The 47,188-nt window shown below is 62.8% G+C and carries 50 protein-coding genes and 1 tRNA gene (1 of these 51 running past the window's edge); 50 read left to right on the top strand and 1 reads right to left on the bottom strand.

Annotation, left to right across the window (positions count from 1 at the left end; all coding sequences use genetic code 11):
- From BM136_RS22380 to recQ, 18 genes are all read left to right on the top strand, one after another.
- A partial coding sequence (locus BM136_RS22380) for an EF-Tu C-terminal domain-related protein (RefSeq protein WP_028815764.1) occupies nt 1-575 on the top strand: 575 nt, incomplete at its 5' end.
- A gap of 89 nt (nt 576-664) precedes the next feature.
- Nucleotides 665-740: transfer RNA gene (locus BM136_RS22375), tRNA-Trp, on the top strand.
- A 59-nt stretch (nt 741-799) separates the two neighbouring features.
- Nucleotides 800-1,180 (top strand): preprotein translocase subunit SecE, encoded by a 381-nt coding sequence (gene secE / locus BM136_RS22370; protein WP_092975863.1) that lies wholly within the window; start codon nt 800-802, stop codon nt 1,178-1,180.
- Between the two features lie 12 nt (nt 1,181-1,192).
- Nucleotides 1,193-1,777 (top strand): transcription termination/antitermination protein NusG, encoded by a 585-nt coding sequence (gene nusG / locus BM136_RS22365; protein ID WP_015855765.1) that lies wholly within the window; start codon nt 1,193-1,195, stop codon nt 1,775-1,777.
- Nucleotides 1,778-1,952: 175 nt separating this feature from the next.
- The gene (gene rplK / locus BM136_RS22360) at nt 1,953-2,384 is read left to right on the top strand and encodes a 50S ribosomal protein L11 (RefSeq protein WP_004634453.1); all 432 of its coding nucleotides are present in this window, start codon (nt 1,953-1,955) and stop codon (nt 2,382-2,384) included.
- A 2-nt stretch (nt 2,385-2,386) separates the two neighbouring features.
- Complete coding sequence (gene rplA, locus BM136_RS22355; RefSeq protein WP_004634454.1) at nt 2,387-3,082, top strand: 50S ribosomal protein L1; 696 nt, start codon at nt 2,387-2,389, stop codon at nt 3,080-3,082.
- Between the two features lie 377 nt (nt 3,083-3,459).
- A complete protein-coding gene (gene rplJ, locus BM136_RS22350; protein WP_004634455.1) occupies nt 3,460-3,966 on the top strand; it encodes a 50S ribosomal protein L10 in 507 nt (168 codons plus the stop codon).
- A gap of 63 nt (nt 3,967-4,029) precedes the next feature.
- A complete protein-coding gene (rplL, locus tag BM136_RS22345; RefSeq protein ID WP_004634456.1) occupies nt 4,030-4,404 on the top strand; it encodes a 50S ribosomal protein L7/L12 in 375 nt (124 codons plus the stop codon).
- A 449-nt stretch (nt 4,405-4,853) separates the two neighbouring features.
- The gene (gene rpoB / locus BM136_RS22340) at nt 4,854-8,960 is read left to right on the top strand and encodes a DNA-directed RNA polymerase subunit beta (RefSeq protein ID WP_092975860.1); all 4,107 of its coding nucleotides are present in this window, start codon (nt 4,854-4,856) and stop codon (nt 8,958-8,960) included.
- Between the two features lie 127 nt (nt 8,961-9,087).
- Nucleotides 9,088-13,317, top strand: a complete 4,230-nt coding sequence (rpoC, locus tag BM136_RS22335; RefSeq protein ID WP_092975857.1) for a DNA-directed RNA polymerase subunit beta' — start codon at nt 9,088-9,090, stop codon at nt 13,315-13,317.
- Between the two features lie 260 nt (nt 13,318-13,577).
- Nucleotides 13,578-15,434, top strand: a complete 1,857-nt coding sequence (locus BM136_RS22330) for a DUF2138 domain-containing protein (RefSeq protein ID WP_092975854.1) — start codon at nt 13,578-13,580, stop codon at nt 15,432-15,434.
- On the top strand, nt 15,431-16,135 hold the full coding sequence (locus BM136_RS22325; protein WP_092975851.1) for a DUF1175 domain-containing protein: 705 nt from the start codon (nt 15,431-15,433) through the stop codon (nt 16,133-16,135). The genes BM136_RS22330 and BM136_RS22325 overlap by 4 nt, the downstream gene beginning before the upstream one ends.
- Before the next feature lie 8 nt (nt 16,136-16,143).
- Nucleotides 16,144-20,928 carry an alpha-2-macroglobulin family protein gene (locus BM136_RS22320; protein WP_092975848.1) on the top strand — a complete coding sequence of 1,595 codons (4,785 nt, stop codon included), beginning with the start codon at nt 16,144-16,146 and terminating at the stop codon, nt 20,926-20,928.
- 7 nt (nt 20,929-20,935) lie between these two features.
- Complete coding sequence (locus BM136_RS22315) at nt 20,936-22,666, top strand: YfaQ family protein (protein ID WP_092975845.1); 1,731 nt, start codon at nt 20,936-20,938, stop codon at nt 22,664-22,666.
- Between the two features lie 8 nt (nt 22,667-22,674).
- Complete coding sequence (locus BM136_RS22310; RefSeq protein WP_254775734.1) at nt 22,675-23,466, top strand: YfaP family protein; 792 nt, start codon at nt 22,675-22,677, stop codon at nt 23,464-23,466.
- Nucleotides 23,467-23,476: 10 nt separating this feature from the next.
- Nucleotides 23,477-24,319 carry a YfaP family protein gene (locus tag BM136_RS22305; RefSeq protein ID WP_092975904.1) on the top strand — a complete coding sequence of 281 codons (843 nt, stop codon included), beginning with the start codon at nt 23,477-23,479 and terminating at the stop codon, nt 24,317-24,319.
- A gap of 7 nt (nt 24,320-24,326) precedes the next feature.
- On the top strand, nt 24,327-24,917 hold the full coding sequence (locus BM136_RS22300) for a class I SAM-dependent methyltransferase (protein WP_092975839.1): 591 nt from the start codon (nt 24,327-24,329) through the stop codon (nt 24,915-24,917).
- A 112-nt stretch (nt 24,918-25,029) separates the two neighbouring features.
- A complete protein-coding gene (gene recQ / locus BM136_RS22295) occupies nt 25,030-26,943 on the top strand; it encodes a DNA helicase RecQ (RefSeq protein WP_092975836.1) in 1,914 nt (637 codons plus the stop codon).
- On the opposite strand, the gene BM136_RS22290 is transcribed toward recQ, so the two are convergent.
- A complete protein-coding gene (locus BM136_RS22290; RefSeq protein WP_092975833.1) occupies nt 26,940-27,860 on the bottom strand; it encodes a LysR family transcriptional regulator in 921 nt (306 codons plus the stop codon). The two genes, recQ and BM136_RS22290, sit on opposite strands and share 4 nt — an antisense overlap.
- A gap of 99 nt (nt 27,861-27,959) precedes the next feature.
- Here BM136_RS22290 and BM136_RS22285 point away from each other — a divergent pair, with 99 nt between their 5' ends.
- The 32 genes from BM136_RS22285 to rpsD all read left to right on the top strand — a co-directional run.
- The gene (locus BM136_RS22285; protein WP_092975831.1) at nt 27,960-29,219 is read left to right on the top strand and encodes an MFS transporter; all 1,260 of its coding nucleotides are present in this window, start codon (nt 27,960-27,962) and stop codon (nt 29,217-29,219) included.
- A 298-nt stretch (nt 29,220-29,517) separates the two neighbouring features.
- The gene (rpsL, locus tag BM136_RS22280) at nt 29,518-29,895 is read left to right on the top strand and encodes a 30S ribosomal protein S12 (protein WP_003265519.1); all 378 of its coding nucleotides are present in this window, start codon (nt 29,518-29,520) and stop codon (nt 29,893-29,895) included.
- Nucleotides 29,896-30,081: 186 nt separating this feature from the next.
- Nucleotides 30,082-30,552, top strand: a complete 471-nt coding sequence (gene rpsG, locus BM136_RS22275; RefSeq protein WP_004634470.1) for a 30S ribosomal protein S7 — start codon at nt 30,082-30,084, stop codon at nt 30,550-30,552.
- A gap of 114 nt (nt 30,553-30,666) precedes the next feature.
- A complete protein-coding gene (gene fusA / locus BM136_RS22270; RefSeq protein ID WP_045203008.1) occupies nt 30,667-32,793 on the top strand; it encodes an elongation factor G in 2,127 nt (708 codons plus the stop codon).
- Nucleotides 32,794-32,876: 83 nt separating this feature from the next.
- Nucleotides 32,877-34,085: an elongation factor Tu gene (gene tuf / locus BM136_RS22265; RefSeq protein WP_092975828.1), complete on the top strand. Its 1,209-nt coding sequence runs from the start codon at nt 32,877-32,879 to the stop codon at nt 34,083-34,085.
- Between the two features lie 107 nt (nt 34,086-34,192).
- A complete protein-coding gene (gene rpsJ / locus BM136_RS22260; RefSeq protein WP_004634473.1) occupies nt 34,193-34,504 on the top strand; it encodes a 30S ribosomal protein S10 in 312 nt (103 codons plus the stop codon).
- A gap of 284 nt (nt 34,505-34,788) precedes the next feature.
- Nucleotides 34,789-35,442: a 50S ribosomal protein L3 gene (gene rplC, locus BM136_RS22255; protein ID WP_024977883.1), complete on the top strand. Its 654-nt coding sequence runs from the start codon at nt 34,789-34,791 to the stop codon at nt 35,440-35,442.
- An 11-nt stretch (nt 35,443-35,453) separates the two neighbouring features.
- Nucleotides 35,454-36,074: a 50S ribosomal protein L4 gene (rplD, locus tag BM136_RS22250; protein ID WP_004634475.1), complete on the top strand. Its 621-nt coding sequence runs from the start codon at nt 35,454-35,456 to the stop codon at nt 36,072-36,074.
- Nucleotides 36,071-36,385: a 50S ribosomal protein L23 gene (gene rplW, locus BM136_RS22245; protein WP_004634476.1), complete on the top strand. Its 315-nt coding sequence runs from the start codon at nt 36,071-36,073 to the stop codon at nt 36,383-36,385. Before rplD ends, rplW begins: the two co-directional genes overlap by 4 nt.
- A 2-nt stretch (nt 36,386-36,387) precedes the next feature.
- The gene (gene rplB, locus BM136_RS22240; RefSeq protein WP_004634477.1) at nt 36,388-37,218 is read left to right on the top strand and encodes a 50S ribosomal protein L2; all 831 of its coding nucleotides are present in this window, start codon (nt 36,388-36,390) and stop codon (nt 37,216-37,218) included.
- Between the two features lie 21 nt (nt 37,219-37,239).
- Nucleotides 37,240-37,515: a 30S ribosomal protein S19 gene (rpsS, locus tag BM136_RS22235; protein WP_004634478.1), complete on the top strand. Its 276-nt coding sequence runs from the start codon at nt 37,240-37,242 to the stop codon at nt 37,513-37,515.
- 9 nt (nt 37,516-37,524) lie between these two features.
- On the top strand, nt 37,525-37,854 hold the full coding sequence (gene rplV / locus BM136_RS22230; RefSeq protein ID WP_004634479.1) for a 50S ribosomal protein L22: 330 nt from the start codon (nt 37,525-37,527) through the stop codon (nt 37,852-37,854).
- Between the two features lie 9 nt (nt 37,855-37,863).
- A complete protein-coding gene (gene rpsC / locus BM136_RS22225) occupies nt 37,864-38,652 on the top strand; it encodes a 30S ribosomal protein S3 (protein WP_009241892.1) in 789 nt (262 codons plus the stop codon).
- Nucleotides 38,653-38,654: 2 nt separating this feature from the next.
- Nucleotides 38,655-39,071 (top strand): 50S ribosomal protein L16, encoded by a 417-nt coding sequence (gene rplP, locus BM136_RS22220; protein WP_003264123.1) that lies wholly within the window; start codon nt 38,655-38,657, stop codon nt 39,069-39,071.
- Nucleotides 39,072-39,083: 12 nt separating this feature from the next.
- Nucleotides 39,084-39,278 carry a 50S ribosomal protein L29 gene (rpmC, locus tag BM136_RS22215; protein WP_004634481.1) on the top strand — a complete coding sequence of 65 codons (195 nt, stop codon included), beginning with the start codon at nt 39,084-39,086 and terminating at the stop codon, nt 39,276-39,278.
- Nucleotides 39,275-39,544: a 30S ribosomal protein S17 gene (gene rpsQ, locus BM136_RS22210; RefSeq protein ID WP_004634482.1), complete on the top strand. Its 270-nt coding sequence runs from the start codon at nt 39,275-39,277 to the stop codon at nt 39,542-39,544. Before rpmC ends, rpsQ begins: the two co-directional genes overlap by 4 nt.
- Nucleotides 39,545-39,811: 267 nt before the next feature.
- The gene (rplN, locus tag BM136_RS22205) at nt 39,812-40,180 is read left to right on the top strand and encodes a 50S ribosomal protein L14 (RefSeq protein ID WP_003264129.1); all 369 of its coding nucleotides are present in this window, start codon (nt 39,812-39,814) and stop codon (nt 40,178-40,180) included.
- Between the two features lie 11 nt (nt 40,181-40,191).
- Nucleotides 40,192-40,500: a 50S ribosomal protein L24 gene (gene rplX / locus BM136_RS22200; RefSeq protein WP_092975826.1), complete on the top strand. Its 309-nt coding sequence runs from the start codon at nt 40,192-40,194 to the stop codon at nt 40,498-40,500.
- Nucleotides 40,501-40,526: 26 nt separating this feature from the next.
- Complete coding sequence (gene rplE, locus BM136_RS22195; protein ID WP_009241894.1) at nt 40,527-41,069, top strand: 50S ribosomal protein L5; 543 nt, start codon at nt 40,527-40,529, stop codon at nt 41,067-41,069.
- A gap of 9 nt (nt 41,070-41,078) precedes the next feature.
- A complete protein-coding gene (gene rpsN / locus BM136_RS22190) occupies nt 41,079-41,384 on the top strand; it encodes a 30S ribosomal protein S14 (protein WP_004634486.1) in 306 nt (101 codons plus the stop codon).
- A gap of 27 nt (nt 41,385-41,411) precedes the next feature.
- Nucleotides 41,412-41,807 (top strand): 30S ribosomal protein S8, encoded by a 396-nt coding sequence (rpsH, locus tag BM136_RS22185; RefSeq protein WP_004634489.1) that lies wholly within the window; start codon nt 41,412-41,414, stop codon nt 41,805-41,807.
- 12 nt (nt 41,808-41,819) lie between these two features.
- Complete coding sequence (rplF, locus tag BM136_RS22180; protein ID WP_004634491.1) at nt 41,820-42,353, top strand: 50S ribosomal protein L6; 534 nt, start codon at nt 41,820-41,822, stop codon at nt 42,351-42,353.
- Nucleotides 42,354-42,364: 11 nt separating this feature from the next.
- Entirely contained in the window at nt 42,365-42,721 is a 357-nt protein-coding gene (gene rplR, locus BM136_RS22175) for a 50S ribosomal protein L18 (RefSeq protein WP_004634492.1), read from the top strand.
- A 21-nt stretch (nt 42,722-42,742) separates the two neighbouring features.
- The gene (rpsE, locus tag BM136_RS22170) at nt 42,743-43,261 is read left to right on the top strand and encodes a 30S ribosomal protein S5 (RefSeq protein WP_004634493.1); all 519 of its coding nucleotides are present in this window, start codon (nt 42,743-42,745) and stop codon (nt 43,259-43,261) included.
- Between the two features lie 22 nt (nt 43,262-43,283).
- Nucleotides 43,284-43,466, top strand: a complete 183-nt coding sequence (gene rpmD / locus BM136_RS22165) for a 50S ribosomal protein L30 (protein ID WP_003264137.1) — start codon at nt 43,284-43,286, stop codon at nt 43,464-43,466.
- An 18-nt stretch (nt 43,467-43,484) separates the two neighbouring features.
- Nucleotides 43,485-43,916 (top strand): 50S ribosomal protein L15, encoded by a 432-nt coding sequence (gene rplO / locus BM136_RS22160; protein WP_024977880.1) that lies wholly within the window; start codon nt 43,485-43,487, stop codon nt 43,914-43,916.
- A gap of 57 nt (nt 43,917-43,973) precedes the next feature.
- Complete coding sequence (gene secY / locus BM136_RS22155; RefSeq protein WP_009277656.1) at nt 43,974-45,296, top strand: preprotein translocase subunit SecY; 1,323 nt, start codon at nt 43,974-43,976, stop codon at nt 45,294-45,296.
- A 26-nt stretch (nt 45,297-45,322) separates the two neighbouring features.
- Nucleotides 45,323-45,541, top strand: a complete 219-nt coding sequence (infA, locus tag BM136_RS22150) for a translation initiation factor IF-1 (protein ID WP_003264140.1) — start codon at nt 45,323-45,325, stop codon at nt 45,539-45,541.
- Between the two features lie 30 nt (nt 45,542-45,571).
- Nucleotides 45,572-45,688 carry a 50S ribosomal protein L36 gene (gene rpmJ, locus BM136_RS22145; RefSeq protein ID WP_003264141.1) on the top strand — a complete coding sequence of 39 codons (117 nt, stop codon included), beginning with the start codon at nt 45,572-45,574 and terminating at the stop codon, nt 45,686-45,688.
- Nucleotides 45,689-45,709: 21 nt separating this feature from the next.
- Nucleotides 45,710-46,075: a 30S ribosomal protein S13 gene (gene rpsM, locus BM136_RS22140; protein ID WP_004634501.1), complete on the top strand. Its 366-nt coding sequence runs from the start codon at nt 45,710-45,712 to the stop codon at nt 46,073-46,075.
- 24 nt (nt 46,076-46,099) lie between these two features.
- Nucleotides 46,100-46,501, top strand: coding sequence for a 30S ribosomal protein S11 (rpsK, locus tag BM136_RS22135; protein ID WP_003264143.1), 402 nt, complete (start codon nt 46,100-46,102; stop codon nt 46,499-46,501).
- Between the two features lie 203 nt (nt 46,502-46,704).
- Nucleotides 46,705-47,188 carry the 5' portion of a 30S ribosomal protein S4 gene (rpsD, locus tag BM136_RS22130; protein WP_092975823.1) on the top strand. 140 nt of this gene lie beyond the right edge of the window, so 484 of the gene's 624 nt are visible here — the first part of the coding sequence; it begins with the start codon at nt 46,705-46,707; its stop codon lies beyond the right edge, outside the window.

Below are 47,188 nucleotides of genomic sequence, written 5' to 3'. Positions count from 1 at the left end.
AGCGCGCTGTTGACGGCACGTTCCTGATGCCGGTGGAAGACGTGTTCTCGATCTCGGGTCGCGGCACCGTGGTGACCGGCCGTATCGAGCGCGGCGTCGTCAAGGTTGGCGAAGAACTGGAAATCGTCGGCATCAAGGCCACGCAGAAGACCACCTGCACGGGCGTGGAAATGTTCCGCAAGCTGCTGGACCAAGGTCAGGCAGGCGATAACGTCGGTATCCTGCTGCGTGGCACGAAGCGCGAAGACGTCGAGCGCGGCCAAGTGCTGTGCAAGCCGGGTTCGATCAAGCCGCACACGCACTTCACGGGCGAGGTCTACATCCTGTCGAAGGACGAAGGCGGCCGTCACACGCCATTCTTCAACAACTACCGTCCACAGTTCTACTTCCGTACGACGGACGTGACTGGCTCGATCGAGTTGCCGGCCGACAAGGAAATGGTTATGCCGGGCGACAACGTGTCGATCACTGTCAAGCTGATCGCCCCGATCGCCATGGAAGAAGGTCTGCGCTTCGCAATCCGTGAAGGCGGTCGTACCGTCGGCGCCGGCGTCGTCGCTAAGATCATCGAGTAAGTGCTGTAACTCTTCCGTGCGGCTGCCAACCGGCCGCACGTGAGATGCCAGAGTGGGGTTGACCGGAATGGCAACCCCAAAGCTGTTTTAGGGGTATAGCTCAACTGGCAGAGCGTCGGTCTCCAAAACCGAAGGTTGGGGGTTCGATTCCCTCTGCCCCTGCCAATTCATCAGCCGCGTCGCGCAGGAAAACGCGCCACGCGGCTTAGTCTCGTTTGGGAAACATGGCCAATCCGAACGTCGAAACCGTCAACACCGCCAGCGGCAAATGGCTGCTGGTCTTGGCGTTCCTGCTGCTGGTTGCTGGGGTGATCGGTTTTTATTTGCTGGCGCAACAGCCAAGCTATGTCCGAGCAGCCTCGCTGATCGGCGGGCTGGTGCTTAGCGCAGGCGTTGCGCTGGTGTCCGCCCCAGGGCAAGGCTTCATCGAGTTCGCGCGCGAGTCGTACCGCGAAGTTCGAAAGGTGGTGTGGCCGACGCGCAAGGAAGCCGGGCAGATGACCGGTCTGGTGTTCGCGTTCGTGGTGATCATGGCCTTGTTCCTGTGGTCTGCGGACAAGCTCATCGAGTGGGTGATCTTCTCGCTCGTGCTGGGCTGGAAATAATCGGGTGAAGCCATGACGGATAACGTAGTGAACGACACGTCCACGGATTCGTCCGCACCGGCCTCGAAGAAGCGCTGGTATGTCGTGCATGCCTATTCGGGCATGGAAAAAAGCGTGCAACGCGCGCTGCAGGAGCGCATTGAGCGCGAAGGCCTGCAACATCTGTTCGGTCAGATTCTGGTGCCGTCGGAAGAGGTGATGGAGAGCAAGAGCGGTCGCAAGACCGTGACTGAGCGCCGCCTGTTTCCCGGCTACGTCTTTGTCGAAATGGAAATGACTGACGAGACCTGGCACTTGGTGAAGAACACTTCCAAGGTGACCGGTTTTATCGGTGGTACGGGCAATCGCCCCTCGCCGATTTCCAAGAGCGAAGTCGACAAGATCATGGCCCAGATTCAGGAAGGGGTCGAAAAACCGCGTCCCAAGACGCTGTTCGAAGTGGGTGAAATGGTGCGCGTGAAGGAAGGCCCGTTTACCGACTTCAACGGCAACGTCGAGGAAGTGAACTACGAGAAATCGCGCCTGCGCGTTTCCGTGACGATCTTCGGGCGGGCGACGCCGGTCGAGCTTGAGTTCGGTCAGGTCGAAAAGGTTTAAAAAAATCGGTGTGGTGGCGCAAGCCGCCGCGCCATTCGCCCGGTCCACTGGACTTGGCGGGCAACGGTGGCGAAGCCGCCCGCGCCACAGAGGAGCGTCGGCTCTGCGCCGATGCGTTACCACTCAACAGGATTGCCGTGGTCGTTTAAGCTAGGCAATCCGGATTGGAGTCAAGATGGCCAAGAAAATTATTGGCTTTATCAAGCTGCAAATTCCGGCTGGTAAAGCAAATCCGTCCCCGCCCGTCGGCCCGGCCCTGGGTCAGCGTGGTCTGAACATCATGGAGTTCTGCAAGGCGTTCAACGCGCAGACTCAAGGTATGGAACCGGGCCTGCCGGTGCCGGTGGTGATCACCGCCTTCGCCGACAAGAGCTTCACCTTCGTGATGAAGTCGCCGCCGGCGACCGTGCTCATCAAGAAGGCTGCCGGTATTCAGAAGGGTTCCGCCAAGCCGCATACCGACAAGGTCGGCAAGATCACCCGCGCTCAGGCAGAAGAAATCGCCAAGGCGAAGAACGCTGACCTTACTGCAGCTGATCTGGACGCCGCCGTGCGTACGATCGCCGGTAGCGCCCGTTCGATGGGTATCACGGTGGAGGGCCTGTAATCATGGCAAAGATTTCGAAGCGTGCGGCCGCGAACAAGGCCAAGGTCGAACGTACCAAGTTCTACCCGATCGACGAAGCGCTGAGCCTCGTCAAGGAATGCGCCAGCGCCAAGTTCGATGAGTCCATCGACGTGGCTGTGCAACTGGGCATCGATGCAAAGAAGTCGGACCAAGTCGTCCGTGGCTCGGTGGTGCTGCCTGCTGGTACCGGCAAGTCGGTGCGCGTGGCCGTGTTCGCCCAAGGCGACAAGGCCGAGCAAGCCAAGGCTGCTGGCGCTGAGATCGTCGGCATGGAGGATCTCGCCGAGCAGATCAAGGCTGGCAAGATGGACTTCGACGTCGTGATCGCTTCGCCGGACACGATGCGCGTGGTCGGTACGCTGGGTCAGATTCTGGGCCCGCGCGGCCTGATGCCGAACCCGAAGGTTGGCACCGTGACGCCGGACGTTGCTACGGCCGTGAAGAACGCCAAGGCTGGTCAGGTGCAATTCCGTGTCGACAAGGCCGGTATTATCCACGCCACCATCGGTCGCCGCTCGTTCGAGCCGGCCGCACTGAAGAGCAACCTGGCTGCACTGCTGGATGCACTCACCAAGGCCAAGCCGGCATCGAGCAAGGGCGTGTACCTGCGCAAGGTCGCCGTCTCGTCGACGATGGGCGTGGGCGTGCGCGTTGACCAGGCGACCCTGGCTGCCTGATCGCTTCCGATCATTCGCACCGGGCGGCCCGATAACCATCCTGGTGTTAGTAGTTTTCTCTCGCGCGGCCCCGGCTGCGCGAGCCCTTGAAGTTTGAGGGACAAGACTTTGGGCAGTGGTAGACGTTTGCGCAAGCAGGCCAACGCCGCTGGTTATCAAAGACCGTTGGCGGTGAAGGGCTCCTCGGGGCCAACACCTTAATCAGTGGATCCCTCCGGGAACGGGGGCGGTGCTTAGCCAACGCAGATGGCGCCCCCGAAGGGAATGAGTGACTTTGGTATTGCCGAAGTGATTTGTGCCAATCGGACGCCGTACTTTTGGACTGACCGAGGTGACCGTAGTGACTGCGGAAACCGAAGTCGTTTTGGAGCTTAACCGTGGCACTCAATCTCGAAGATAAGAAGGCCGTCGTGGCCGAGGTAACGGCGCAAGTCGCCAAGGCCTCGACCATCGTCGTCGCTGAATATCGCGGTATCACGGTTGGCGATCTGACCAAGCTGCGCGCGCAAGCGCGCCAGCAAGGCGTCTACCTGCGCGTTCTGAAGAACACGCTGGCACGCCGCGCTGTTGAAGGCACGCCGTTTGCCGAACTCGCCGAGCAACTGACTGGCCCGCTGATCTACGGTATTTCCGAAGACGCAGTGGCCCCGGCCAAGGTGCTGAACGATTTCGCCAAGGGTAATGACAAGCTGGTGCTGCGCGCCGGTTCGTACGATGGCAAGGTTCTCGACGTCGACGCCGTGAAGGCGCTGGCAACGATTCCGAGCCGCGAAGAACTGCTCAGCAAGCTGCTGTTCGTCATGCAGGCTCCGGTGTCGGGCTTTGCCCGCGCCCTGGGTGCCCTGGCTGCCAAGCAAGGCGAAGGCGAGGCTGCAGCGGCCTAATAGGCTGCTGCACCACGTACAGATCGCACGATCGATACCGAATCACATTCTGGAGTTATTCAAATGGCAATCACCAAAGACGACATCCTGGAAGCCGTTGGCGCGATGTCCGTGATGGAACTGAACGACCTGGTCAAGGCGTTCGAAGAGAAGTTTGGCGTGTCGGCTGCTGCCGTGGCCGTGGCCGGTCCGGCTGCTGCTGGTGGCGCTGCTGCTGCTGAAGAGCAAACCGAATTCACCGTGACGCTGAAGAGCGCCGGCGCGAACAAGGTTGGCGTCATCAAGGCCGTGCGTGAAATCACCGGTCTGGGCCTGAAGGAAGCCAAGGACCTGGTCGATGGCGCACCGAAGCCCGTGAAGGAAGGCGTCGACAAGAAGACTGCCGACGAGCTGGTGAAGAAGCTGGTGGAAGCCGGCGCGGAAGCCGAAGCCAAGTAAGTGCAGGTCTCGCGTGCCGTACTCGGTACGCGATAGAGGCTGGCAAAGGGAGATTTCCCGGCGCCAGCCTTTTTGCGCTTGTAGGACCGATTGTTGGGCGATCCCGCAATCACGCTGTAAGTATCGTTGAAGTCTCTTTGCCGGGTTTTCCGGTAGCCGGCCTCGACAAGGCCAGCAGAGGCCAAACATCAGTGGCACACTAAGCAGTTCGCAGTCCGCTGATGTTTGTCTTCTGAACCGACTGCAGAAGGCAAGTTTGGTCGGGTACTCCCCCGTCCGTAGCATGGACTCCATGGGTCCATGTGCGGGTGGCGCGCGCAGTACCGTCAGCCAGAGGTTGGTAGCGGCCAACCGCCAAATCCCGTCACCAGTCGCTGAACACCTCAAGTGTCAGGCGTGCCTTATCGCCTTAAGTCCGTCGCGCGCACTTGCGATGATTCGGAGATCCCATGGCGTACAGCTTTACCGAGAAGAAGCGTATTCGCAAGAGTTTCGCGAAACGCGCAACGGTTCATCAGGTTCCCTTCCTGCTTGCCACCCAGATTCAATCGTATGCCCAGTTCTTGCAGGAGAACGCTCCTGTTGCACAACGCAAGAGCGAAGGTCTGCAAGCGGCGTTCAACGCCATTTTCCCCATCGTGTCGCACAATGGTCTGGCACGCATGGAGTTCGTGTCGTACCACCTGTCCAACCCGCCGTTTGACGTCAAGGAATGTCAGCAGCGTGGTCTGACCTTCCACTCGGCGCTGCGCGCTAAAGTGCGCTTGATCATCAACGACCGCGAGAATCCCACCAAGGTCAAGGAGATCAAGGAGCAGGAAGTCTACATGGGCGAAATTCCGCTCATGACCTCCACCGGTTCGTTCGTGATCAACGGTACGGAACGTGTGATCGTGTCCCAGCTGCACCGTTCGCCGGGCGTGTTCTTCGAGCACGACAAGGGCAAGACGCACAGCTCGGGCAAGCTGCTGTTCTCGGCGCGGATCATTCCGTACCGTGGCTCGTGGCTCGATTTCGAATTCGACCCGAAGGACATCCTGTACTTCCGCGTTGACCGCCGCCGCAAGATGCCGGTGACGATCCTGCTGAAGTCGATCGGCCTGACGCCGGAGCAGATCCTGGCGCACTTCTTCGTGTTCGATAACTTCACGCTCAAGACCGAAGGCGCACTGATGGAATTCGTGCCCGAGCGTCTGCGCGGCGAAGTCGCTCGCTTCGACATCTCCGACAAGAACGGCAAGGTCGTGGTCGAGAAGGACAAGCGCATCAACGCCAAGCATATCCGTGACCTGGATTCCGCCGGCACCAAGCTGATCAGCGTGCCGGAAGACTACCTGCTGGGCCGCGTGCTGGCGAAGAACATCGTCGATCCGGATACCGGTGAAGTCCTGGCCAACGCCAACGACGAACTGACCGAAGGCGTGCTCGAGAAGCTGCGCGACGCCGGCGTGAAGGAAATCCAGACGCTGTACACGAACGACCTCGATCAAGGTCCGTACATGTCGGCCACGCTGCGCACAGACGACACGGCCGACCAGACCGCCGCGCGTATCGCCATCTACCGGATGATGCGCCCCGGCGAGCCGCCGACCGAAGACGCCGTTGAAGCGCTGTTCCAACGCCTGTTCTACAGCGAAGACTCGTACGACCTGTCGCGCGTTGGCCGCATGAAGGTCAACAGCCGCCTGAACCGTTCGGCCGGTACCGGCCCGATGGTGCTGACGGACGAGGACATCCTCGACACGATCAAGCTGCTGGTGAACCTGCGTAACGGCAAGGGCGAAGTGGACGATATCGACCACCTCGGCAACCGTCGCGTGCGTTGCGTCGGCGAACTGGCGGAAAACCAGTTCCGCGCCGGTCTGTCGCGTGTTGAGCGTGCCGTGAAGGAACGTCTGGGCCAGGCCGAGACGGAAAACCTGATGCCGCACGACCTGATCAACTCGAAGCCGATTTCGTCGGCGATTCGCGAGTTCTTCGGTTCGTCGCAGCTGTCGCAGTTCATGGACCAGACCAACCCGCTGTCGGAAGTCACGCACAAGCGCCGTATTTCGGCCCTGGGCCCGGGCGGTCTGACGCGCGAGCGTGCGGGCTTTGAAGTCCGTGACGTGCACCCGACCCACTACGGCCGCGTGTGCCCGATCGAAACGCCGGAAGGCCCGAACATCGGTCTGATCAACTCGCTGGCGCTGTACGCACAACTGAACGACTACGGCTTCCTCGAAACGCCGTACCGCAAGGTTGAAAACGGCAAGCTGACCGACCAGGTGGATTACCTGTCGGCCATCGAGGAAGGCAAGTACGTGGTGGCGCAGGCCAACGCGACGCTGGACAAGGACGGCAACCTGATCGACGAACTGGTCTCCGCGCGTGAAGGCAGCGAGCGTGAAACCCGTATGGTCACGCCGGACCGCGTGCAGTACATCGACGTGGCACCGTCGCAGATCGTGTCGGCTGCAGCTTCGCTGGTGCCATTCCTCGAGCACGATGATGCAAACCGTGCACTGATGGGCGCAAACATGCAGCGTCAGGCCGTGCCTTGCCTGCGCGCAGACAAGCCGCTGGTGGGTACTGGCGTCGAGCGCACCGTGGCAGTGGACTCGGGTACCGCCGTGCAGGCAACCCGTGGCGGCGTGGTCGACTACGTTGACGCGAACCGCGTGGTGATCCGCGTGAACGATGCCGAAGCCGTCGCTGGTGAAGTTGGCGTCGACATCTACAACCTGATCAAGTACACGCGTTCGAACCAGAACACGAACATCAACCAGCGGCCGATGGTCAAGGTTGGCGACATCGTTGCCCGCGGCGACGTGATCGCTGACGGCGCCTCGACCGACATGGGCGAGCTGGCGCTCGGCCAGAACATGCTGGTCGCGTTCATGCCCTGGAACGGCTACAACTTCGAGGATTCGATCCTGATCTCGGAGCGCGTCGTGGCTGAAGACCGCTACACCTCGATCCACATCGAGGAGCTGTCGGTCGTTGCTCGCGACACCAAGCTCGGACCGGAAGAAATCACGCGCGACATCTCGAACCTGGCCGAAGCCCAACTGGCTCGCCTGGACGAATCGGGCATCACGTACATCGGCGCAGAAGTGGAAGCCGGCGACGTGATGGTCGGCAAGGTCACGCCCAAGGGCGAGACCCAGCTGACGCCGGAAGAGAAGCTGCTGCGTGCGATCTTCGGTGAGAAGGCGTCCGACGTGAAGGACACCTCGCTGCGCGTGCCTTCGGGCATGAGCGGTACCGTGATCGACGTGCAGGTCTTCACGCGTGAAGGCGTGGTGCGTGACAAGCGCGCCCAGTCGATCATCGACGAAGAGCTGAAGCGCTACCGCCTGGACCTGAACGACCAGCTGCGTATCGTGGAAGGCGATGCCTTCCAGCGTCTGGAGCGTCTGCTGGTGGGCAAGGTTGCCAACGGCGGTCCGAAGAAGCTGGCCAAGGGCACCGCGCTTACGAAAGAATACCTGGCCGATCTGGACAAGTGGCACTGGTTCGACATCCGCCCGGCGGAAGACGAAGTCGCGCTGCAACTGGAAGCCGTGAAGGTTGCCATCGAGCAGAAGCGCCACGACTTCGACCTCGCGTTCGAAGAGAAGCGCAAGAAGCTCACGCAAGGCGACGAACTGCCGCCGGGCGTGATCAAGATGGTCAAGGTGTACCTGGCCGTGAAGCGTCGCCTGCAGCCTGGCGACAAGATGGCCGGCCGTCACGGTAACAAGGGTGTTGTGTCGAAGATCACCCCGATCGAAGACATGCCCTACATGGCCGACGGCACACCTGCCGACATCGTGCTGAACCCGCTGGGCGTGCCTTCGCGGATGAACGTGGGTCAGATTCTCGAAACCCACCTGGGCTGGGCCGCACGCGGTCTGGGTGAGCGCATCGGCAACATGCTCAAGGCGCAAGCCAAGGCTGCCGAGATCCGCAAGCTGCTGGGTCAGATCTACAATGAGAGTGGCAAGGTTGAAGATCTGGACAGCCTGTCGGACGCTGAGATCCTGGAGTTGGCCGAGAACCTGAAGAAGGGCGTGCCGTTCGCGACGCCGGTGTTCGATGGTGCGCATGAGGATGAAATCCGTCGCATGCTGGACCTCGCCTATCCGGAAGACATCGCGAAGGAGAAGGGCCTGACTGCTTCCAAGCAACAGGTCACGCTGTTCGACGGTCGCACCGGTGAAGCCTTCGAGCGTCCGGTCACGCTGGGCGTGATGCACATGCTGAAGCTGCACCACTTGGTCGACGACAAGATGCACGCGCGTTCGACCGGTCCGTACTCGCTGGTGACGCAGCAGCCGCTGGGCGGTAAGGCCCAGTTCGGTGGCCAGCGTTTCGGTGAAATGGAAGTGTGGGCACTCGAAGCGTACGGCGCGTCCTACGTGCTGCAGGAAATGCTGACCGTGAAGTCGGATGACGTGAACGGCCGGACCAAGGTGTACGAGAACATCGTCAAGGGCGAGCACTCGATCGATGCCGGCATGCCGGAATCGTTCAACGTGCTGGTGAAGGAAATCCGCTCGCTGGGTATCGACATCGACCTCGAGCGCAACTGAGCGCCGATGCGGTGAGGGCGTGGCGGCAACATCGCCATGCCCTGGTAACAGCAGCCATTGACGAAGATTTAGGGTCGGCGCCTTTGGGTCACACCAAGACGCCAGCCTCAAACTCAAGGAGTTTGGAATGAAAGCATTGCTCGACCTATTCCGTCAGGTACAGCAAGAAGAGCAGTTTGACGCGATCAAGATCGGCCTCGCGTCGCCTGAGAAAATCCGTTCGTGGTCGTTCGGCGAAGTCAAGAAGCCCGAGACCATCAACTACCGTACGTTCAAGCCCGAGCGTGACGGTCTGTTCTGCGCCAAGATCTTCGGCCCGATCAAGGACTACGAGTGCCTGTGCGGCAAGTACAAGCGCCTGAAGCACCGTGGCGTGATCTGCGAGAAGTGCGGCGTTGAAGTGACGCTGGCCAAGGTGCGCCGCGAGCGCATGGGCCACATCGAACTGGCTGCGCCGACCGCGCACATCTGGTTCCTGAAGTCGCTGCCGTCGCGTCTGGGCATGGTGCTCGACATGACGCTGCGCGACATCGAGCGCGTGCTGTACTTCGAAGCATTCGTCGTGGTTGAGCCGGGCATGACCGCGCTCAAGAAGAGCCAGATCATGTCGGAAGACGACTACCTGGCCAAGTGCGACGAGTACGGCGAAGGCGAATTCGTCGCCATGATGGGCGCCGAGGGCATTCGCGAGCTGCTGCGCGGTATCGACATCGAGAAGCAGATCGAGACGATCCGCGCCGAGCTGCAAGCTACGGGCTCGGAAGCCAAGATCAAGAAGTTCGCCAAGCGCCTGAAGGTGCTCGAGGCATTCCAGCGTTCGGGCATCAAGCCCGACTGGATGATCCTCGAAGTGCTGCCGGTGCTGCCGCCCGAGCTGCGTCCGCTGGTGCCGCTGGACGGCGGCCGTTTCGCCACGTCGGACCTGAACGACCTGTATCGCCGCGTGATCAACCGGAACAACCGTCTGAAGCGTCTGCTTGAGCTGAAGGCGCCGGAGATCATCGTGCGCAACGAAAAGCGCATGCTGCAGGAAGCAGTGGATTCGCTGCTGGACAACGGCCGTCGCGGCAAGGCGATGACCGGTGCCAACAAGCGTCCGCTGAAGTCGCTGGCTGAAATGATCAAGGGTAAGGGCGGTCGTTTCCGTCAGAACCTGCTGGGCAAGCGCGTGGACTACTCGGGCCGTTCGGTCATCGTGGTGGGCCCGACGCTGAAGCTGCACCAGTGCGGCCTGCCCAAGCTGATGGCGCTCGAGCTGTTCAAGCCGTTCATCTTCCACAAGCTGGAAACGATGGGCATCGCCACCACGATCAAGGCGGCGAAGAAGGAAGTGGAAAGCCAGACGCCGGTGGTGTGGGACATCCTCGAAGAGGTGATCCGCGAGCACCCGGTGATGCTGAACCGTGCACCGACGCTGCACCGTCTGGGTATCCAGGCGTTCGAGCCGGTGCTGATCGAAGGCAAGGCGATTCAGCTGCATCCGCTCGTCTGCGCGGCGTTCAACGCCGACTTCGACGGTGACCAGATGGCTGTTCACGTTCCGCTGTCGCTCGAAGCGCAGATGGAAGCGCGCACGCTGATGCTGGCGTCGAACAACGTGCTGTTCCCGGCCAACGGCGATCCGTCGATCGTGCCGTCGCAAGACGTGGTGCTGGGTCTGTACTACACGACCCGCGACAAGATCAACGGCCGCGGTGAAGGCATGACGTTCGCCGACATCTCGGAAGTGATCCGCGCCTATGAGAACAAGGAAGTCGAACTGGCTTCGCGCGTGAACGTGCGGATCACCGAGTACGACTTGGTGAACCCGGAAGCTGACGGCGACGCCCGCTTCGCGCCGAAGATCACGCTGCAATCGACCACGGTCGGCCGCGCGATCCTGTCGGAGATCCTGCCCAAGGGTCTGCCGTTCTCGGTGCTGAACAAGCCGCTGAAGAAGAAGGAAATCTCGCGCCTGATCAACACGGCGTTCCGCAAGTGCGGTCTGCGCGAAACCGTGATCTTCGCTGACAAGCTGCTGCAGTCGGGCTTCCGCCTGGCAACGCGCGCCGGTATCTCGATCGCCATCGACGACATGCTGGTGCCGCCGGCCAAGGAGAAGATCATCTCCGAGGCCGCCGCCAAGGTGAAGGAATACGACAAGCAGTACATGTCGGGTCTGGTGACGGACCAGGAGCGTTACAACAACGTCGTGGACATCTGGGGCGCCGCCGGCGACCAGGTGGGCAAGGCGATGATGGAGCAGCTCCAGACCGAAGACGTGGTCGACCGCAACGGCAACACCGTCAAGCAAGAGTCGTTCAACTCCATCTACATGATGGCCGACTCGGGCGCACGGGGTTCCGCAGCGCAGATCCGTCAGCTGGCAGGTATGCGTGGCCTGATGGCCAAGCCGGACGGCTCGATTATTGAGACGCCGATTACCGCAAACTTCCGCGAAGGCCTGAACGTTCTGCAGTACTTCATCTCGACCCACGGTGCACGTAAGGGTCTGGCGGATACGGCACTGAAGACCGCGAACTCGGGTTACCTGACCCGTCGTCTGGTCGACGTGACGCAGGATCTGGTGGTGGTGGAAGACGATTGCGGCACCTCCAACGGCGTGGCCATGAAGGCCCTGGTCGAAGGCGGTGAAGTGATCGAAGCCCTGCGCGACCGTATCCTGGGCCGCGTGGTCGTCAACGACGTGGTGAACCCGGAAACGCAGGAAACCGCGATCGAAGCCGGCACGCTGCTCGACGAAGACATGGTGGACCTGATCGACGCGCTGGGCGTGGACGAAGTGAAGGTTCGCACGCCGCTGTCTTGCGACACGCGTTACGGCCTGTGCGCCAAGTGCTACGGCCGTGACCTCGGCCGCGGTGTGCTGGTGAACTCCGGCGAAGCTGTGGGCGTGATCGCTGCGCAGTCGATCGGTGAGCCGGGCACGCAGCTGACGATGCGTACGTTCCACATCGGTGGTGCGGCATCGCGTGCGGCAGTGGCATCGAGCGTGGAAGCGAAGGCAACCGGTACCGTGCGTTTCACGGCGACCATGCGTTACGTCACCAACGCGAAGGGCGAGCAGATCGTCATCTCGCGTTCGGGCGAAGCGCTGATCACCGACGACCACGGCCGTGAGCGTGAGCGCCACAAGATCGTGTATGGCGCGACGCTGCTGGTCAAGGATGGTCAGTCCATCAAGGCCGGCACGCAGCTCGCCACGTGGGATCCGCTGACGCGTCCGATCATTTCGGAGTACTCGGGCACCATCAAGTTCGAGAACGTCGAAGAAGGCGTGACCGTCGCCAAGCAGATGGACGAAGTGACCGGTCTGTCGACGCTGGTTGTCATCGATGCGAAGCGTCGTACCGCTGCCACGAAGGGCATCCGTCCGCAGGTGAAGCTGCTCGACTCGTCGGGCGCCGAAGTGAAGATCCCGGGCACGGACCACTCCGTGACCATCGGCTTCCAGGTGGGCGCGCTGATCACCGTGAAGGACGGTCAGCAAGTGCACGTGGGTGAAGTGCTCGCACGTATCCCGACCGAATCGCAGAAGACGCGTGACATTACCGGTGGTCTGCCGCGTGTGGCCGAGCTGTTCGAAGCCCGTTCGCCGAAGGACGCCGCCGTGCTGGCGGAAGTCACCGGTACGACTTCGTTCGGTAAGGACACCAAGGGCAAGCAGCGCCTGGTGATTACGGATCTCGACGGCAATGCCCACGAGTTCCTGATCGCCAAGGAAAAGCAGGTGCTGGTGCACGACGGCCAAGTGGTCAACAAGGGCGAAATGATCGTTGAAGGCCCGGCCGACCCGCACGACATCCTGCGTCTGAAGGGCGTGGAAGAACTGGCGACCTACATCGTCGACGAAGTGCAGGACGTGTACCGTCTGCAGGGCGTGAAGATCAACGACAAGCACATCGAAGTGATTGTTCGTCAGATGCTGCGCCGCGTGCAGATCGTCGATACCGGTGACACCCGCTTCATCCCGGGTGAACAGGTGGAGCGTTCGGACCTGCTCGACGAGAACGACAAGGTGATCGCGCTGGGCAAGCGTCCGGCGACCTACGAGAACCTGCTGCTGGGTATTACGAAGGCATCGTTGTCGACCGACAGCTTCATCTCGGCGGCTTCGTTCCAGGAAACCACGCGCGTGTTGACCGAAGCCGCCATCATGGGCAAGGTCGATGACCTGCGTGGTCTGAAGGAAAACGTCATCGTTGGCCGTCTGATCCCGGCCGGTACCGGCCTGGCCTACCACCGCGCCCGCAAGGCGAAGGAAGTGGCCGACCGCGACCGCGCTGCAGCGATCGCCGAAGAAGAAGCCGCTTCGATCTTCGAAACGCCTGCCGTCCAGCAAGAAGGCGACGCGTAAGCGAACGCAAGCAACACCATCAAAGCCCGGCCATGTGCCGGGCTTTTTTTTGCCCGCGTTCTTCTCCAGCGCTGTGTGCAGACATCAAAAACAACACCGGCGTCGCCCGATTCGTATTTTCTTGAGACGTTAACCCGCCTTAACATGCCAACCGCTATGATTTCGCGGTTATAGACCGGCACTTTTACAATCTGCGCGCCCTCCAGCGGAGCAGGTTCCAGCAAGTCGCCGGCCCCTCCAGTCTTGCCGACGATTCCTCCATGAAGCTCACACGCAAGCAGATCGCCGTTGGTGCGGTCGCCCTGGTCGTTGCCGGCGCGGCGGTGGTGCAGATGGTCTGGCACCCGTTTGGCCGCACACGCGCGCTGCACGCCCGCCAGGTCCAGCTCGACCTGACATATCCCGATGCCCTGATCGACAGCCAAAGCCTGTCGCAACTGCCGCGCGACGTGCTGCGCGTGCCGCTGCTGCGCGATGTGCTGACCGAAGATTTCGTCGCTTATTACGAAGGCAACGAAGACCGGCTCTCGGTGGCCGGTGCGCTGCGCCGCCTTGCGTACGAGCAGAAGCTCGACCTGGCCGAGACGGTGCTCAAGCACGTGTTTGACGAGCCCGCCCGCGTGATGCTGTGGCGTGGCCCGGACGACAAGCTGCGCTATTGGGTGCTCTCGATGCAGCGCAACGGCTTGGCCAAGGCGCTCGAAGCCGTGGCCACCGTGGCGACGAGCGACGCGCAGCTCAGCAAGGTCGCCGATGGGCTGGGCGATTCGGGCGCGCCGGTCTATGCGCTCAGGCTTTCGGCCACGCGTTCGATCCTGATTGCCAGCAAGGGCGACCGGCTGATCGCGCTGTCCGAGCCGGGCATGCTGCTGGACAAGGACGGCAAGCCGATTTCCAAGCAGGCGAACGCGCTGGCGGCCCTGTTCTCCGACGATGCTGGCAAGCGCAATGTGCAAGGCACGGCGTACGCGCTGCCCGCGCAGGAGCCGACGGGCCATCACGTTGTGGTGAGCGCCAACTATCTGTCGTTCGGTTATCAGCAATACTTCCCCGGCATTGAAGCGCTGCGTTTCGACTTCGGTTCGGCCAAGGACGGCGCGGGCAACGGCTGGCAGAGCGCCGCGCTCATCGACCCGACCCGGCTTTCTGCCAAGTGGGACAACGCCGGCCTGTGGCGTGCGCTGCCGTCTGATCCTGCTGCGTGCGCGACGCTGCCGGTCGACTGGAAAGCCGCCGGCACGCTGTTGAAGTCCGTGGCCGGCGACGCCAAGGAGATCAGCGAAGCCGCCGCGCATGTCGGCGATGCATTTGCGGGGCCGGCGGCAGCATGCTGGTACGGCAAATCGTCGCTGGTGGCGCCGTTGTTCGTGGCGAAGCTGTCGTCGGCGTCGCAGGCCGAGGCGGTCAAGCCGGCCATGGCAGCACTGTTTGGCCAGATCGTCGGTTCGTATGAAACCAAGGCGCAGTCCGACGACAAGTCCGGTCCGTACAAGCGCCTGCCGGTGACGACAAAGCAAGGGCCCGCCAATGCCACGCTGTGGCAGCGCCCGGTCAGCGCGCGCTACGGTACCGCGCAATCGGCGGGAGCACCGTTTGCGGCGCAACTGTCGGCCGATCGCTACTTCCCGGTCACGCTGGCCATTGCGGGCGATGTGGTCGTGTTCTCGCCGGACGCGCGTCTCGTCGAAGACGCCCTGGCGGTGCTCGCCAAGCGCTTCCCCGCCGTGGCCGATAGCTTGCCGAAGGACAAGACCGATCGCATCGTCCTGACGATGACGCCCGCATCGCTCGCACCGCTCGTCCGCCGCGAAGCCGGTGCCGCGCTGCCGGCCGACCAGGAAGCGGTGTTCCTGAACGCCGCGCAGACGCATCTGTTTCCGAAGCTCAAGGCGTTGTCGCGGTATGCGCCGGTGTCACTGGCGTTGGATGGCGGTGTGCCGTCGTCGCGTGGCTGGGTGCCGGTGACGTGGCTCTCCAGCGGACGCGGTCTGCCTGCCGGTGGAGACGGAACGCCGCCGCCGGCTGACGCAACGGCAGCGCAAGCCCCTGCGGCGAATGCGCCGACCACAGCGGCTGCGGCGGCCGCCTCCGAAGACAACACCAGCACGCAGCAATGACGTTGCGCGCCCAGGCCGCCGCGTTGAACCGCCGCCGTTGGTTGACGGCGGCGAGCGCCTGCCTGCTCGCTCCGTCTGTACATGCGCTGTCGGGCTGGGCCGACACGGCTCCGGCGGATGCCGATGCCCTTACTGCGGACCAATCCAGCGTGTTCCGGGCGTGGTTCGTCCGCATCGTCAACGAGCAGCTTCGCCAAGGCCCCACCCCGCGCTGGACACACCGCGACTGTGCCGGCCTCGTGCGCTTTGCCGCCGGCGAGGCGCTGCGCACGCACGACGCCCGGTGGCTGCGCGCCAACGGCATGCGCGACGCGGAATCCGCACGACAACTCCCGCCCGAACTGAATCTCACGCCTGCCCAGCGCACGCTCACGCAGCGGTGGACGCGCTTCGATGGCAGCACCGGGGCGTATGTCTCGGCGCTTGGGCTCATCCAGCAGAACAGCCGCTTCATCGCCAAGGATGTCAACCAGGCACTCCCGGGCGATCTGCTCTTCTTCGATCAAGGCGACGACCAGCATCTGATGATCTGGATGGATCGCTACATCGCTTACCACACCGGCACCGTCACCCGCACCGACAACGGCCTGCGCGCGGTCCCGGTTTCTGAACTGATGCAATGGAAAGACTCGCGCTGGCAGCCGCAGAGCGGCAACCCCAACTTCATCGGCGTGTTTCGTCTGGCCTTTTTGACACGGTAGAAAAACTCATGCGCAACCGTTGGCTGTCGTTCAATCTCGTTGCCGCCGTCTGCGTGACGGTGCTGGCGTTGGTCGCTTCGGTGCCGACAGCGCACGCGGCCGATGCGCCGGAAGCGCCGAACCCAACGCTGTTCGACGTGCCGGGCAGCGGCTACGAGCCGATCAAAGGGCAGCCGTTCTTCCTTTTGTCGGATGCGAGCTACGGCACCGATCAGGAAGCGCTGGTCCGCCTCGAAGCCCCGGGTCGCGAATACAAGGACGAACTCTCCCGCTACGGCGGCGCAGACATCCTCGTCTACCGCGTGCCGCAGCCGCTGGAATTTCTGAAGGCGCAGAAGAACCTGCACCGCATCGACGTCAAGGCCAACTACACGGGCGAAGGCCTGGCCAACACGCTGGCCTATCTGTGGGACAACTGGACGCGCCAAGCCCGCCGTGCCTGGCAACGCGTGTTGTCGTTCGCCACACGCAGCAAGGCCGTGGAGACCGCGCCGCAGTTCAGCATGGGCGACCAGATGACCGCGCCCACGCGCTTCTCGAACAACCCGCAGTACGCGCCGCTCAAGGGCTACGAGCTGCTGGGCCGATTCCGCTACCCGATCTGGGATGCCAAGCCGATCGCGCCGCCCAAGGACGTGAAGCTCGAAGGCAGCAGCAGCGAATGGATGCCGCAGAACGCCGGCAACGTGATGATTCCGGTCGGCAAGCTGCCGGCCGGCCTGTACATCGTTGAAGCGGTGATTGGCGCGTACCGTGCGCACACGCTGCTGTTCGTGTCGGACACCGTGGCCGTCACCAAGGGCACTTCGCAGGGAATGATGGTGTGGACGGCCGAGCGCAAGAGCGGCAAGCCGGTCAGCGGTGCATCGGTGAACTGGACCGACGGCGTAGGCGTGCTCGCTTCGGGCACCACCGAAGCCGACGGCACGGCCGACCTGCGCCACGTCTCGCCCGAACGCAGCTACGTGATCGGCAACGACCGCGCGGGCGGCGTGTTCATCTCCGAGAATTTCTATTACGACAGCGAGATCTACAACACCAAGCTGTACGCCTTCACCGATCGCCCGCTGTATCGCCCCGGCGACGAAGTGAGCGTCAAGTTCATCGGCCGCAACTTCAAGAACGCGACCGAATCGACCGTGCCGGCGGCTGGGGACATCAAGCTGCAAGTGCTCGACCCGAATGGTGCGCCGGTGGCCACGTCGACCACGCGCCTGACGGGCGAGGCGGGCGCCGATGCGCGCTTTACGCTGCCGTCCAACGCACCGGCCGGCGGCTACTCGCTGCGCTTCGACTACAACGGCGGCACATATGGCGGCGCCTTCCGCGTGGCCGAATACATCAAGCCGCACTTTGACGTGAACCTCTCGCTGGACAAGGCCAGCTACGGCACGGGCGAAGCGGTCAAGGGCAAGATCAGCCTGCGCTATCCGGATGGCAAGCCGGTCAAGAACGGCAAGGTATCGGTCAGTCTGCGCGCGCAACAGGTGACGATGGTGGAGGGCGAGCTGCGTTACGCGGGCCTGTTCCCCGTCAAGCTGGAGCAGCAGGAGCTGACCACCGATGGGGACGGCAACGCCAAGCTGGAACTGCCCGCCGCCAAGGAACCGAGCCGCTACGTCGTGACCGTGTTTGCCAACGATGGCGCAGCGTACCGCGTGAAGGTCACGCGCGAACTGCTGATCGCACGTGGCGCCACGCCGTACAAGCTGTCGACCACGTCGAACTTCACCACGCCGGGGCAGAACGTCTCGTTCACGCTCACGCCGATGCCGGTTGTGGGTGGCACAAGCGGAGCCAGCGCTCCGCCCGCCAAGTGGGATCTGGTGCGCCTGGAAACGCGCACGCGCACCGAAGGCACGCTCGCGCCGGATGCCAAGGGCAACGCCACGTTCCCGGTCAAGTTTGACCAGCCGGGTTCGTACACGCTGTCGGTGCGCGATGCCGCCGGCAACCTGCTTGCTGCGTCGAGCCACTGGGTGGCAGGCGATGGCGTGCAGACTGTGCCGGGCAATATCGAAATGGTGTTCGACCGCGATCGCTACCAGATTGGCGACACGGCCGAAGCGCTGATCACGTTCCCGCTGCCGGTGGACGATGCGCTGCTCACGCTCGAACGCGACAAGGTCGAGCGCCACGCGCTGCTCACGCGCGGCGGCGAATGGCTGAGCCTGCAGAAGGTTACACCGTCGCAATACCGCGCGCGCATCAAGATCGGCGCGGAGTTCGCGCCCAACATGACGTTCTCGGTGCTGTACGTGCGCGACGGCGACATGGTGTTCCAGAACGCCGGCATTGTCGTCACACAACCGACGCTGGACCTGGGCGTGCATGCGGACAAGGCCGTCTACGCGCCGGGCGAGACCGTCACGCTGGACTTGACCAGCGCGCTGGCGGGCAAGCCTGTGCCGGCCAACCTGACCGTGTCTGTGGTCGACGAAATGATCTACGTGCTGCAGCCAGAGGTGGCGCCCAGCATCGTCGACTTCTTCTATCACCCGCGCCGCAACAGCGTGCGCACCACGTCGAGCCAGAGTTTCATCAGCTACGACCTGGCGCTCGCCTCGCTGCCGGGTAAGCCAGGCGGCACGTATGGCCGTCACAACGAGCGCGGCGTAAAGGTGCTGGAGCGGCCGCGCCGCGATGAGAAGGACACCGCTGCCTGGGTCGCCAACCTGCAGACCGGCGCCGATGGCCGCGCCCGCATGACCTTCAAGATGCCGGATTCGCTGGCGCGCTGGCGCATCACCGTGCGCGCCGTGTCGACCACCGGCGCATCGGACGGCATCGTTGGCCAGCGCACGGCGAGCATCCGCTCCGACAAGCCGCTGTACCTGAAATGGACGGGCCCGCAACGCTTCCGCGAAAACGATCAGCCGCGCCTGGACATGGTGGCCTTCAACCAGACCGACAAGGACATCACCGCCGACTGGATCGTCTCGGGCGCTGGCCTGAACATCAACCAGCGCGTGACGCTCAAGCGCGGCGCCAACTACCTGCGCGCACCCGTCACGGCGCTGCAGGCGGGTGTCGTGAATGCCGAGCTGAAGCAGGACGACAAGGTTTCGGACCGTCTGCAAACCACGCTCAAGCTGGACGCAACGGGCTGGCTGGCCGACCGTGAAAACGTCGTCCCGCTCACGCAGTTGCAGGGCACGCACCTGCCGCTTGGCCTGCCGGCCGATGCGCGCGACGTGCGCCTGCGCGTGGTCGGCAACACGGCCAGCCAGTTTGCTCGTGTGGCGGATGACCTGATCGAATATCCGTATGGGTGCGCGGAGCAAACCGCCAGCCGCCTGATCCCGCTGGCACTGGCCCAACAGAGTCTGGCGGCCACTGGCACGCGCCTGGGCGACGGCGGCCCGGCCGGCACCCAGGGCGTCGACGCGCTGCTGCGCACGCAACGCCAGCGTCTGGCACTGCTGGCGGGCACCAACGGCACCTTCGGCTGGTGGGGCGAACTGACTACCAGCAGCGCGCTGATCACGTCGTATGCGTATTACGCGGATTGGCTTGCCAGCCGTTCGGTCGGCATCAGCCTGCCGGCAGACAACTGGAAGCAAGTGCTCGAAGCCTACAAGCGCACCAGCCAGAACGAGCCGCTGCTGCACCGCGCGCTGGCGCTGTGGTTTGCCAACGAGATGGGCTTGCCGGTGGCGACGCCGCTCTCAGGCGTGGCGAACGAGCTTGCGCCCAGCGGCGGCAAGGCGGCCAAGGCCTCAGCCGACGCCGACCCCGCCGCGGGCGACAGCCTGATCTTCGTGGCGCCGGATTCGCCGCGTGGCCGCCAGGTGGCGACGGTGCTGACGGCACAGCTGATGCGCCAAGTCGGCCAGCCGGTGCCGGAAGCGCTTGTCTCTGCTGACATTGCTGCCCGCAATGCGCTGGCCGCCGACACCTCGCCGCTGGTGCAAAGCCTTCTGCTGATGGGCGGCGGGCGCTCGGCTACCGACCCGGCACCACTGCTGGCCCGCACCAGCGCCGCCATGCCGACGATGGATCGCGCTGTCGCGCTGGTCTGGCTGCAGAAGGGTCTGGGCGGGCTGCAAGGCGCGAGCGTTGCCGCCATCCAACCGGCTGTTTCGGCTGGTGGCTGGCAGGCGACGCGCTCTCCGGTCGGTGTGCCGACATGGCGCTGGACCGGCGCGCAAGTGCCCGCCGCGCTGGATCTGACGGCGGCTCCGACCGACGTGACCACGCAATCGGCCATCGTGTCGTACCGCAGCCGCGCGGCCGAGGCCTCCAAGCTGCCGATCACGGTGGAGCGCAAGCTGTACCGTCTTGAGCCGATCGACAGCGCGCCCGCCAAGGCCGATCCGAAGGCGCCTAAGCAGCCGGCGGCCGACGCTACCAGCAGCGGCATCGCCTTTACCGCTAAACCGGTCAAGCCGGGCGACACGCTCGACAGCAATGCACTCTACGTCGACGAGGTGGTGCTGACGCCGCGCCAGGGCACGTATCGTTACGGCCTGGTCGAAGTGCCGCTGCCGCCGGGCGCCGAAGTGGAGGCCACCACGTGGGGCATCCAGATCGACGGCCTGAAGGGCGAGCCGAACGAAGGCAACGGCGCGCAGGCGTTCGAGCGCAAGGCCGCTTACGAAATGGGCCAGCTCTCGTACAACCAGCCGGTGCCCGCCCTGGAGCGCCCGACCGTGCTGCGCCAGTTGGTGCGCTTCTCGCTACCGGGCCGCTTTGCGTTGCCGCCGGTGCGCTACTTCCGCATGTACCAGCCGGAAGCCAAGGCGTTCCAGGGCGACGGCAAGACGGCCAGCTATCCGTTCAAGGTGGAGTGATCTGGCGATGCCTTCCCGCCTGCTCGCGCGTGGTGTGCTGACCGGCCTGTTCTGGGCTGCCGGCGCCTGCGTGCTTGCCGGGCAGGCTGGGCACGCCATCGCCGCGCCGGTTGGCCAGCCCGTTCCGCAGCTGCGATATGCCGCTTTGCAAGGCGACGAAGCCAAGCTCTGGCAATTCGGCGCTGACCCGGCCGGCGGTATGCCGCAAGCCACCGCCTTGCCGCGCGACGCCGAAACACCGCTCGGCAGCGTCTGGAAGCTCTTCGTCTACAGCTACCTCGTCTCGCGCCGCATCAGCACGCCCGACTACACGTGCCACGGCAACGACGCCGAAGAGGTCTACTGCTGCACCGCCGGCAACAGCATCGACCGCGAGCGCGCGCTCATCCAGTCGTGCGGACGCTATTTCGAACCGGCGCGTCTCGGGCTGGACCGCGCGGATTGGCGCCGCTTCTGGCAGCATGCAGGATCGCCCGCATGGTTGCGCGATCTGCGCGCCATGCAACCGACGCATCGCGTGCCGGTCGCCGATCTGCTCACCGCGTTGCGCACCGTCCCGGCCGATGGGCGCGAGACCGCGGCGCAAACGCTCGTTTCCGTGCTGACCGTCGGGCGTGGCGAGGGCACGGTGTCGGACTTCGGCGGCCTGCTGCGCGCCAAGACGTGGACGATGCCCGACCCGCAGCGCCCCGGCGCGTCGATCGGCGGTGCCGCCGGCTGGCTGGCCGACGGCACGCCCGTGTGGCTGGGCGGTGCCGGGTCGAGCAACCAGGTGCTGGCCGCCGCCGCACCGCGCCTTACGCCGTTGATCGAGCAGACGCCTGTGCCCGACGACGATGCCTGTGTCGTGGTGGATTTCTTTGCGCGTTATCCGATTCGTGAGGTGCGCGACGTCAGCGGCAAGCCGGTCACCGCCGGTAGCCTGGAAGGCCGCTACGCCGTGCGCTTCGCCAACGGCAACACGCTGCCCATTGAGAGCAAGGGCGAGTTGACGCTCGCGCGCCAGAACAACACGCCGGTCATCACTGGCCGCCTGGGCATGAACGACTACGTGGCGCGCGTGGTCGAGCGCGAAGGCGAACTCGCCGAGCCGCAGGCCGCTCGCGCGTTGGCCGTAGCGGCGCGCAGCTACCTCGTGCAGCACGCCTCGCGCGACAAGGGCTGCTACCGCATCGCAGACAGTTCGCGCACGCAGCGCGTGCTGCCGCGTCTGCCGTTGGCCGCTGCCCGCAACGCAGCCGAATTTACCGACACGCTGGTATTGACAGGCCAGCCCGTGCAGTACCACAGCACCATCAGCGCGCGCGGCCAGATGAGCTGGACCGCCGCGCGCGCCGCTGCTCAACGTGGCCAGGGGTTCGACGCCATCCTCGCGCAGTGGTGGCCGCAGGCGACGCTCACGTCGTTCCAGAGCCCGGTGGCGGGGGATTGCTCTCCGGTGGCGGGTGCGCAGCAGTGGCTGCAGGCGCGCGCGCCAGGTTGGTCGGCGCGTTTGGCTGCCGAGCCCGGTTACGAGACACCGCCGCTGCCCGCTGTGTGCGTCGTGCACGAAGGTCGGCCCTACGCAGACGCGCGCCGAAACCGCCTCTACGTGCACCGGCTCGCGACCGAAGAAGACCGCATCGCGCTGACACACGAATATCTGCACCTCGCTTTTGCGCGGCACCCGCGCGGGCAGGACGAACAGTTTGTCGAGGCGATGGCGCGTCGCCTGATCCGAGGGGAGGGTTTGCTGTGAAGAGTGGGATGACGCGCTTGGCGCTGGGCACTGTTGCGGTGCTGCTGGCCGCTTCGGCGCTGGCTGAGCCGGTGGCTGATCTGGAAGGACCGATCGGCGGCTGGCGCAACAGCAAGCTGACCAACGAGCTGGAGCAATACACCGCGGCGTATCCAAAACCGCCCGTGGACCGCGGCGCGCAAAAGTACCGCACGCTCATCGCCGGACGCATTCGCGCGGCCGGCAAGCAGCGCCGCCCGCCAGTGCTCGTCGTCAACGGTAACGCGATGCCGCTGTATGGCGATGGCGAAGGCCGCTTCGCGCGCCCGTGGGCGTTCGGCCCGGGCTCGAACAGCGTCGAAATCGTCAGCCCCGACGGCCAGTCGCGCCAACGCCTGCAGTTCTACGAGGCCGACACCACCAAGACGTCGGCCAAGCTGCGCGCCATCCTCACGTGGGACGACCCGCGCGCCGAGGTCGACATGCATGTCGTTTCGCCGATTGGCGATCATGCGTTCTGGGCGCAGCCGCTGCTGTCCGACGGCGGCGGGCTCGACGTGGACAGCGTCGACGGCGCCGGCCCGGAGATCTTCTCGACCGCCGCGCCGCGTCCTGGCGTGTGGCTGTTCTACGTGAACTACTGGGGCAACTTCAACGCCGGCGGCTACAACTTCGACGAAAAGGCGCACGACCGCGATCTCATCACCGCGCAACTGACGCTGATCTATAACGAGAACACGCCCAACGAGCGGCGCGAGTTCGTCAGCGTGCCGCTGCGCAAGATCGGCGAGCTGGCGCTGATGAAATCGATCCGCTTCTGACGTGACGCACATGATGCCTTCCACTTTCCGTCTCGCCGCTGCCATTGCACTGGCCACGTTTGCGGCCGCTGGCGGCGTGCTTGCGCAAACCGACGCCGGGAATATCGAGATCACCGCGCCGCTCAACGGCTTGCGCAATTCGGCTGGCGACGAATCCCGCTACACGCAGGACGTGCATTACCCGGCGGTGTCGGTGTCGACGCCGCAAGGGCAGGGCATCGCGTCGATGATCGCCGGGCGCATCCGCAACCAGCCGAAGGCGGCCGCAGCAACCGACGAAAACAAGCCGCGCCGCCGCCGTGGCGCCGACGGCTCGTCGGTCGGTACGCTGATCGTCAACGGCGTGGCCATGCCGCAACGCATCGAGGCCGACGGCACGTTTTCGCGTCCGTACGCATTTGGCGCGGGCAGCAACAGCGTCGAGGTGCGCAGCGCGCGCGGCGACGCCAAGCGCGTGCAGTTCTACGACAGCTACTCCGGCAAGCAGCGTCCGCGTTTGCGCGTGGTCCTGTCGTGGGACACCGACGGCACCGATCTCGACCTGCATGTCATTTCGCCCGACGGACAGCACGCCTGGTACGGCAACCGCGTGGTCGAAAACGGCGGCGCGCTCGACGTGGACGTCACCACCGGCTATGGTCCGGAAATCTATTCGAACCCGGCCCCCGTGCCCGGCACGTATCTCGTCTATGTGAATTACTACGGCAGCGGCAATGACCGCAGCGCGATCACGACCGCCACCGTCACCATCATCACCGACGAGAACACGCCATCCGAGCGCCAGCAGACGTTTGTCGTGCCGATGCGCAAGGCCGGCGATCTGACGCTGCTACGCAGTTTCACAATGAAATAGGATCTCCATGGACACGCAGACCGTTGCCGCCTACGACGCGCTCGCCGAAACCTTCGCGCAGGAGTGGCGCGACCAGCCTGCGCCTGAAGATCTGTACGCGCTGCTGCGCCGCGAGTTCAAGGCAGGCGGCGCCACCGCCGACATCGGCTGCGGCGCAGGGCGCGAGGTGGCGTGGCTCAATGCCAACGGTTATCCGGCGGTCGGTTACGACGCGTCTGCCGCGCTGCTGGAAGCGGCACGCGAGCAATATCCGGGGCTGTCGTTCCGGCAAGCGCTCTTGCCCGAATTGGTCGGCATTGCCGAAGGCGCGTTCGACAACGTCATCTGCGAGACCGTCATCATGCATTTGCCGCCCGAACAGATTGGTGCGTCGGTGGAGCGCCTGGTGTCGCTGCTGCGCCCGGAGGGCACGCTGTACCTGAGCTGGCGCGTCACGCCTGAGGCTGATCAGCGCGATGGGCGCGGCCGGTTGTTCACGTCGTTCGATGCGGCGCCCGTGCGCGAGGCGCTGGCCGGCACCGAGCTGGTTTTCGACGAAGCGGCTGTCAGTCAGTCGTCGGGGCGCACGATCCATCGCATCGTTGCGCGCAAGGTCTGATCGCGGCGTTTCCGACAATCCGACTGTCCTGATTGACCACCCCTCGGCGGGGTTTGTCACAATAGCGGTTTCGCCCAGCCCGCGCGTGACACCGCGCGCACCCGCCGCCCCGATGTACGACTCCCCCGCCATAGACCACGCGCTGCAGGCGCTGCCCGAAGACACCGCCGCCGCCACGCATGCGGTGCTGCACGATGTGTTCGGCTACAGCGCCTTCCGCGGCCCGCAGGCGGAGATCGTCACCCATGTGGCAGACGGCGGCGATTGCCTCGTGCTGATGCCCACCGGCGGCGGCAAATCCCTCTGCTACCAGATTCCGGCGCTCGTGCGGCACCGGCGCGGGCAGGGCGCCGGCATCGTCGTGTCGCCGCTGATCGCGCTGATGCAGGATCAGGTGGCGGCGTTGGAAGAGGCCGGCGTGCGCGCCGCGTATCTCAACTCCGCGCTGACGGGCGCCGAGGCCGCGCAGGTCGAGCGGGATCTGGCGGCAGGCCGGCTGGATCTCGTCTATGTCGCGCCCGAGCGGCTGATGACGCCGCGCTTCCTCGACTTGCTTGAGCGATCGCGCATCGGCCTGTTCGCTATCGACGAAGCGCACTGCGTGTCGCAATGGGGGCACGATTTCCGGCCGGAATACATCCAGCTTTCTGTGCTGCACGAGCGCTTCCCGCACGTGCCGCGCATTGCGCTCACCGCCACGGCCGACGCCGTCACGCGTGACGAGATCGTCGAACGGCTGGCGTTGACCGACGCGCGCGTTTTCCTCTCCAGCTTCGACCGCCCGAACATCCGCTACACCATCGTCGAGAAGGACAGCGCGCGTCAGCAACTGCTGCGCTTCATCCGTGCCGAACACATGGACGGCGACACCTGCGACGCCGGCATCGTCTACTGCCTGTCGCGCAAGAAGGTGGAAGAGACCGCGCAGTGGCTTGCCGAGCAGGGCATCCGCGCGCTGCCGTATCACGCCGGGATGGACTCTGAAGTGCGCGCCCGCCATCAGGCGATCTTCCGCAAGGAGGAGGGCGTCGTGATGGTGGCGACCATCGCTTTTGGCATGGGCATCGACAAGCCCGACGTGCGTTTCGTTGCGCATCTGGATTTGCCGAAGAGCCTGGAAGGCTATTACCAGGAAACCGGTCGCGCTGGCCGCGACGGCATGCCGGCCAACGCGTGGATGGCATATGGCCTGGCCGACGTCGTGCAGCAGCGCCGCATGATCGACGAGTCCGACGCGGACGATGCGCACAAGCGCGTATCAACCGCCAAGCTCGAAGCGCTGCTCGGCCTGTGCGAAGCCGCAAGCTGCCGCCGTGTGGCGCTGCTCGCGTACTTTGGTGAAAGCAGCCAGCCGTGCGGCAACTGCGATACCTGCCTGACGCCGCCGCAAACCTGGGACGCCACGCGTGAGGCGCAGATGGCGCTGTCCTGCGCATACCGCGTGCAGCAGGCCAGTCGCGTGAGCTTTGGCGCTGGCCAGCTCATCGATATCCTGCGCGGCAATGCGACCGAGCGCATCAAACAGTGGCACCACGAGACGCTCTCCACCTTCGGCATCGGCAGCGATTTGTCAGAAGCCGCGTGGCGCGGCGTGTTCCGACAGCTGGTCGCGCAGGGTTTGTTTGCAGTGGATCACGGCGGCCACGGCGCGCTCATCCTGACCGACGCCGCGCGCCCCGTGCTCAAGGGCGCGCAGTCGGTGATCCTGCGCCGTCAGGCCGAGAAGGTGCGCGGCGCGTCGTCATCGTCGACGAAGAAGGAGCGTCGCGCCGATCCGGCCGCTGAGCTTTCCGCCGAGGCGCAGGTGCGTTGGCAGGCGTTGCGGGCCTGGCGTACGCAGGCCGCGCGTGAGCACAGCGTGCCCGCATATGTGATTTTTCACGACGCCACACTCGCGCGCATTGCCGAGACCGATCCGGATTCGCGCGAGGCGCTCGGCGAGCTGCCGGGCATTGGCATGGCAAAACTGGACCGCTACGGCCAGGCGCTGCTCGACGTGCTGGAGAAATGCCGCGAGCAGGCTTAAGCGGACGGCGGCAATGGACCCATCACGCCGCTGCTGCGGATATGGTCACTCAGGAAATCGACAAACGCCCGTACCTTCGGCAGCAGATGCACGCGCTGCGTGAACACGGCGTGCAGGGGCACCTCGCGCGCTGTGTAGTTCGTCAGCACCGCCTGCAGCCGGCCGGCGGCAATATCGTCGCGCACGAGATACGCCGGCCCCAGCGACACGCCCAGCCCTGAACGCGCTGCCTCGCGCAGCACGAGGCTGTTGTTGGCCAGCATCGAGCCATTTACATGAGCGATATGGCGCTGGCCGGCTGCGTCCGTCAGCACCCAGTCGTGCGGTCCGTCGTAATTGGCGTAGACGAGGCAGTTGTGATTGCGCAAATCCTCCGGCGATTGCGGAATCCCCCGCTCGCGAAAATACGACGGCGAGCCGTAGATGGCGTGCGCGCAACTCGCCAGTCGCCGCGCCACCAGCGAAGAATCCTCCAGCATGCCGATGCGGATCGCCACGTCGATGCGCCCGGCGACAAGATCCGCGTAGCGATCGTTCATGTCCAGATCGATCTGCACGGCGGGGTAGCGCGCCTGGAATGCGCCCAGCAGCGGTGCCAGCAATGTCACCGCAAACGAGGCCGGCGCCGACACCCGCAACGTGCCGCGCGCCTCATCGCGCAAGGCGCTCACGGCCTGCTCCGCAGCATCGACGAGCGCCAGACCCTCGCGGCTTTTCTCGAAGAACGCCGCGCCCGCTTCGGTGAGCGACAGGCGCCGCGTTGTCCGTTGCAGCAGACGTGTCTGAAGCCGAGCCTCCAGCCGCGCCAGCGCCTTGCTGATCACACCGCGCGACATGCCCATTGCATCTGCCGCCGCCGACAAGCTACCGCGCTCCACCACCTGCACGAAGATCATCACGTCAGAGAGTCGATCCATATTTGCGCACTTGCGGAAACAATATTGCGCCAGAGGCTACCTTAATCTGCGCGAATCGGCTGGCTACGATGGGCGCTCCCATCCCTCGCCCTGTTCATCATGACTACCGAAGCTCCTGCCGTTACCGTGTCCAACCCGCCAGTTGCCGACCGGCTGCCCCGCGGCGCCACACCGTTGTTTGCCGCCGCCGTCGGGCTCATCGTCATCAACCTGTTCGGCATCCAGCCGCTCGTTGCCGAGATCGCTGCGAGCATCGGTTGGACCACGGCCGCCACCGGGCTGCTGGTGACCGCCACGCTCGTCGGCTACGGCATCGGCCTGTTGCTGCTGATGCCGCTGACCGATCTGCAGGACAACCGCGCGCTCGCCTCGCGCACGCTTTGGGGCGCGGTGGCTTCGCTGGCGCTGACCACGGTTGCGCAGAGCGGCCAAGTGCTGATGCTGGCCGCCTTTGCCATTGGCCTGACGTCGACGGTCATTCAGATGCTGATCGCGCTGGCGGGGCGCCTCGCCGCAGACCACCGGCGCGGCCGCGTGCTCGGCGACATCATGATCGGCCTGAACCTGGGCATCCTGCTGTCACGCCCGGCGGCCAGCCTGATCGCGGCGCAATGGGGCTGGCGCGCGTTCTACGGCGCATCTGCGGTGGCGATTGCCGTGCTGGCCGTCCTTCTGCCGCGCGTGATGCCGACCTTCGTGCCGCCGCGTGCGCTGTCGTACGGCGCGCTGCTCAAGTCGTATGGCCATCTTCTGCGCAGCGAACCGGTATTGCGTCGCCGCGCCGCCACGCAAGCTTTGCTGATGGCGGCCTTCACGCTGTTCTGGACCGCTGTTGCATTGCGGCTGGCGGCAGCGCCGTTCCTCCTTACCCAGAACGGCATCGGCATCTTTGCGCTGTGCGGCGCGGCCGGCGTCGTGGCGGCACCCATCGCCGGACGGCTGGCCGATCGCGGCTTGGTGCGCGTTGGCACGCTGCTCGCGCATGGCAGCGCGGCGACGGGTCTGCTGTTGGCGCTGGCTTCGGCGCTGCTGCCGGGCTTGAGCGTCCCCGTCATGTTGACCATGCTGGCCGCCGCAGCGTTGTTGCTGGACTTCGGTGCCATCGGCGACCAGGCGCTCGGCCGCTACATGGTGAACACCCTGTCACCGGAGATTCGCGGGCGCGTGAATGGTCTGTACACCGGCGCGTTCTTCTTTGGTGCAGCTGCAGGCGGTGGACTGGCCGGCGTGGCTTGGGCGAGCGCGGGCTGGATCGGCGTATCCGTTCTGGCGCTTGGGTTTGTGGCGACGGCCGCACTCGTCTTTGTTTGGCCTGCGCGTGCTTCGCGTGCCATCGGCGCCACACCGCGCCGCTGCTGATTGCCTGCGCGCGTCGCCAGAGAGGCGGCGCGCTTGACGCTTGCAAGGCGGGCCGCTATAGTGCCAGATTCGAGTTTTTGGCTTCTGGTTTCGCGCGTCCATGCCCGGCAAAGCGCTGTGCAAGACATCTGAACCAGACGGGCTCGCGCTCTTTGGTCTTGATCTGTTCCCGCAGGTCCTCCCTTCAGAGCGTTCTGCTCGCCACTTCCATAAAACCCGATTGCGCCGTCCGCCTCACAAATGAGGCGTTCACGTTATGTGAACCGGCGATTTTTCAAAAACCAAGCTGGATTGAACAATGCCAACCATCAATCAACTGGTTCGCAAGCCCCGCGTCTCGGAAAAGCTGAAGAGCAAGAGCCCGGCACTTGAGAACTGCCCACAGCGTCGCGGCGTGTGCACCCGCGTGTACACCACGACGCCGAAGAAGCCGAACTCGGCACTGCGTAAGGTCGCCAAGGTGCGCCTGACCAACGGTTTCGAAGTCATTTCGTACATCGGCGGTGAAGGCCACAACCTGCAAGAACACAGCGTCGTGCTGATCCGCGGCGGCCGTGTGAAGGACTTGCCGGGTGTGCGTTACCACATCGTGCGCGGCTCCCTTGACCTGCAAGGCGTCAAGGACCGTAAGCAAGCGCGTTCGAAGTACGGCGCGAAGCGTCCGAAGGCGGCTTAAGTCGTCAGTGAGATCGCGCCGCATTTGCGGTCACGGTCTTGTCATGAGCAGGCGGTACAACGGTGCGTTTTTTGACCGCACTGGCACCGTCGAGTAAGTGGTCACCCGGCTCAGATTGTTGGAAGACAAGCTAGTTGGTGGCCGGAGAACCGAAGCGGTTCTCAACTGAACAGAGAAGGAAAGAAGATGCCACGTCGTCGTGAAGTCCCCAAGCGGGAAATTCTGCCGGACCCGAAGTTCGGCAATGTGGAAGTCGCCAAGTTCATGAACGTCCTGATGCTGGACGGCAAGAAGTCGGTGGCTGAACGTATCGTCTACGGTGCGTTCGACCAGATCGAGAAGAAAGCAGGCAAGGCGCCGATCGAGGTGTTCACGCTGGCTATCGGCAACATCAAGCCGGTGGTCGAAGTGAAGAGCCGTCGTGTTGGTGGCGCCAACTATCAGGTGCCGGTCGAAGTCCGGCCGTCGCGTCGTCTGGCATTGGCGATGCGTTGGCTGCGGGAAGCTGCGAAGAAGCGCAGCGAGAAGTCGATGGCCCTGCGTCTGGCTGGTGAGCTGCTCGAAGCGTCGGAAGGCCGCGGCGGCGCCATGAAGAAGCGCGACGAAGTGCACCGCATGGCTGAAGCCAACAAGGCGTTCTCGCACTTCCGCTTCTAAGCGACGCGAGACGTTGTTGGTTGCTGGGCGGGCTGTGTGCGCACATCTCGCCCATTTGTATTAGGGGCGCTTGGCCGTGGGCCGGCGCCCCGTTGACGAATCTGAGGATTAACCGTGGCTCGTAAGACCCCCATTGAGCGCTACCGTAACATCGGTATTTCCGCTCACATCGACGCCGGCAAGACCACCACGACCGAGCGGATCCTGTTCTACACCGGTGTGAACCACAAGATCGGTGAAGTGCATGATGGCGCTGCCACCATGGACTGGATGGAGCAGGAGCAGGAGCGCGGCATCACCATCACGTCTGCTGCTACCACCGCCTTCTGGAAGGGCATGGGCGGCAACTACCCCGAGCACCGCTTCAACATCATCGACACCCCGGGCCACGTGGACTTCACCATTGAGGTGGAGCGTTCCATGCGTGTGCTGGACGGCGCGTGCATGGTGTACTGCGCAGTGGGTGGCGTGCAGCCGCAGTCGGAAACCGTCTGGCGTCAGGCCAACAAGTACAAGGTGCCGCGTCTGGCGTTCGTCAACAAGATGGACCGTACCGGCGCGAACTTCTTCAAGGTCTATGATCAGCTGAAGACCCGCCTGAAGGCCAACCCGGTGCCCGTCGTGGTGCCCATCGGCGCTGAAGATGGCTTCCAGGGCGTCGTCGATCTGCTGGAAATGAAGGCGATCATTTGGGACGAAGCCAGCCAGGGCGTGAAGTTCGAATACACCGACATCCCGGCTGAGCTCGTTGACACATGCAACGAGTGGCGCGAGAAGATGGTCGAGTCGGCCGCTGAAGCCAGCGAAGCGCTGATGGAAAAGTACCTGGGCGGCGAAGAGCTGACCCGTGCTGAGATCGTCAAGGCGCTGCGCGACCGTACCATCGCCTGCGAAATCCAGCCGATGCTGTGCGGCACTGCGTTCAAGAACAAGGGTGTGCAGCGCATGCTCGACGCCGTGATCGACTTCCTGCCGTCGCCGGTCGACATTCCGCCGGTTCAAGGCATCGACGAAAACGACGAAGAGAAGAAGCTCGAGCGCAAGGCAGACGACAACGAGAAGTTCTCGGCGCTGGCGTTCAAGATCATGACCGACCCGTTCGTTGGTCAGCTGATCTTCTTCCGCGTCTACTCGGGCAAGATCAACTCGGGCGACACCGTGTACAACCCGGTGAAGCAGAAGAAGGAGCGTCTGGGCCGTATTCTGCAGATGCACGCCAACCAGCGCGAAGAAATCAAGGAAGTGCTGGCAGGTGACATCGCCGCCGCAGTGGGCCTGAAGGACGCCACCACGGGTGACACGCTGTGCGACCCGAGCGCTCCGATCATTCTCGAGCGCATGGTGTTCCCGGAGCCGGTGATCTCGCAGGCTGTCGAGCCGAAGACCAAGGCTGACCAGGAAAAGATGGGTATCGCCCTGAACCGCCTGGCTGCTGAAGATCCGTCGTTCCGCGTGCGTACCGATGAAGAATCGGGCCAGACCATCATTTCGGGTATGGGTGAGCTGCACCTCGAAATTCTGGTCGATCGCATGAAGCGCGAATTCGGCGTGGAAGCCAACATCGGCGCCCCGCAAGTTGCCTACCGCGAAACCATCCGCAAGAAGGTTGAAGACGTTGAAGGCAAGTTCGTCAAGCAGTCCGGCGGTCGCGGTCAGTACGGTCACGCTGTGATCACGCTGGAGCCGGCGGACGACGAGGCGAAGAAGGCTGGCAAGAACTTCGAATTCGTCGACGCCATCAAGGGCGGTGTGATTCCTCGCGAATACATCCCGGCGGTCGAGAAGGGTATCGTCGACACGCTGCCGGCCGGTATTCTGGCGGGCTTCCCGGTGGTGGACGTGAAGGTCACGCTGACGTTCGGTTCGTACCACGACGTGGACTCGAACGAAAACGCGTTCCGCATGGCCGGCTCGATGGCTTTCAAGGAAGCCATGCGTCGCGCCACCCCGGTTCTGCTCGAGCCGATGATGGCTGTGGAAGTGGAAACGCCGGAAGACTACACGGGTACCGTGATGGGCGACTTGTCGTCCCGCCGCGGGATCGTGCAGGGCATGGACGACATGGTGGGCGGTGGCAAGATCATCAAGGCCGAAGTCCCGCTGTCGGAAATGTTCGGTTATTCGACGTCGCTGCGCTCGCAAACGCAAGGCCGCGCCACGTACACCATGGAATTCAAGCAATATGCTGAGGCACCGAAGAACATCGCCGAAGCTGTGATGGCTGCTAAGGGTACGAAGTAATCAACGTGTTTTGGGCGGCGCGCGTGTGCGTGCTGCCCGCATCCAAATCTAGTAATTAGCCGATTCCGAATTGAGGAGCTGACATGGCAAAGGAAAAGTTCGAGCGGACCAAGCCGCACGTGAACGTTGGTACGATTGGTCACGTTGACCACGGCAAGACGACGCTGACCGCAGCGATCGCAACCGTGCTGTCGAGCAAGTTCGGTGGTACCGCGAAGAAGTACGACGAAATCGACGCAGCGCCGGAAGAAAAGGCACGCGGCATCACGATCAACACCGCGCACATCGAGTACGAAACGGCTAACCGCCACTACGCGCACGTTGACTGCCCGGGCCACGCCGACTACGTCAAGAACATGATCACCGGTGCCGCCCAGATGGACGGCGCCATCCTGGTGTGCTCGGCCGCTGACGGCCCGATGCCGCAAACGCGTGAGCACATCCTGCTGGCTCGCCAGGTTGGTGTGCCTTACATCGTCGTGTTCCTGAACAAGTGCGACATGGTGGACGACGCTGAGCTGCTGGAGCTGGTCGAGATGGAAGTGCGCGAACTTCTGTCGAAGTACGACTTCCCGGGCGACGACACCCCGATCATCAAGGGTTCGGCCAAGCTGGCGCTGGAAGGCGACAAGGGCGAACTGGGCGAAGTGGCCATCATGAACCTGGCCGACGCACTGGACACCTACATCCCGACGCCGGAGCGCGCTGTTGACGGTACGTTCCTGATGCCGGTGGAAGACGTGTTCTCGATCTCGGGCCGCGGCACCGTGGTGACCGGCCGTATCGAGCGCGGCATCATCAAGGTCGGCGAAGAAATCGAAATCGTCGGTATCGCCATGGACGGCGACAAGCCGAAGATCGACAAGACGACGTGCACGGGCGTGGAAATGTTCCGCAAGCTGCTGGACCAAGGTCAGGCAGGCGACAACGTCGGTATTCTGCTGCGCGGTACGAAGCGCGAAGACGTCCAGCGCGGCCAAGTGCTGGCCAAGCCGGGCTCGATCAAGCCGCACACGGAATTCACGGGCGAGGTCTACATCCTGTCGAAGGACGAAGGCGGCCGTCACACGCCGTTCTTCAACAACTACCGCCCGCAGTTCTACTTCCGTACGACGGACGTGACTGGCTCGATCGCCCTGCCGGAAGGCAAGGAAATGGTCATGCCGGGCGACAACGTGTCGATCACTGTCAAGCTGATCGCCCCGATCGCCATGGAAGAAGGTCTGCGCTTCGCTATCCGTGAAGGCGGCCGTACCGTGGGTGCTGGCGTCGTTGCCAAGATCCTGAAGTAAAAGGCGGATCGATGCGCTGTTCCTCGTAAGGGGTGCGGCGCATCGCTTGTTGCATCGCTCTTTCAATCTACCGGCGGCCCGGCCGCCATGCTCTTTAAGGAAACATCATGCAGAATCAGAAGATCCGTATCCGCCTGAAGGCTTTCGACTATCGCCTGATCGACCAGTCGGCCGCTGAAATCGTTGAAACCGCCAAGCGCACCGGCGCGATCGTCAAGGGCCCGGTGCCCCTGCCGACCCGCATCCAGCGTTTCGACGTTCTGCGTTCGCCGCACGTTAACAAGACCAGCCGCGACCAGTTCGAGATCCGTACGCACCAGCGCCTGATGGACATCGTCGATCCGACGGACAAGACCGTCGATGCGCTGATGAAGCTGGATCTGCCGGCTGGCGTGGACGTCGAGATCAAGCTGCAGTAAGCAACACAACGCTGCCGGATTACTCCGGTAACGGGCAAGCGGCGAGCCAAGTGCTCGCCGTTTTGCTTTTGGCGCCGAATGTTGCATTGCACACGATGCCCCGGCCCGCATCTGGCAATCGCTCTTGCATATTGTCCGTAACCCGGATATATTGTAGGGCTACCCCTTTAGTCAGGGGAGTGGGCTGGCCATTTGGCCTCGCGCTGTCTCTTTAGGCGCAGTCCAGTTCAAGATTCGTAGTATCAATCAGCCCCGGCCAATCGCAGCTGGGAATGGAGCAAACCATGAGCCTTGGCCTTGTAGGTCGCAAGGTTGGCATGACCCGTATTTTCACGGACGACGGTGATTCGATTCCCGTCACCGTGCTCGAGGTCGGCGACAACCGCGTGACGCAAATCAAGACGGACGAGACCGACGGTTATACCGCGGTTCAAGTCACCTTCGGCACCCGACGCGCCAGCCGCGTCACCAAGCCGCTGGCGGGTCATCTCGCCAAAGCCGGCGTGGAAGCGGGCGAAGTCATCAAAGAATTCCGAGTGGATGCCGCTCGTGCCGCTGAATTCCAGCCTGGTGCGAACATCAGCGTCGACCTGTTTGAAGTCGGTCAGAAGATCGACGTCCAGGGTGTGACGATTGGTAAGGGCTACGCCGGTACCATCAAGCGTTACCACTTCTCGTCGGGTCGCGCCTCGCACGGTAACTCGCGCTCGCACAACGTGCCGGGCTCGATCGGTATGGCGCAGGATCCGGGCCGCGTGTTCCCGGGTAAGCGCATGACCGGTCATATGGGTGACGTCACCCGTACCGTTCAGAATCTGGAAATCGCCAAGATCGATGCAGAACGCAAGCTGCTGCTGGTCAAGGGTGCGATTCCGGGCGCCAAGGGCGGTCAAGTCATCGTCACGCCGGCCGTGAAGGCCCGCGCCAAGAAGGCATAAGGAGCAAACGCATGGAACTGAAGCTGCTCCAGGACAACGGTCAACTCGGCGCCGGCGTTGCTGCCTCGCCGGAAGTGTTCGGCCGTGACTACAACGAAGCCCTCGTTCACCAAGTCGTCGTCGCTTACCAGGCCAACGCTCGCAGCGGTAACCGTAAGCAGAAGGACCGTGAAGAGGTCAAGCACACGACCAAGAAGCCGTGGCGTCAAAAGGGTACGGGCCGCGCCCGTGCAGGTATGAGCTCCTCTCCGCTGTGGCGCGGGGGTGGTCGTATCTTCCCGAATAGCCCGGAAGAAAACTTCTCGCAGAAGGTCAACAAGAAGATGTACCGCGCCGGCATGCGCTCGATTTATTCGCAGCTTGCCCGTGAAGGTCGCATCAACGTCGTTGACAGCCTGTCCGTCGACGCGCCCAAAACCAAGCTGCTGGCCGACAAGTTCCGCGCCATGGGCCTGGATTCGGTGCTCGTGATTACCGATAACCTGGACGAAAACCTCTTCCTGGCATCGCGCAACCTGGCGCACGTGCTCGTGGTTGAGCCGCGTCACGCCGACCCGCTGTCGCTCGTGCACTACAAGAAGGTGCTCGTGACCAAGGCAGCCGTCGCGCAGATCGAGGAGTTGCTGAAATGACGCAAGTTGCCAAGAACGACCATCGCCTGATGCAGGTGCTGCTGGCGCCTGTGGTGTCTGAAAAGGCAACCCTGGTGGCCGAGAAGAACGAGCAGGTCGTGTTCGAAGTGGCTCGCGACGCCAACAAAGGCGAAGTGAAGGCTGCTGTCGAACTGCTGTTCAAGGTCGAGGTCGAGTCCGTCCAGATCCTGAACCAGAAGGGCAAGCAAAAGCGCTTCGGTCGCTTCATGGGTCGCCGTGACCACGTGAAGAAGGCCTATGTTTCGCTGAAGCCGGGCCAGGAAATCAATTTTGAAGCGGAGGCCAAGTAATCATGGCACTCGTCAAAACCAAGCCGACATCGCCGGGCCGCCGCTCGATGGTGAAGGTCGTTAACCCCGACCTTCACAAGGGCGCGCCGCACGCTCCGCTGCTGGAAAAGCAAATCCAGAAGTCGGGTCGTAACAACAACGGCCACATCACCACCCGTCACAAGGGCGGTGGTCACAAGCATCACTATCGCGTCGTCGACTTCAAGCGTAACGATAAGGACGGTATCCCGGCCAAGATCGAACGCCTGGAATACGACCCGAACCGTAGCGCCAACATCGCGCTCGTGCTGTTCGCTGACGGCGAGCGCCGCTACATCATCGCCCCGAAGGGCGCTGTGGTTGGCCAAGCCATCGCTAACGGCTCGGAAGCGCCGATCAAGGCCGGTAACAACCTGCCGATCCGCAACATTCCGGTCGGTACGACGATCCACTGCGTGGAAATCCTGCCGGGCAAGGGTGCTCAAGTTGCCCGTTCGGCCGGCACGTCCGCCGTGCTGCTGGCTCGCGAAGGCATCTACGCTCAAGTGCGCCTGCGCTCGGGTGAAGTGCGCCGCGTGCACATCGAGTGCCGCGCGACCATCGGTGAAGTCGGCAACGAAGAGCACAGCCTGCGCCAGATCGGCAAGGCCGGTGCAACCCGTTGGCGCGGTATTCGCCCGACCGTTCGCGGTGTGGTGATGAACCCGGTCGATCACCCGCATGGTGGTGGTGAAGGTAAGACTGCTGCTGGCCGTGATCCGGTGTCCCCGTGGGGCACGCCGACCAAGGGCTACCGCACCCGTCGTAACAAGCGCACTGACAGCATGATCGTTCAGCGCCGTCACAAGCGTTAATCGGTAGGTAGGAGCTTAGATATGACTCGTTCCGTAAAAAAGGGTCCTTTCATTGACGCCCACCTGCTGAAGAAGGTTGAGGCGGCGGTGCAGACGAAGGACAAGAAGCCCATCAAGACTTGGTCGCGTCGTTCGACCATTCTGCCGGACTTCATCGGCCTGACGATTGCCGTTCACAACGGTCGTCAGCACGTGCCCGTGTATGTCACGGAAAACATGGTTGGCCACAAGCTCGGCGAATTTGCGCTCACGCGTACGTTCAAGGGCCACGCTGCCGACAAGAAAGCGAAGCGATAAGGGGCAATCATGGAAGTTAAAGCGATTCATCGCGGCGCCCGTATCTCTGCACAGAAGACGCGCCTGGTTGCTGACCAGATTCGCGGCCTGTCGATCGAGCGCGCGCTCAACGTGCTGACGTTCAGCCCGAAGAAGGCGGCTGGCATCGTGAAGAAGGTGGTTGAGTCCGCTATCGCGAACGCCGAGCACAATGAAGGCGCCGATATCGACGAGCTGAAGGTCAAGTCGATCTACATCGACAAGGCCACGTCGCTCAAGCGCTTCACTGCGCGTGCGAAGGGCCGTGGCAACCGCATCGAGAAACAAACCTGTCACATCACTGTGACGCTGGGCAACTAAGGGGTCACGATGGGACAGAAGATTCATCCGACTGGCTTCCGTCTGGCTGTCAGCCGTAACTGGGCGTCGCGCTGGTACGCGAGCAACACCCAGTTTGCCGGCATGCTCAAGGAAGACATCGAGGTTCGCGAGTTTCTGAAGAAGAAGCTGAAGAACGCATCGGTGGGCCGCGTGGTCATCGAGCGTCCGGCCAAGAATGCTCGTATCACCATTTACAGCTCGCGTCCGGGCGTGGTGATCGGCAAGAAAGGCGAGGACATCGAACTGCTGAAGGCTGAGCTGCAGCGCCGCATGGGCGTGCCCGTGCACGTGAACATCGAAGAAATCCGCAAGCCAGAAGTCGATGCACAGCTGATTGCCGATTCGATCACGCAGCAGCTGGAGCGCCGCATCATGTTCCGTCGCGCAATGAAGCGCGCGATGCAGAATGCGATGCGTCTGGGTGCCCAAGGCATCAAGATCATGAGCTCGGGTCGTCTGAACGGCATCGAAATCGCCCGTACCGAGTGGTACCGCGAAGGCCGTGTGCCCCTGCACACGCTGCGTGCCGATATCGACTACGGTTTCTCCGAAGCGGAAACCACCTACGGCATCATCGGTGTCAAGGTGTGGGTGTACAAGGGTGACCATCTCGGTCGCAACGACGCACCCGTAGTGGAGGAGCCGCAAGAAGAGCGTCGCAAGCGTCCGGGTCGCCCGGAAGGTCGTCGCCGTGAGGGCGAAGGTCGCCCGGCCGGTCAGCGCCGCGGTGCTGGTGCAGGTGCCCGTCGTGGCGCCGACGCCAAGACTGGAGAATAAACATGCTGCAACCTAAGCGCAGGAAGTACCGCAAGGAGCAGAAGGGCCGTAACACCGGTATCGCGACGCGCGGCAACGCAGTCTCGTTCGGCGAGTTCGGTCTGAAGGCGATGGGCCGTGGCCGTCTGACCGCGCGTCAGATTGAGTCGGCGCGTCGTGCGATGACCCGTCACATCAAGCGTGGCGGCCGCATTTGGATCCGGATTTTCCCGGACAAGCCGATCTCGAAGAAGCCTGCCGAAGTCCGTATGGGTAACGGTAAGGGCAACCCGGAATACTACGTGGCTGAAATTCAGCCGGGCAAGATGCTGTACGAAATGGACGGCGTTGGCGAAGAACTGGCACGCGAGGCATTCCGCCTGGCTGCTGCCAAGCTGCCGATCGCGACCAGTTTCGTGGTGCGTCAGGTCGGAACGTAAGGAGCACACACCATGAAAGCATCCGAACTGCGCGACAAAGATGTCGCCGGGCTGAACCAGGAGCTCTCCGAGCTGCTGAAGGCCCAATTTGGCCTGCGCATGCAAAAAGCGACGCAACAGCTGCAGAACACCAGCCAGCTGAAGAAGGTGCGTCGTGACATTGCGCGTGTCCGCACCGTGCTGGGCCAGAAGGGGAACCAGAAATGACTGAAGCCGCAACGTCCCTGAAGCGCACGCTCGTCGGTCGCGTTGTCAGCAACAAGATGGACAAGACCGTCACGGTCCTGATCGAAAACCGCGTCAAGCATCCGCTGTACGGCAAGTACGTGGTGCGCTCGAAGAAGTACCACGCGCACGACGAAGCCAACCAGTACAACGAAGGCGACAAGGTTGAGATCACGGAATCGCGTCCGCTGTCCCGCACGAAGTCGTGGGTGGTGTCGCGTCTGCTTGAAGCTGCACGCGTGATCTAAAACAACAGCGGACTAGTTTGCTGTTGCAAGGCCGAGATTATGTGATATAGTCTCGGTCTTTCCCTTTAAGAGGGTGGCCAGCAAATCCGCTGGTGGCTCGGGTGAGGGGAAAAGCGAATGGGCCAGGCGGCAATCGCCGTCGGGCAGCTACCGACTTCAAGTTGATCAACCCAATCGCAGTTGGCGCAATGCCAGCAGCCGGCGGGACCAAGACTGATCGCCTCTGCGCATTGTGCGTTTGGCGAATTAAGTTGGGACGAGAACACCATGATTCAGACAGAAAGCCGGCTCGAAGTGGCCGATAACACGGGTGCGCGTGAAGTCATGTGCATCAAGGTGCTGGGCGGTTCGAAGCGCCGCTACGCCAGCGTCGGCGACATCATCAAGGTCAGCGTCAAGGATGCTGCCCCGCGTGGTCGCGTGAAGAAGGGCGATATTTACAACGCCGTGGTGGTGCGTACCGCCAAGGGCGTGCGCCGTCCTGACGGTTCGCTCATCAAGTTCGACGGCAATGCCGCCGTGCTGCTGAACACCAAGCTTGAGCCGATCGGCACCCGCATTTTCGGGCCGGTCACTCGCGAACTCCGTACCGAGCGCTTCATGAAGATCGTGTCGCTCGCGCCGGAAGTGCTGTAATCGGAGGCCGCATGAACAAGATTCGCAAGGGCGATCGCGTCATCGTCCGTACCGGTAAAGACAAGGGCAAGCAAGGTACTGTGCTGGCCGTGCTCCCCGAGCATGTGACGGTTGAAGGCGTGAACGTTGCCAAGAAGCACGTGCGCCCGAACCCGATGCTGGGTACCACGGGTGGTGTGGTCGACAAGGTCATGCCCATCCATATTTCGAACGTTGCGCTCGTGGATGCCAATGGCAAGCCGTCGCGCGTCGGCATCAAGGTTGAAGGCGGCGTGAAGACGCGCGTGCTGAAGACCACCGGTGCTGCCGTCGGCGCTTGATTCTGGGCAATAGAGAGGAGTTGAGCATGACTGCACGTCTGCAAGAGTTTTACAAAGAGAAGGTTGTGCCCGAACTGATCAAGCAGTTTGGCTACAAGTCCGTGATGGAAGTGCCGCGCATCACCAAGATCACTCTGAACATGGGTCTTGGCGAAGCTATTAATGACAAGAAAGTCATTGAGCACGCCACGGGCGACCTGATCAAGATCGCTGGCCAAAAGCCGATCGTGACGAAGGCCCGCAAGGCTATCGCCGGCTTCAAGATTCGCCAGGGTTACCCGATCGGCACGATGGTCACGCTGCGTGGCCAACGCATGTACGAATTCCTGGATCGCTTCATCACTGTGTCGCTGCCCCGCGTGCGCGACTTCCGTGGCGTGTCCGGCAAGGCGTTCGACGGTCGTGGCAACTACAACATCGGTGTGAAAGAGCAGATCATTTTCCCCGAGATCGAATACGACAAGATCGACGCACTCCGTGGTCTGAACATCAGCATCACGACGACTGCGAAGAACGATGAGGAAGCGAAGGCGCTCCTCAACGCGTTCAAGTTCCCGTTCCGTAATTAAGGGGTTACCGTGGCTAAATTGTCTCTGATCGAACGCGAGAAGAAGCGTGCCAAGCTCGTGGCCAAGTACGCTGAGAAGCGCGCCGCTCTCGAAGCCATCGTGGCCGACCAAAGCAAGTCGGAAGAAGAGCGCTACGAAGCGCGTCTGAAATTGCAAGCGCTGCCGCGCAACGCAAATCCGACTCGTCAGCGCAACCGCTGCTCGATCACCGGTCGTCCCCGCGGTACGTTCCGTAAGTTCGGCCTGGCGCGTAACAAGCTCCGCGAGATCGCCTTCAAGGGCGAGATCCCGGGTCTGACGAAAGCCAGCTGGTAATCACGCACAGGCTACAGGAGAAACAGTATGAGCATGAGCGATCCGATCGCCGATATGCTGACGCGTATCCGCAACGCGCAAGCGGTGGAAAAAGCGTCGGTGGTCATGCCGTCGTCGAAGCTGAAGGTGGCAATCGCCAAAGTCCTGAAGGACGAGGGCTACATCGACGAATTCGCCGTGACCGAGCAGGGTGGCAAGTCCACGCTGACGATTGGTCTGAAGTACTACGCTGGCCGTCCGGTCATCGAGCGCCTGGAGCGCGTCTCGAAGCCTGGTCTGCGTGTGTATAAGGGCCGTAATGAAATCCCGCAAGTGATGAACGGCCTGGGTGTCGCCATCATCTCGACCCCGCAGGGTCTGATGACGGACCGCCGCGCCCGCGCAACCGGTGTCGGTGGCGAAGTCATTTGCTACGTCGCCTAAGGGAGGGGAACCATGTCTCGCGTAGGTAAGGCTCCCATCGCGCTGCCCAAGGGCGCTGAAGTCAATTTCGCAGGAGGTCTGCTGACCGTTAAGGGCCCGCTGGGCACCCTGACGCAGCCGATTCACTCGCTTGTCAAGGTCAACACCGACAACGGCACGATCACGTTCGCGCCGGCAGATGAGTCGCGTGAAGCCAATGCGCTGCAAGGTACGATGCGCGCCCTGACGGCCAACATGGTCAAGGGTGTGACGACGGGCTTCGAGCGCAAGCTGAACCTGGTCGGCGTGGGTTACCGAGCATCGGTTCAGGGCACCGCTCTGAAACTGCAACTCGGTTTCTCGCACGACGTGATCCATGAGATGCCGGAAGGCGTGAAGGCGGAAACGCCGACGCAGACCGAAATCATCATCAAGGGTTCGGACAAGCAAAAAGTTGGTCAGGTCGCCGCTGAAGTGCGTGGTTATCGTCCGCCGGAGCCCTACAAGGGCAAGGGTGTGCGCTACGCCGATGAGCGTGTGATCCTGAAGGAAACCAAGAAGAAGTAAGGGTGCACATCATGAACAAAAATGACTCGCGTCTGCGCCGTGCACGTCAGACCCGCCTGAAAATTGCGGAACTGAGCGTCGCCCGTCTGGCTGTGCACCGTACGAACCTGCACATTTATGCGCAGGTCTTCTCGGAAGATGGCACCAAGGTCCTGGCTTCGGCCTCGACGGCGGAAGCCGAAGTCCGCAAGGAACTGAACGGCAACGGTGGCAACACCGCTGCTGCCACCCTGGTGGGTAAGCGTATCGCTGAGAAGGCGAAGGCTGCCGGCATCGAAGCCGTGGCGTTCGATCGCTCGGGTTTCCGTTATCACGGTCGCGTGAAGGCTCTGGCCGACGCGGCACGCGAAGCTGGCCTGAAGTTCTAAGCCGGCATAGAGGATATCGTCATGGCAAAAATTCAACCTAAGGTCCAAGGGGACGAACGCGACGACGGTCTTCGCGAGAAGATGATCGCGGTCAACCGTGTGACCAAGGTGGTCAAGGGCGGCCGGATTCTCGGTTTCGCTGCTCTGACTGTGGTCGGCGACGGCGACGGCCGTATCGGCATGGGCAAGGGTAAGGCTAAGGAAGTCCCGGTGGCCGTGCAGAAGGCGATGGACGAAGCCCGTCGCAAGATGGTCAAGGTCCCGCTGAAGAACGGTACGCTGCAGCACGAAGTGGTTGGCAAGCATGGCGCCGCAAAGGTGCAGATGATGCCCGCGAAGGACGGTACTGGCGTGATCGCCGGCGGCCCGATGCGCGCCATCTTCGAAGTGATGGGCGTGACGAACATCGTGACCAAGTCGCACGGTTCGACCAATCCTTACAACATGGTGCGCGCAACGCTGGATGGCCTGCGCAAGATGAGCACCCCGGCCGAAGTTGCCGCCAAGCGTGGCAAGTCGGTCGAAGAGATCCTCGGCTAAGCCGAAGGGATAGGTGAACGATATGTCGCAGAAAACCGTGAAAGTCCAACTCGTGCGCAGCCTGATCGGTACGCGCGAAGACCACCGCGCCACGGTGCGCGGCCTGGGCCTGCGCCGCATGAACTCGGTGTCCGAATTGCAGGACACGCCCGCAGTGCGCGGCATGATCAACAAGGTGTCCTACCTGGTCAAGGTCATCGGCTAAGGCAAGACGGAGAAGAGCATGCAACTGAATAACCTGAAGCCGGCAGCCGGCTCCAAGCACGCCAAGCGCCGCGTTGGTCGCGGTATTGGCTCGGGCCTGGGCAAGACGGCTGGTCGTGGTCACAAGGGTCAGAAGTCGCGTTCGGGTGGTTTCCACAAGGTCGGCTTTGAAGGCGGCCAGATGCCCCTGCATCGTCGTCTGCCCAAGCGCGGTTTCACCTCGCTGACCAAGGAATTCACCGCTGAAGTGCGTCTGGGCGACCTGGCGGGCCTGCCGATCGAAGAAATCGATCTGCTGTCCCTCAAGCAAGCCGGCCTCGTCGGCGAGATGGTCAAGAGCGCCAAGGTGATCCTGTCGGGCGAAATCGACAAGAAGGTAACTCTGAAGGGTATCGGCGCGACGGCTGGGGCGAAAGCTGCAATCGAAGCGGCTGGTGGCTCGCTGGCCTAATAGCCTGCTGTTTCACGTTGACGGAGCATCCGTTTGGCCACGGCGAAACCTAATGTGATGGCCCAGGCCAAGAACACGGCCAAGTACGGCGATCTTCGCCGTCGGCTGGTGTTCCTGGTTCTGGCATTGCTGGTGTACCGGATCGGCGCGCACATTCCTGTGCCGGGTATCGATCCGGATCAACTGGCGCAGCTTTTCCAACGGCAGTCGGGCGGCATCCTCGGGATGTTCAACCTGTTCTCCGGCGGCGCGCTGTCGCGTTTCACGGTGTTTGCGTTGGGGATCATGCCGTACATCTCGGCGTCGATCATCATGCAACTGCTGACGATCGTGCTGCCGCAGCTGGAATCGTTGAAGAAGGAGGGTCAAGCCGGCCAGCGCAAGATTACGCAGTACACGCGCTACGGTACGGTCGTCCTGGCAACGTTCCAGGCGCTTGGGATTGCAGTGGCGCTCGAAGCGCAGCCGGGTCTGGTGTTGGACCCGGGTCTGATGTTCCGGGCCACCGCAGTGATTACGCTGGTGACGGGTACGATGTTCCTGATGTGGCTGGGTGAGCAGATCACCGAGCGTGGTCTGGGCAACGGGATTTCGATCATCATTTTTGGCGGAATCGCTGCAGGGCTGCCCAACGCGATCGGCGGGTTGTTCGAGCTGGTGCGTACGGGTTCGATGGGAATCTTCTCAGCGATCCTGGTGGTGGCGATTATCGGTGCGGTGACGTTTGTGGTTGTGTTCATTGAACGCGGCCAGCGCAAGATCCTCGTCAACTACGCCAAGCGGCAGGTTGGTAACAAGATTTATGGTGGGCAGTCGTCGCATCTGCCGCTGAAGTTGAATATGGCTGGGGTGATTCCGCCGATCTTTGCATCGTCGATCATTCTGTTCCCGGCCACGATCGCGGGCTGGTTTACAGCCGGTAACTCGACGAATCCGGTCGCACGGGTCGTCAAGGATCTGGCAGCGACGCTGTCGCCGGGTCAGCCGGTGTACATCCTGCTGTATGCGGCGGCGATCATCTTCTTCTGTTTCTTCTACACCGCGCTGGTCTATAACAGCCGCGAGGTGGCGGATAACCTGAAGAAGAGTGGGGCGTTCATTCCGGGCATCCGTCCGGGCGAGCAAACCACGCGGTATATCGACAAGATTCTGGTGCGTTTGACCCTGGCGGGTGCGATCTACATCACGCTGGTGTGTCTGTTGCCGGAGTTCTTGGTACTGCGCTGGAATGTGCCGTTCTACTTTGGTGGGACATCCCTGTTGATCATCGTGGTTGTCACGATGGACTTCATGGCGCAAGTGCAGTCCTACGTGATGTCTCAGCAGTACGAGTCTTTGATGAAGAAGGCGAATTTCAAGGGAAACCTGACGCTCCGCTAGGAGTGATCGCACGAACCTGAAGGGACATGGCTAAAGATGACGTGATCCAGATGCAGGGCGAGGTGCTGGAAAACCTCCCCAACGCAACGTTTCGCGTCAAGCTGGAGAACGGCCACGTAGTGTTAGGCCATATTTCCGGCAAGATGCGTATGCATTACATCCGTATCTTGCCCGGGGACAAGGTGACGGTCGAATTGACCCCGTATGATCTGTCCCGCGCGCGCATCGTATTCCGGGCGAAGTGAGCGGACTGGAATTGAAGGAAGAGGAAAATCATGAAAGTGCTGGCTTCTGTTAAGCGCATTTGCCGCAACTGCAAAATCATCAAGCGCAAGGGCGTGGTGCGTGTGATCTGCTCGTCGGACCCGCGTCATAAGCAGCGCCAAGGCTAATTTCGCAAAGAGGATTGACGAATGGCACGTATCGCAGGGGTCAACATCCCCAACCACAAACATACCGTGATTGGCCTGACGGCGATCTACGGTATTGGCCGCTCGCGCGCTCAAAAGATTTGCGAGGCTACTGGCATCCCGACCGACAAGAAGGTCAAAGACCTGACAGATCCGGACCAGGACGCGCTGCGTAAGGAAATCGAGAAGTTCCTCGTCGAAGGCGATCTGCGCCGCGAAACGACGATGAACATCAAGCGCCTGATGGATCTGGGCTGCTACCGTGGCGTGCGCCATCGCAAGGGCCTGCCGATGCGTGGTCAGCGTACCCGCACCAATGCCCGTACCCGTAAGGGTCCGCGCAAGGCCGGCGTCGCGCTCAAGAAGTAATCCGTCGGGTAAAGGATAGGAACTATGGCAAAAGCAGCGAATACCGCCGCCCAGCGCGCGCGCAAGAAGGTTCGCAAGAACGTCGCGGACGGCATCGCGCACGTTCACGCGTCGTTCAACAACACGATCATCACGATCACCGACCGTCAGGGCAATGCGCTGTCGTGGGCGACGTCGGGTGGCCAAGGCTTCAAGGGCTCGCGTAAGTCGACCCCGTTCGCCGCTCAGGTAGCTGCTGAGAGTGCCGGCCGCGTGGCGCAGGACCAAGGCATCAAGAACCTGGAAGTGCGCATCAAGGGCCCGGGCCCGGGTCGCGAATCGGCTGTGCGTGCTCTGAACAACCTGGGTATCAAGATCCAGTTGATCGAAGACGTGACGCCGGTGCCGCATAATGGCTGCCGTCCGCCGAAGCGTCGCCGCATCTAAGTGATTCGACCGACCGCGCCAGTTGCTGGCGAGGTCGGTCTGCGGGTGCTATACTTGCCCGCTTGCCTGTCTTCCGGATTTCCCGGAAGGCGGGTTTCGTCTTTTCATAAGCCCACTGTTCGCTGCAGTCCTGTTGATGGGACTGAGCAGGCGGACCATCCGAGGCCGCGCGCCACGGATGACTGATAACGAAGGAACATAACGTGGCACGCTATACCGGTCCCAAGGCGAAACTGTCTCGCCGCGAAGGTACTGACCTTTTCCTGAAGAGCGCACGCCGCTCACTCGCCGACAAGTGCAAGCTGGACAGCAAGCCTGGTCAGCATGGCCGCACTTCCGGCGCTCGCACCTCCGACTACGGCAACCAGCTGCGTGAAAAACAGAAGGTCAAGCGCATCTACGGCGTGCTGGAGCGTCAATTCCGCCGTTACTTCGCTGAAGCCGATCGCCGCAAGGGCAACACGGGTGAAACCCTGCTGCAACTGCTGGAATCGCGCCTGGACAACGTTGTCTACCGCATGGGCTTTGGCTCGACCCGCGCAGAAGCGCGTCAGCTGGTGTCGCACAAGGCGATCCTGGTGAACGGTCAAGCTCTGAACGTGCCCTCGGCTCAGGTGAAGTCGGGCGACGTGATTGCCATCCGCGAAAAGTCGAAGAAGCAAGTGCGTATTGCCGAATCGCTGTCGC

Source organism: Ralstonia sp. NFACC01, from assembly GCF_900115545.1.
Taxonomy (GTDB): domain Bacteria; phylum Pseudomonadota; class Gammaproteobacteria; order Burkholderiales; family Burkholderiaceae; genus Ralstonia; species Ralstonia mojiangensis.
Note: the sequence above shows the minus strand (reverse complement) of the source record. Positions and strands in the feature narration are given on the sequence as shown.

Coding starts and splice junctions, on each gene's coding strand:
- BM136_RS22325 (WP_092975851.1), top strand. CDS start 15,431: ATGACGTTGCGCGCCCAGGCCGCCGCGTTGAACCGCCGCCGTTGGTTG.
- rplK (WP_004634453.1), top strand. CDS start 1,953: ATGGCCAAGAAAATTATTGGCTTTATCAAGCTGCAAATTCCGGCTGGT.
- rplV (WP_004634479.1), top strand. CDS start 37,525: ATGGAAGTTAAAGCGATTCATCGCGGCGCCCGTATCTCTGCACAGAAG.
- rpsH (WP_004634489.1), top strand. CDS start 41,412: ATGAGCATGAGCGATCCGATCGCCGATATGCTGACGCGTATCCGCAAC.
- rplW (WP_004634476.1), top strand. CDS start 36,071: ATGACGCAAGTTGCCAAGAACGACCATCGCCTGATGCAGGTGCTGCTG.
- rpsM (WP_004634501.1), top strand. CDS start 45,710: ATGGCACGTATCGCAGGGGTCAACATCCCCAACCACAAACATACCGTG.
- tuf (WP_092975828.1), top strand. CDS start 32,877: ATGGCAAAGGAAAAGTTCGAGCGGACCAAGCCGCACGTGAACGTTGGT.
- rpsE (WP_004634493.1), top strand. CDS start 42,743: ATGGCAAAAATTCAACCTAAGGTCCAAGGGGACGAACGCGACGACGGT.
- rplL (WP_004634456.1), top strand. CDS start 4,030: ATGGCAATCACCAAAGACGACATCCTGGAAGCCGTTGGCGCGATGTCC.
- rpsC (WP_009241892.1), top strand. CDS start 37,864: ATGGGACAGAAGATTCATCCGACTGGCTTCCGTCTGGCTGTCAGCCGT.
- infA (WP_003264140.1), top strand. CDS start 45,323: ATGGCTAAAGATGACGTGATCCAGATGCAGGGCGAGGTGCTGGAAAAC.
- BM136_RS22315 (WP_092975845.1), top strand. CDS start 20,936: ATGCCTTCCCGCCTGCTCGCGCGTGGTGTGCTGACCGGCCTGTTCTGG.
- rpsL (WP_003265519.1), top strand. CDS start 29,518: ATGCCAACCATCAATCAACTGGTTCGCAAGCCCCGCGTCTCGGAAAAG.
- rplR (WP_004634492.1), top strand. CDS start 42,365: ATGAACAAAAATGACTCGCGTCTGCGCCGTGCACGTCAGACCCGCCTG.
- rpmJ (WP_003264141.1), top strand. CDS start 45,572: ATGAAAGTGCTGGCTTCTGTTAAGCGCATTTGCCGCAACTGCAAAATC.
- BM136_RS22300 (WP_092975839.1), top strand. CDS start 24,327: ATGGACACGCAGACCGTTGCCGCCTACGACGCGCTCGCCGAAACCTTC.
- nusG (WP_015855765.1), top strand. CDS start 1,193: ATGACGGATAACGTAGTGAACGACACGTCCACGGATTCGTCCGCACCG.
- BM136_RS22285 (WP_092975831.1), top strand. CDS start 27,960: ATGACTACCGAAGCTCCTGCCGTTACCGTGTCCAACCCGCCAGTTGCC.
- BM136_RS22310 (WP_254775734.1), top strand. CDS start 22,675: ATGACGCGCTTGGCGCTGGGCACTGTTGCGGTGCTGCTGGCCGCTTCG.
- rpmD (WP_003264137.1), top strand. CDS start 43,284: ATGTCGCAGAAAACCGTGAAAGTCCAACTCGTGCGCAGCCTGATCGGT.
- secY (WP_009277656.1), top strand. CDS start 43,974: ATGGCCCAGGCCAAGAACACGGCCAAGTACGGCGATCTTCGCCGTCGG.
- rplN (WP_003264129.1), top strand. CDS start 39,812: ATGATTCAGACAGAAAGCCGGCTCGAAGTGGCCGATAACACGGGTGCG.
- rpsK (WP_003264143.1), top strand. CDS start 46,100: ATGGCAAAAGCAGCGAATACCGCCGCCCAGCGCGCGCGCAAGAAGGTT.
- rplA (WP_004634454.1), top strand. CDS start 2,387: ATGGCAAAGATTTCGAAGCGTGCGGCCGCGAACAAGGCCAAGGTCGAA.
- rpsQ (WP_004634482.1), top strand. CDS start 39,275: ATGACTGAAGCCGCAACGTCCCTGAAGCGCACGCTCGTCGGTCGCGTT.
- rplE (WP_009241894.1), top strand. CDS start 40,527: ATGACTGCACGTCTGCAAGAGTTTTACAAAGAGAAGGTTGTGCCCGAA.
- BM136_RS22330 (WP_092975854.1), top strand. CDS start 13,578: ATGAAGCTCACACGCAAGCAGATCGCCGTTGGTGCGGTCGCCCTGGTC.
- BM136_RS22290 (WP_092975833.1), bottom strand. CDS start 27,860: ATGGATCGACTCTCTGACGTGATGATCTTCGTGCAGGTGGTGGAGCGC.
- rplO (WP_024977880.1), top strand. CDS start 43,485: ATGCAACTGAATAACCTGAAGCCGGCAGCCGGCTCCAAGCACGCCAAG.
- BM136_RS22320 (WP_092975848.1), top strand. CDS start 16,144: ATGCGCAACCGTTGGCTGTCGTTCAATCTCGTTGCCGCCGTCTGCGTG.
- rplX (WP_092975826.1), top strand. CDS start 40,192: ATGAACAAGATTCGCAAGGGCGATCGCGTCATCGTCCGTACCGGTAAA.
- rplC (WP_024977883.1), top strand. CDS start 34,789: ATGAGCCTTGGCCTTGTAGGTCGCAAGGTTGGCATGACCCGTATTTTC.
- rpmC (WP_004634481.1), top strand. CDS start 39,084: ATGAAAGCATCCGAACTGCGCGACAAAGATGTCGCCGGGCTGAACCAG.
- rplB (WP_004634477.1), top strand. CDS start 36,388: ATGGCACTCGTCAAAACCAAGCCGACATCGCCGGGCCGCCGCTCGATG.
- rpsG (WP_004634470.1), top strand. CDS start 30,082: ATGCCACGTCGTCGTGAAGTCCCCAAGCGGGAAATTCTGCCGGACCCG.
- rpsJ (WP_004634473.1), top strand. CDS start 34,193: ATGCAGAATCAGAAGATCCGTATCCGCCTGAAGGCTTTCGACTATCGC.
- rpoB (WP_092975860.1), top strand. CDS start 4,854: ATGGCGTACAGCTTTACCGAGAAGAAGCGTATTCGCAAGAGTTTCGCG.
- recQ (WP_092975836.1), top strand. CDS start 25,030: ATGTACGACTCCCCCGCCATAGACCACGCGCTGCAGGCGCTGCCCGAA.
- rpsS (WP_004634478.1), top strand. CDS start 37,240: ATGACTCGTTCCGTAAAAAAGGGTCCTTTCATTGACGCCCACCTGCTG.
- rpoC (WP_092975857.1), top strand. CDS start 9,088: ATGAAAGCATTGCTCGACCTATTCCGTCAGGTACAGCAAGAAGAGCAG.
- rplF (WP_004634491.1), top strand. CDS start 41,820: ATGTCTCGCGTAGGTAAGGCTCCCATCGCGCTGCCCAAGGGCGCTGAA.
- secE (WP_092975863.1), top strand. CDS start 800: ATGGCCAATCCGAACGTCGAAACCGTCAACACCGCCAGCGGCAAATGG.
- rplD (WP_004634475.1), top strand. CDS start 35,454: ATGGAACTGAAGCTGCTCCAGGACAACGGTCAACTCGGCGCCGGCGTT.
- BM136_RS22305 (WP_092975904.1), top strand. CDS start 23,477: ATGATGCCTTCCACTTTCCGTCTCGCCGCTGCCATTGCACTGGCCACG.
- rplP (WP_003264123.1), top strand. CDS start 38,655: ATGCTGCAACCTAAGCGCAGGAAGTACCGCAAGGAGCAGAAGGGCCGT.